We start from the raw sequence: 54,280 nt of genomic DNA, 5'->3' as shown, positions 1-54,280 counted from the left end.
GTCGTCGGCGGCAGGCCGCTGAGGTCGGCGCGCAGCAGGTTCACGCGCGGGTCGTCGCGCTGCTCGGCCGAGGTGAACACCTTGTCGACGAACCAGCCCATCATGGCCTTGTTCAATGGCTTGGCCTGCGCGCTGTCACGGTACGAGGGCGTGTCCATGTTGGTCACTTGCACCACCGGGTAGACCGCGACCACGGCCTGCGGCGGCGTCATGCCGGCGGTGCGCGCGGCCACGGCGGTGGACAGCGCCAGGTTGCCGCCCGCGCTCTCGCCCACCAGGGCCAGCCGCTTGGGATCGCCCTGGATCTCGGCGGCGTTCTGCGCCACCCAGCGGTAGGTGGCCAGCGCATCGTCATGCTGCGCCGGGAACTTGTGCTCGGGCGCGAGCCGGTAGTCCACCGACAGCACCACGGCCTTGACCTTGCCGGCCAGGCCGCGCGCACCGGCGTCATAGGTCTCCTTGCTGCCCAGCACCCAGCCGCCGCCGTGGAAATACACGATCACCGGGAAGGGACCGCCGCCCTCGTTGGGCGTGTATACGCGCGCGGGCAGCGGGCCGGCCGCGCCGGGAATGGTGCGGTCGCTGACGTTGACGTTCTCGATGCGCTTGGCCGGGTCGGTGCTCTTGTCCTTGGCCTTGAGCACGGCCACGTAGGCATCGGCGATCGAGGGCTGCTTGCGCGCCTCCTCCACCGTGAGCGTCTCGATGGGTTTTGGCTTGGCGGCGGCCAGCGCGTCGAGCACGCTGGCCATGTCCTTGTCGGCCTTGTAGCGGGTGCCGGTCTTGGGATCGAGCTTGTCGGCGGCGACGGCGGCCTGCCAGGGCAGAGCCGCGCCCAGGCCCAGGCACAGGGCCGTGGCAATCAGCAACGGCTTGCCGTAAAGACGCCGCGAAGGTGCGGGATGCAGGCGCAACATGGGAACTCCAGGGGAGAGATGACGGTGCGCCGCGTTTCGGCAAGCGTCATACCCAGGAAGCGCGCAGGGCCAGGGAAGGCCCAACGAAAAAAGCCGGCTCCCTGGTGGAAGCCGGCTTTTCGGATTTGGAGCGGGAAACGAGGCTCGAACTCGCGACCTCAACCTTGGCAAGGTTGCGCTCTACCAACTGAGCTATTCCCGCAGGGGGTCCGGTGCGTCACCGCGACCGGCGGACTGTGAGCTGCTGAAGACGGACACAATGGAGCGGGAAACGAGGCTCGAACTCGCGACCTCAACCTTGGCAAGGTTGCGCTCTACCAACTGAGCTATTCCCGCAGGGGATTCGGCGCATCACTGCAACCGGGTGTCCGTCAGCTGCCGCTGACAGCCGACACAGAGATTATACATTCGCTGGCTCATCGACTGAGCCTTTGATGCATCGCTGCGTCGTTGGCGTGGGTCGCATTGTATGACAGTTTTTCGAGCCTTTCAGGGCCGCACCAAAAAAACTTCCGGCCTGCCGCGCTGCGCGGTCGCCCGATAACGGACAGCGCCGGAGCGCAGGACGGCGAAACACCCGCCGCCAGCCTCGTTCTCGCCATGCCGTTGCGCCAGCAACCTGGCATGGACCAACCTTTCGGCCGCGGCGCGCTGCCGCCATCGACCCACGCTGCAGCGGCAAGGGCGGCGCATCGCGGGCACGGCGCATCCTGGCACAAGGCCTCGCGCCGCCCCTCCTCGCCAACCACGAAGCCCACATGCCCTTCGGCTCTCACCCGGGCTTGACGCCTACCATGGGCACGACGCTTGCCACTCTCCGGGGTTCCCACTCCGTTGCAACCATGGACGCGCACACCGAGATCGAGATCTACCGTCGCCTCTCCAAGATCGAGAACGAGTGCATGCAGGCCTTGCAGGCCAGCGCCGTGGTGCGCGGCGTGGCCGAGGAGCTGCGGGCCTGCCTGCACCAGCTCAGCGAACAGTCCCAACAGGCGCGCGCGCTGCACCTGCGGGGCCGCGAGGACGGCATGGCCGCGGCGCTGGGCGCGCTGGAGGCGCTGGCCGAGCAGGCCTGCGAGCTGTCGGACTGCCGCGACGGCGACGCGCGCCGCGTGCTGCGCCCGGGCCTGGAGGAGGCGCGGCAGGACATCCGTGACCTGTGCCACCAGATGGGCCTGCACCGTTCCTGAACCCTCCTTTCTTGCAATCCGGTTGCAGTCGCTACCATGCCCGCATGGTGTGACTGCCGTGGAGTCGTCCTTGGTGAGCTCGAATCCGGTGCTGGTGGAGGCCTGGCGCGGCGGCGTGGTGGAGTCCCGCCACCGCGGCGCCTGCGCGGTGGTGGATGCCCAGGGGCGCGTGCTGTGGTCGGTGGGCGACATCGACCATCCCGTCTTCCCGCGCTCGGCGGTGAAGCTGCTGCAGGCGCTGCCGCTGGTGGCCAGCGGCGCGGCCGATGCCTTCCATCTCGACGACGCGGCGCTGGCGCTGGCCTGCGCCTCGCATGGCGGCGAGGAGGCGCATGTGCGCACGGCGCGGTCCGTGCTGCAGCGCGCGGGGCTGGACGAGGGCGCGCTGGAATGCGGCACGCACTGGCCCTACTTCGAGCCCGCGGCGCGGGCCCTGGCCGCCGCCGGCCGGCAGCCCTGCCCACTGCACAACAACTGCTCGGGCAAGCATGCCGGCTTCCTGTGCCTGGGCGCGCACCTGGCCGGTGGCCGGGAGCCGCGCGGCTTCGTGGCCGGCTACGTCCGGCGCGGCCATCCGCTCATGCGCGAAGTCGAGCACGCGCTGCAGACGGCCACCGGCTGGGATCTCGCCACGGCGCCCTGCGGCACCGACGGCTGCTCCATTCCCACGCATGCCATCCCGCTGCGGCACCTGGCGCTGGCCTTCGCGCGGGCCGGCACCGGCGTCGGGCTGCCGCCGGAGCTGGCCCGCGCCGCGCAGCGGCTGCGCGCGGCCATCGCCAGGCACCCCTTCCTGGTCGCGGGCAGCGAGCGCATGGACACGCAGCTGATGCAGGCGCTGGGCGAGCGGCTGTGCTGCAAGGTCGGCGCCGAGGGCATGTACTGCGCCGCGCTGCCCGAGGCGGGCCTGGGCGTGGCGCTGAAGATCGACGATGGCGCGGCCCGCGCCGCGGAAGCCGCGCTGGCCGCGCTGGCGCAGGCGCTGCTGCCGCTGGACGACGCTGCTGCCGCCGCCGTGGGCGACTGGAACCCGCGCCGTCTCATCAACTGGCAAGGGCTGGAAGTGGGCGCGCTGCGTGCTACCGAAGCCTTGCGGCCCGCGGATGCGGCCGCGCGCCGCACACCGGGGAGCCTGCCGGGATGAACGAGCCCGTCCTTTCACTGCACCGCGGCACCACGCCGCTGCTGCTGAGCCTGCCCCACGTGGGCACCGAGATCCCGCCGGAGCTGCAGCCGCGCTTCGTGCCGCGCGCGCTGGAGGTCGAGGACACCGACTGGCACCTGGAGCCGCTGTACGCCTTCGCGCGCGAGCTCGGCGCCACGGTGCTGGTGCCGCGCTACAGCCGCTACGTCATCGACCTCAACCGCCCACGCGAGGACACGCCGATGTACAGCGGCGTCAACACCACCGGGCTGTGCCCGGTGCACTTCTTCACCGGCGAGCCGCTGTACCGCCCCGGCCTGGCGCCGGACGCGGCCGAGCTGCGCCGGCGCATCGAGCGCTACTGGCAGCCCTACCACGACACGCTGCGCCAGGAGCTGCAGCGCCTGCGCGCCGAGCATGGCCACGCGGTGCTGTTCGACGGCCACAGCATCAAGTCCGAGCTGCCCTGGCTGTTCGAGGGCGAGCTGCCCGCGCTCAACATCGGCACGGCCGACGGCGGCAGCTGCGGCCCCGGGCTGCGCCAGGCGCTGGCCGGACTGCTGGCCGCGCAGGACGAGTTCAGCCACGTCATCGACGGCCGCTTCAAGGGCGGCTACATCACGCGCCACTACGGCCGCCCGGCCGAGGCCCTGCACGCGGTGCAGCTCGAAATGTGTTGGCGCTGCTACATGGCCGAGGACGCGCCCTACCGGCTCGACGGCGCGCGCGTGGCGCGCATCGAGCCGCTGCTGCGGCGCATGCTGCAGCTGCTCATTGCCTGGAGGCCCGATGGATCTTGAGCCGCTCAACCTGTGGGCGCCGCGCGCCTGGCTGCCCGGCGGCTGGGCCGAGCAGGTGCTGCTGCGCAGCGACGCGACCGGCCACTGGTGCGAGGTGCGCCCGCAGGCCGGGCTGCCGCCGGCGGGCGCGCTGGCCCTGGGCGGCGCCGCGGTGCCGGGACTGGTGGACGCGCACAGCCACGCCTTCCACCGCGCCTTCGCCGGCCTGGCCGAGCGCTTCGACGCGCCCGGCGCCGGGCTGCACACCTGGGGCGCGCTGCGCGACCACGTCGCCGCTCGGCTCACGCCCGAGACACTGCAGGCCGTGGCCGCGCACCTGTACGTGGAGCTGCTCAGCGGCGGCTACACGCACGTGGTCGAGTTCCACGACCTGCCCTGGCAGCCCGACGGCACGCCCTACCCCGACGCGCACCGCATGGCCTGGGCCCTGGCCGACGCGGCGCAGGAGGCCGGCATCGGGCTGACGCTGCTGCCGGTGCTGCGCGAGCACAGCGGCGGCAACAACGGCCAGCCGCTGGCCGCCGCCCAGCGCCGTTTCGCGCGCAACCTGGAGCAGACGCTGCGCGAGGCACATGCGCTGCCCCGGAGCGGCCGGCCGATGCTGTGCGTGGGGCTGGGCGTGCATGCCCTCTCGGCCGTGACGCCGCAGGCGCTGACGCACCTGGCGCGCGAGGCCGGGCCGGACCTGCGCGTGCACATCCAGATCGCCGAGCACGCCGCCTACGTGCAGGCCTGGCGCGAGGCCACCGGCCTGCGCCCCGTGGAGTGGCTGGTGGAGCAGGAGCTGCTCGCCCCGCACTGGACGCTGGTGCATGCCACGCATGTCGATGACGCGGAGGTGCAGGCCGTGGGCCGGGCCGGCGCCAGCCTGGTGCTGTGTCCCAGCAGCGAGGCCAACCTCGGCGACGGCCTGGCCGACCTGGCGCGCTGGATCGAGGCCGGCGTGCCCGTGGGCGTGGGCTCGGACAGCCAGGTCACGCGCACCTGGCGCGAGGAGCTGCGCTGGCTGGACTACGGCCAGCGCCTGCTGCGCCAGGCGCGCCAGGGGCCGGCCAAGCCCAACACGCCCAGCACCTCCGGCGCCGGACGGCTGTTCACCATGGCCAAGCGGGGCGGCGCCGCGGCGGCCGGCATCGAGCGCTGGGGGCTGGTGGAAGGCGCGCGCGCCGACCTGCTGGTCATCGACACCGCCGACGCCAGCCTGCTGGGCACGCCCTCGCCACAGCTGCTCGACGCGCTGGTGTTCTCCAGCCCGGGGCGGCCCTGGCGCGACGCGGTGGTGGGCGGGCGCTTCGTGGTGCGCAACCACGTGCATCCGCACAGCGCGTCCATCGCCGGGCGCTTCGAACGTGCCATGCGCAGCATCTGGAGCCTCTGAAAAACGATTACAAAGGACACCGGCACCGTCCTGTGTCCGACTTCGCGTGAAGGAGAGAGCCGATGACCACTGCCCTTGAGATCTTCAAGTCCAAGCCCAGCCAGGAAGTGATTTCCGTGGGCCCGCACACCACGGTGTTCGAGACCGTCAAGCTCATGGCCGACAAGAACATCGGCGCCGTCCTGGTGATGGAAGGCGATGCGGTGGTGGGCATCTTTTCCGAGCGCGACTACGCGCGAAAGATCGTGCTGCAGGAGCGCGCCTCCCAGAGCACACCGGTGAACCAGGTGATGACGCCCAACGTCATGTTCGCGGGCCCGCACCAGACGGCCGAGGAGTGCATGGCGGTGATGACGCAGAACCGCCTGCGCCACCTGCCGGTCATGGAAAACGGCAAGCTGCTTGGGCTGATCTCCATCGGCGACCTGGTCAAGCACATCATTTCCGACCAGCAATTCCTGATCGAGCAGCTGGAGCACTACATCACCGGCCACCGCATCGAGATCTGAGCCCGGACGGCCACCGCGGGCCTGGCTGGCCCGGTGCCGTCCTACACGCGGGCACGGCGGCGGACTATGGGCCGCCCCGGCCCGCGGCGCTGCAATGGCGGCATCCCGACGACCACAGAGCCTGCCGCCATGACCACGTCCCCCGCCTCCCGCCCCGCCTCGACCGGCGCCGTGTCCCGCGCGGACGAGCCTGAATCCAAGGACCCGATGGACTCGCTGGCCGCGCAGGCCGCGACCAACCCGCTGGGCGCCGGCCTGGGCGCCGCGGGCGGTGCCGCCGTCGGCGCGGCGGCCGGCATCGCCGCCGGGCCGGTGGGCAGCCTGGCCGGCGCGGTGCTGGGCACCATCGCCGGTGCCCTGGCCGGCGGCACGGCGGAGAGCTCCTGGCACGAGACCAGCAGCAGCGACCACTGGCGTCGCCTCTACAACAGCCGCCCCTACATGACCGAAGGCGCGCGCTTCGAGGACTGGGGCCCGGCCTACGCGTACGGCGAGGCCATGTACGAGCGCCAGAGCGGCCCGCGCCGCTGGGACGACGGCGTCGAGTCCGAGCTGGGCCACGGCTGGGAGGCCGAGCGCGCCAGCTCCGGCTCCGCCTTGGGCTGGAACCAGGCCCGCCACGCCGCGCGCGACGCCTGGGAGCGCCTGCACGACAACGCCGACAACGACCCGACCCGGCCGGGGCGGGACATCGCGGGCTGAGCAAAGAAAAGGGCCGCTTTCGCGGCCCGCGGACTCCAACCCGGTTCCCCGGGCTTTCTCGGCATTCAGTGATGCGCCTTGCTGCGCGGCGCCTTGTCGGCGAGACCCGGCGCGTGGAAGGCCAGCAGCACCGGCTGCTCCTCGCCGGCGGTGTCGAACAGGGCCTGGCGCACCATCAGCGCCACCGAGGCCGGGTTCAGGCGCTCGCCCGGGTGCGTGGCCGCCTCGACCACGCTGCGGTACAGCGGCCCCGGCAGCAGCATCGCCAGCTCCAGCGACAGCTCGTTGGCGCGCTCGTAGTCTTCCAGCGGCGAGCTCTTGTCCAGCGCACCAGCGAGCACCAGGTACTGGGCCACCTTCTCGACGATGTCGATCTTCTCGCGCGCGGGCAGGTCCTTCATTCTTCGACTCCTTCTTGAACAGGGGCGGCAGCGTAGCAAAGAGCGCCTCCCTTCCGCGCCGGCGGGAATGTGACCTCAGCGTCCGGCGGGGCAGCGCCTAGCGCGGCGCCAGGAAAGTGGCCTCGATGTCCAGCGAGGAGCGCACGCCCACGTCGGCGCGGTGCCCGGCCAGCCAGCGCTGCGCGGCTGCGCGGCCCATGCCGAACAGCGACTCCAGGAAGGACGCGCGCGTGTCGAGCTTGCTGGCCGCGTCCAGCGTGGCGAGCTCGCCCTCGTCGGCAATCATGTGCAGGCGCAGCTCCTTGTAGCGCCCGCGCTCGATGCGCTCCTCGGCCAGCAGCCGCTGCACGAAGGCGATGGCGCGCATCTCGCCCACCAGCGCCGAGTTGAAGCCGATTTCGCTGACGCGGTCGGCAATGGCCAGCGCCGTGCGCGGCGTGGCCGGCCGCTTGAGCGGGTCGATCTTGACCAGCAGCAGGTCGGCCTCCGGCGTCTCGTAGATCAGCGGCCACAGCGCCGGGTTGCCCACATAGCCACCGTCCCAGTAGGGCTCGCCGTCGATCTCCACGGCGCGGAACAGGTGCGGCAGGCAGGTGGAGGCCATCAGCGCGTCCAGCGTCAGCGCCGCGCCGGTGAAGACGCGCGGCTGCCCGGTGTGCACGGCCGTCGCGATCACGAACAGCGCCGGCGGCCCGGACTGCAGCGCCGCCACGTCCACATGCCGCGCCACCACGTCGCGCAGCGGATTGAGCCCGAAGGGATTGAGCTGGTACGGGCTGAAGCTGCGCGCCCAGCTGCCCAGCCAGTCCGCCGGCGTCCAGCCCCACGCGGGCACGCCCGCGGGCGCGGTCCAGCCCGGCAGCGCCGGCGGCTGCAGCGCGCCGAAGCAGCGGCCCGCGCGCGCCACGTCGGCCCAGAAGGCGTGCAGCGCCTCGCGCGCACCCGCGTTGCCGCCGCGCGCCAGCCCCGTGGCCAGCACCGCGGCATTGAGCGCCCCGGCGCTGGTGCCGGAGATGCCCGAGAAGCGCAGCGAGCCGTCTTCCAGCAGCGCGTCCAGCACGCCCCAGGTGAAGGCGCCATGCGAGCCGCCGCCCTGCAGCGCGAGGTCGATGGCCAGGGGTTCCACCGCGTTCGTGTTGCTCATGCCATGCCCTCCTCATCGTCGTTCCCGCCCGGCGCGCCGGCCTCGTCCGTGGCGGCGCTGCCATGCATGTGCAGCAGCGCCTGCAGCGTGGCCAGCGTGTCGGCCTCGTGCAGCGGCTTGTCCGGGCGCAGCCGCAGCATGCGCGGGAAGCGCAGCGCGATGCCGCTCTTGTGGCGCGGGCTGCGCGCGATGTCCTCGAAGCCCAGCTCGAACACCAGCGTCGGCCGCACGCTGCGCACCGGGCCGAATTTCTCGATGGTGTGGGCGCGGATGACGCGGTCCACCGCGGCGAACTCGGCGTCGGTGAGGCCCGAATAGGCCTTGGTGAAGGGCACGAGCTGCAGCGCGCCCGGCACGGCCGGCGCGCCCCGGGCGATGGCCTCCACCACGGCCTGCGCCTCGGCGGCGTCGGCCGGCGGGCGGCTCCACACCGCGAAGGTGTAGTCGGTGTAGACGCTGGCGCGCCGGCCATGGCCGCGCTGGGCGTAGACCAGCACGCCGTCCACGGTCATGGGCTCGATCTTCCACTTCCACCACAGGCCCTCGGCCTTGGTGCGGCCGGCGCCGTAGGGCGCGGCGCGCTGCTTGAGCATCAGCCCCTCGACGCCGCGCTCGCGGCTGGCGGCGCGCTCGGCCGCCAGCGCCTCCCAGCTGCCACCCTCCAGCAGCGGCGACACCGGCAGCCCGGTGCGCGCGCCCAGCGCCTCCAGCCGCTCGCGCCGGCGCAGCAGCGGCTCGCCGCGCAGGTCGTGGCCGCCCTCTTCGAGCAGGTCGTAGGCCAGCAGCGTCACCGGCGCCTCCTGCAGCAGTTTGCGCGGCAGCGTCTTGCGGTTGAGGCGCTGCTGCAGCCGCGCGAAAGGCGCGGGGCGGCCGTCCTGCCAGGCCAGGATCTCGCCGTCCACCACCGTGCCGTCGGGCAGCGCCTGCGCCAGCGCCACCACCTCCGGGAAGCGCTCGGTGACGAGCTCCTCGCCGCGCGACCAGATCCAGCACTGCCCGGCGCGCCGCACCACCTGGGCGCGGATGCCGTCGTACTTCCACTCCACGATCCAGTCCGCCGGCGTGCCCAGCGACTGCGGCGGTGCCTCCAGCGCATGGGCCAGGAAGAAGGGGTACGGCTGGCCGCTGTCAGCCGGCGCCGCCGTGCCGTCGTCGGCAGCCAGCAGCGCCAGGAAGCGCACCGCGCTGGGCGGCTGCTTCGCGTCGGTGAAGCCCATCATGCGCTGCGCCATGAGCTTGGGGTCCAGGCCGGCGTGCTCGGCCAGCGCGCGCTGCACCAGCAGCTTGCTCACGCCGACACGGAACGACCCGCCAATGAGCTTGCACAGCAGGAAGCGCGCGGGCGTGTCCAGCTCGCCCCACCACTGCGCCAGGCACCGGGCCTGGGCCTGCGGCGGCTGGCCGCGCAGCGGCAGCAGCCGGGTCTCGACCCACTCGGCCAGGCCCACCTCCTCGCCCGCGCGGCTGGCCGGCGGCGGCAGCACCAGCGCGATGGTCTCGGCCAGGTCGCCCACGGCCTGGTAGCTCTCCTCGAACAGCCAGTCCGGGATGCCGGCCAGGGTGCAGGCCATGGCGCGCAGCAGCGCCCCGGGCACGCTCTGGCGCGGCTTGCCGCCGGCCAGGAAGTACAGCGCCCAGGCCGCGTCGGCCGGCGGCGCGGCGGCCAGGTAGCGGCGCAGGGCCGCCACCTTTTCCAGCGTGGCGGTGCGGGCGTCGAGCTCGGCGTAGAGCTGGGCGAACAGGCGCATGGCCGCATCATGCCGCCGCGGCCAGGCGCACGCCGCTTGCCATAGGCTCGGGCATGCGGCCCGCACGCGAGCCGCCCTGAAGCAACCAACCCAAGGAGAACCCATGCAAGTCCAAGTCAACACCGACGACCACGTCCCCGGCCGCGAAGACATGGAGCGCGAGATCGAGCTGCTGCTGAACTCGTCACTGGACCGCTACCTGGACCAGATCACCCGCGTGGAAGTGCACCTGAGCGACAGCAATGCCGCCAAGCTCGGCGACGATGACAAGCGCTGCCTGATGGAAGCCCGCGCCGCCGGCCACGGCCAGCTCACGGCCAGCCACCAGGCCGGCGACATGCGCGCGGCCATCGACGGCTGCATCGACAAGCTGCTGCGCGTGCTCGACAGCTCGCTGGGCAAGGCCCTGGACAAGACCAAGAACGCGCGCGAGACCATCCGCCGCGACGGGCTGGACGCGCTTCCGGAAGCTTGAGGCTCCAGCAAGCGCCCTCGGCGCCCGGCGCTCAGCACCGGGCGCCGGACTGTCACCCCGCAGATGACAGTTTTCTCACTCCGGCCCTTCAATTGAGGCCGGTGTAAACCTGGGATCAACAATCCAGGAGCGGGCCGGGCTTCAGTGCGACATCAGCACCGGCACCGTCATCGACTGCAGCAGCGTGCGCGTGACGCCGCCCAGGGCCAGCTCCCAGGCGCGGGTGTGGCCGTAGCCGCCGATGACGATGAGGTCGGCGTCCAGGTCCGCGGCGCGCGACAGCAGCGCCTCGGCCACCGGGGCGTCGGGCGTCCAGGGTGACAGCAGCCGCTCGCCCACCGAGGGCTCGCGGCTGCGCTGCACGCTGCCGGAGGCGCGCACGCCGTGGGCCGCCAGGTATTGCAGCAGCGGCTCCAGCGGCAGCACCTCGTCGTCGCCGCGCACGAAGCGCACCAGCTCCACGTTCTGCGCGCGCCGCAGCAGCGGCAACGCGTCGCGCAGCGCGCGGGCGCTTTCGCGGCTGTCGTTCCAGGCCGCCAGCACGTTGCGCACCGGGCGCGGGCCGCCATCGGCATCGGCGTAAGGCACGAACAGCAGCGGGCAGCCTGCGCCCATCAGCACGCGGCCGGCCAGGCCGGCGGCGGTGCCGTCGGGCGTCTCGGGGTCGTGCTGGCCCAGCACCAGCAGGTCGGCGCTGCGCGCGTGGCGCAGCAGCGTGGGCAGCGGATCGCCCAGCACGCTCTCAAAGGGCAGCGCCTGCCCGCGCTGCCGGCCCAGTTCCTCGGCCAGCGTGCGCGCCTGCTCGATGCGGGTGCGGTCGCTGTCCAGGCTCAGCTGCGTGGCGATGGTGGTGGCCTCGGGCGTGAGGTAGGCCGCCGTGGGCGTGGCCTCCACCGCATGCACGGCGTGCAGCTCGGCGCCATGCTCGTCGGCCAGCGACGAGGCCCACAACGCCACTGCGCGCGCGCGGGGGCTGTCGCTGAGGTGCACCACGATCCTGCGCAGGTCGCTCATGACGGGACTCCTGGAGTGAAGCATTGGCACTGCGCCGCCCACGGCGGCGTCCCATGCTAGCCCGCCTCCCAAGGCGCCCCCGCGGGCAGGGACGTGGCCCCTGGAGCGGGAGCGGCACCGCAGGCCCGGCGCTAGGGCAGCGCCTCGTACAGCCCGTCCAGCGGCGTGGTGCCGATGAGGTGGCGCACCTCCAGCCGGTAGGCCAGGAAGTCCATGGAACGGCCGGGCTCGACGGTCTGCGACAGCGAAGCGGCGTTGCCCACGCTGTTGGAATAGATCACGCCCATGGCCGACTGCCCGCGGTTGAAGATGCGGTACCAGCGGGGATTGGTGCCGTCGGTGTTGAAGATCAGTTGGCGCTGGCCCGGGGCGAGGCGTATCAGGCCGGGGGTGGTCATGCTGCGGGTCCTTCTCGCGGGACGTTGGTCGAATGCTGGGGAGGATGGAGGCGGTCCGGGGCCGCTGGCGTGCGCCAGCCGGCTCGTCGCGCCGCCGAAAACCCGCGATGGTAGCCCTGGACGCCGATGCGCTCCGCGCGCCCGGGCCCCGCCGCGGCTCCGGGGCCTGCATGTGCCGCGCTCGCGGCGGCAGGCACCCCGGTTGCTTTGCGGCGGCGACATGCCGGCTGGCGGCAGGAGAACGTCCATGAGCTCGCCCCGCTTCTTCCTCCTGGTGGTGCTCGCGGCGGTGGCCGCGGCCATCGCGCAGCCCGAGATGGTCACGCCCGGCGCGCCCAAGACCGGCACCACGCGGCTGCTGGAGGTCGGCGCCAAGCTGCTGCAGCACGACTCGCCGCTGGCGCCCATGGACATCCACCTCGTGGGCTTCCACCCGCTCAAGGACGACCCGCAGCACCAGATGGAGGCGCACCACTTCTGTCGCCAGGTCAACGAGGACTTCGCGCAGTGCGTGCTCTTCGACGGCCATGGCACCGAGGCGCGGCTCAACGGCATCGAGTACATCGTTTCCGAACAGCTGTTCAGCACGCTGCCGGCCGAGGAGCGGCGCTACTGGCATCCGCACAACGCCGAGATCCTCTCCGGCCAGCTCGTCGGGCCCGGGCTGCCGGCGGTGGCCGAGGTGGCGCTGATGCGCAGGAAGATGAACAGCTACGGCAAGACCTGGCATGTCTGGATGAACGGGGACGCGCTGCCGCTGGGCCCCGCGCACCTGGCCTGGAGCTTCAACCGCGACGGCGAGCTGCGCCCCGAGCTGCTGGCGCGGCGCGACCAGAAGCTGGAGATCGACACCGCCGAGAAACGCCGCGAGCGCCAGGAGCTGGTCAAGCTGGCGCGCCCGCAGCAGGGTGTGGATGCGCTGGCGGCAGCGTTTCCGGGGGCCAAGCCGATACCGGGCGTGGTGGATGCAGGGGCGAGTGCGGTGGGAAGGTGAACGGCACGCGCGCCGTGATGACGACATCGTCGCTGGCGGCCTGCGGCGCCTCGTGCCCGCATGTTGGCCCGCCCGCTATCCTGTACACATGCACAGCCCGGGCCGAGCGCGTTGGATCGCGCACCTCGACATGGACGCCTTCTATGCGTCCGTGGAGCTGCTGCGCTATCCGGAGCTGCGCGGCCGGCCGGTGGTGATCGGCGGGCGGCGCGCGCACCAGCCCGAGGAGCTGCCCGACGGCAGCCGCCGCTTCGCGCGGCTGCGCGACTACGCCGGCCGCGGCGTCGTCACCACCGCCACCTACCCCGCGCGCGCCTACGGCGTGCACTCGGGCATGGGCCTGATGAAGGCCGCGCAGCTCGCGCCCGACGCGGTGCTGTTGCCCGCCGACTTCGACGCCTACCGCCGCATGTCGCGCCAGTTCAAGGCCGCGGTGGCGGAGGTGGCGCCGGTGATCGAGGACCGCGGCATCGACGAGATCTACATCGACCTGAGCGACCTGCCCGGCGTGCAAGACCCCGTGGGCCATGACCCGCTGGGCGGCTTGCGCGCCGTGGCGCAGGAGATCCGCAACAACGTGCGCGCCGCCACCGGGCTGACCTGCTCCATCGGCGTCACGCCCAACAAGCTGCTGTCCAAGATCGCCTCCGACCTGGACAAGCCCGACGGGCTGACGCTGCTGACCCTGGACGACCTGCCCGCGCGCATCTGGCCGCTGCCGGTGCGGCGCATCAACGGCATCGGCCCCAAGGCCGGCGCCAAGCTGGAGGCCCTGGGCATCCGCAGCATCGGCGAGCTGGCGCAGCGCGAGCCCGCCTGGCTGATCGAGCGCTTCGGCCGCAGCTACGGGCAGTGGCTGTACGAGGCCTCGCACGGCATCGACGAGCGCCCGGTGGTCACGCACAGCGAGCCCGTGTCCATCAGCCGCGAGACCACCTTCGAGCGCGACCTGCACGCCGTGCGCGACCGCGCGCAGCTCTCGGCCATCTTCACGCGGCTGGCGCAGCAGGTGGCCGACGACCTGCAGCGCAAGGGCTACCTGAGCCGCACCATCGGCATCAAGCTGCGCTTCGAGGATTTCCGCACGGTCACGCGCGACCTGACCGTGGACCAGCCCACGGCCGACGCGGTGCAGATCCGCCGCGCCGCGGGCCTGTGCCTCAAGCGCGTGGACTTCACCAGGCGGCTGCGGCTGCTGGGCATCCGCGCGGGCTCGCTGTCGCGGGCCGACGCGCCCGCGTCCACCGCCACGCGCCGCCCGGCACGCGGCAAGGCCGCAACCGCCGCGCCCGGCAACCCGTTGCCCACGCAGCCGGAGCTGCCGCTGTTCGACACGCCGGCCTGAGCGCCATCCGCACTGCCACGGAGCGTGGTTGTTGCATATGCAAATGCGTGCAAATCCCTGTTGACGTCAGGCCTTGTGACGGCCTGGGACAGCGCGGCCGGCGTGGAGCAGTGCTGACGTCATGGCGGCGTCACGGGCCTGCCGCGGCCTCGGTGATGACCCTGAGCCCGGGACACCCGCGAAGCTGAAATGCGCAGGACCAGGACCTTTTTCGGGGCCTGGCACGGTCCTGGCAATGAAGAACCCCGCAACCCGACACACCCCGGCGGCTGCGCAGGCAGCGGGGGGTCTTTCCAAACGTCCCACAGGAGACACGCATGGACATGCTCGAACCCGGCAAATTCGGTTTCCCGGTCAACTTCAAGAAGCGCTACGGCAACTTCATCGGCGGCCAGTGGGTCGAGCCGGCGCGGGGCCAGTACTTCGAGAACATCACGCCGGTGACGGGCAAGGCCTTCTGCGAGGTGCCGCGCTCCACGGAAGAGGACATCGAGCGCGCGCTGGACGCCGCGCACGCCGCCAAGGCCGCCTGGGGCCGCACCTCGCCCACCGAGCGCTCGGCCGTCCTGCTCAAGATCGCCGACCGCATGGAGCAGAACCTGGAGCTGCTGGCCACGGCCGAGACCTGGGACAACGGCAAGCCCATCCGCGAGACCCTGGCCGCCGACCTGCCGCTGGCCGTGGACCACTTCCGCTACTTCGCCGGCTGCGTGCGCTCGCAGGAAGGCACCATCAGCGAGATCGACCACCAGACCTACGCCTACCACTTCCACGAGCCGCTGGGCGTGGTCGGCCAGATCATCCCGTGGAACTTCCCGCTGCTGATGGCGGTGTGGAAGCTGGCGCCGGCGCTGGCCGCGGGCAACTGCATCGTGTTGAAACCCGCCGAACAGACGCCGGTGTCGGTGCTGGTGCTGATGGAAGTCATCGGCGACCTGCTGCCCGCGGGCGTGATCAACGTCGTCAACGGCTTCGGCGTGGAGGCCGGCAAGCCGCTGGCCTCGTCCAAGCGCATCTCCAAGATCGCCTTCACGGGCGAGACGGGCACGGGCCGGCTGATCATGCAGTACGCCAGCCAGAACCTGATCCCGGTGACGCTGGAGCTGGGCGGCAAGTCGCCCAACATCTTCTTCGCCGACGTGATGTCCAAGGACGACGCCTTCTTCGACAAGGCGCTCGAAGGCTTCGCCATGTTCGCGCTCAACCAGGGCGAGGTCTGCACCTGCCCGTCGCGCGCGCTGGTGCAGGAGTCGATCTACGAGGCCTTCATCGAGCGCGCCGTCAAGCGCGTGGCCGCCATCCAGGCCGGCAACCCGCTGGACAAGAGCACCATGATCGGCGCGCAGGCTTCCGACGAGCAGCTCAAGAAGATCCTGTCGTACATGGACATCGGCCGCCAGGAAGGCGCCGAGGTGCTGATCGGCGGCGAGCGCAACAGCCTGGGCGGCGACCTGGAGGGCGGCTTCTACGTCAAGCCCACGGTGTTCAAGGGCCACAACAAGATGCGCATCTTCCAGGAGGAGATCTTCGGCCCGGTGCTGTCGGTGACGACCTTCAAGGACGAGGAAGAGGCGCTGGCCATCGCCAACGACACGCTGTTCGGCCTGGGCGCGGGCGTGTGGAGCCGCGACATGAACACCGCCTTCCGCATGGGCCGCGGCATCCAGGCCGGCCGCGTGTGGACCAACTGCTACCACGCCTACCCGGCCCACGCGGCCTTCGGCGGCTACAAGCAGTCGGGCATCGGCCGCGAGACGCACAAGATGATGCTGGACCACTACCAGCAGACCAAGAACCTGCTGGTCAGCTACAGCGAGCAGCCGCTGGGCTTCTTCTGATCGCCGCGGGCCCGGCGACGGGCCCGCCAGTGAATGTCAACGCTTGGGGCGGCGGCCTGGTCCGCCGCCTTTTTTCATTCCTGCATTCCACGGGGAGAACCGATGCCGGAACCCATGCCGCCGTCCGTCAAGACCAAGGAGGTGCCGCAGGTCGTGGCCACGCCGCTGGCGCTGGCGCTCATCGAGCGCGTGCGCGCCCAGCATGGGCCGCTGATGTTCTACCAGTCCGGCGGCTGCTGCGACGGCAGCGCGCCGATGTGCTGGTCCGAGGGCGAGCTGCTGGTGGGCGACCACGACCGGCTGCTGGGTCACATCGGCGGCGTGCCCTTCTACATCAGCGACGCGCAGTTCGAGTACTGGTCGCACACGCAACTCATCATCGACGCCGAGCCCGGGCGCGGCGGCATGTTCTCGCTGGAGAGCACGCTGGGCCTGCACTTCGTCACCCGCTCGCGCCTGTACGACGAGGCCGAGTGGCGCTGGCTGCAGGAGAACGGGAAGGTGTGAGGCGGCTATCGCGGCGGCGCCGCCTCGTCGGAAGGGCGCAGGAATTCGTACTCCAGCAGCGCCAGCGCCGCGGCCTCGTCGAGCAGGCCGTTGACGCTCAGGCCACGCTGGCGCGCCACCTCGCGCAGCCGGCGCACCGTGTCGGCGGGCAGCCGCAGCGTCAGCCGCACGGGCTCGTCGGCCGGGCGTCGCTTGGGGCGGTTCATGGCGCGCTGAAGCCGTGGCCGCGCAGCAGCGCCTGCCCCTCGGGGCCGCGCAGGAAGCCGGCGAAGGCCTCGGCCGCCGGCGACGCCCCGGGCAGCAGCGCCAGGCCGTAGGTGGCGGCCACGTCCAGCTCCGCCGGCACGGGGAGCACCGGCAGCGCCGCGTTCTCGCGCGCGGCCAGCGTGGCGTTGGTGCAGTAGGTGACGAAGACGTCGGCGCGCCCCTCGGCCAGCAGCATCCCGTAGACGCTGCGCCCGGCCGGCGGCGTGGGCGAGCCGGGCCCGCCGGTGAGCTGCAGCGCGTGCTTCTTCAGCTCATCGGCCGAGCCCGGCGCGGCAGCGCCGCTGGCCTCGATGCGCTCGAAGAAGCGGAAGGCGTAGTCGCCGGCCGGATCGGCGCCCGGCGTGGAGATGCCCAGGCGCAGCGCCGGATCGAGCAGCCGTTGCGCCACGCTCTGGCCGCGCAAGCTGAACCCCGGTGCGCCCAGCAGGCACAGCGCGTTGCGGGCGAAGGGTTCCACCGCCCGGGCCCGGCCCGCCGCGGCCAGCGCCTGCGGGTGCTCCATGTTGGCCGAGGCGAACAGGTCGGCGCGCTCGCCGCCGAGCAGCTTGTCCTTGAGCAACCCGGAAGCGCCGAAATTCAGCGCCACGCGCGCGCCCGACCGGCTTTCGAAGGCCCGGGCCGCCTCGGTCAGCGCCGCGCGCAGGCTGCCCGCGGCGTAGACGGTGACGACCTCGGAGGGAGTCACGGCGGAAGCGGCGGAGAGTGCGGCGGCGGTCTGCGCCTGCGCCGCAGCGACTGCCGCAGTGGCGGCCAGGGCCACGCCGCAGGCGGCTTTCAGGGGAGCGGTGTGCCTGGATGGAGCACTGCGGGGAATCGACATCGGAACGCGTGGAACAAGCCTGACGCCATTGTTCTGGTTCCGCCCCGGCGGCGCGATATGTGCGGCGCAGCATAACTGGCGTCATTGCGCCATCCCGGGGCCCGGTGCCGGAACGGATGGGCAGGCAACGCGAACCCGGGGCTCCTGGCCGCCATCGGCATGCCAGATGCCCCAGCGCTGGCATCGCGGCGGGCGCGGCGCGGGGCCGTGCCGCCTGAAGACTCGCAGGAGCCCGACATGACCCAGGTTGCCGAAGTGATGACGCGCGGCGTGCGCGCGATGGCGCCCGACGACAGCGTGCGGCTCGCCGCCCAGGCGATGGACGAGCTCAACGTGGGCGTGATCCCGGTGTGCGAGGACGACGGCCGCGTGGTGGGCATGGTCACCGACCGCGACATCGTGCTGCGCGCCGTGGCGCAGGACCTCAGGGCCAGCGCCACGCCGCTGTCGGAGGTGATGACGAACCTGGTGCAGTTCTGCTACGAGGACCAGCCGCTGGCGGAGGTGGTGGAGCGCATGGAGCGCGCCCAGATCCGCCGCGTGCCGGTGCTGGACCACCAGGAGCGGCTGGTGGGCATCCTGTCGCTGGGCGACGCCGCCACGCGCGGCGACGCGCAGGCGGCGGCGCAACAGGCGCTCAGCGGTATCTCCACGCCCTCGGAGCCGGACCGGCAGCATGGGCTGGATGCGGGCCGCATCCCGTCAAAAGGCTGGGCGCCGGACGAGCCCAGCGCGATGCCGGAGTGAGGAGCCGGCAGCCGCCGCGCCTCAGTACCGCATCTCGAAGCGCTGCTGCCGGAAGCGGAACACCGCGGCCTTCGGGCCGATGGACTCCAGCACCAGTTCCGGGCCGATCTGGGCGCGCTCGCGCAGCACCTGGCCGTTGACGATCAGCAGCCGGTTGGCCGGCTCGGGGGAATAGATGCCGCCGCCCAGGTTCAGCGGCGGCAGCGCCTGGCGCACCGGCGCGGGCAGCTCGGCCAGCGTCACGACGGGTGGGACGGCAGGCGCGGGCGTGGCAGCGGCCGTGGTGGCTGGCGGCACGGGCTTGTCGAGGGCGGCCGGCGGCGCGGGGCGGGCTGCCGTGGCGGGCGGCGGCGCGGCCGGGCTCGGCGCGGCAGCCGGCGCACGCGGCAGCGCGCTGGATACGGCGGGTGGGGCTTCGGCGCGGCGCGGCGCGGGTGCTGCCTCCGGCTGGGGCGCGGGTGCGGGAGCCGGCGGCGCGGCGACGATGGGCACGGCCGGGACGGCCGGCGTCAGCGCTGCTGCCGGAGCGGCCGGCACGGCAGGCGCCGCTGCCGCTGGCGTTCTCGCCTCGGAAGCGCGTGTGGTGGCTTGCGGCGGCGTGTTCAGGGCCACGGCGGGTCCTTGCGCGGCCGGCGCCACGGGCCACAGGAACCAAGCCAGCACCGCGCTGCCGGCCAGCGTGCCCGCCGCCACCGCCCAAGGCAGCGTCCGGCGCGCGCGCGGCACCGGTGCGGCGCCGGGCAGCGTCGGCGTGTTCAGCCCCGGCGTGGCACCGCGGGCACGTTCGGCTTCGGCGCGCTGGAGCGCCTGCAGGATGTAGGACATCAGGGAGCCTTGAGCAGCCGCGGCTCGTCGAGGCCGCCGGCGCGGTTGAGCAGCATGAAGGTGCCCGGGCCGGCCACGCCGTCGGGTTGGAGGCCGGCGGCGAGCTGGAAGGCGCGCAGCTGCGCCAGCAGCGCGCCGTCCAGGCGCCGCGGCGGCGTCTTGGGCTCGGGCCGGCCTTGGGCCTTGGCCAGCAGCGTGGCCAGCGCCGGCACGGCCGCGCCCTCGTCCCCGGCGCCCAGGGCGCGGGCGTAGCCCGGCGGCGCGCGCCAGAAGCTGGCCCACTCGCCCTGCCACAGCGGCGCCAGCGCGGTCAGCGGCACGCTCATCTCGCGGCCATGGGCACGCAGCGTGGCCTGCCGCTCGTCCAGCGCCACCAGCAGCGCCCAGGTCGGGCGGCCCTGCGCGTCGCGCAGCGCCAGCAGCCCCGGGCGGTCGAACTGGCGCAGCTGCGTCAGGCCCAGGCCGCTGCCGCGAAAGCAGCCCACGCGCTGCCCGGCGCTGGCGGCGCAGGCGTCGGCCTGCTCCACCGGCAGCTTCCACAGCACCGCCAGCTCGCGCCAGGCGGCGTTTTCGGAAGGCAAGCCCGCCAGCGGCAGCGGGGCCGAAGCGGCGGGCGCGGCGGATGCGGCCGTCGCCACCGGACCGTCCGGCACGGCCGATGCAGCGGCGGACGCCGCCGTGGGTGCGGAGGCCGCGGCATCGGCACGGGCCAGCGTCGTGGCCGGTCCGGGCCGGTGCAGCCCGCTCCACACGATCGCGCCCACGCCCACGACGCCGGCCAGCGCCGCCGCGGCCACGACGGCCCGGTGCCGTCGCGGCGGCAGGTTGAACACCTCGGCGGCGGCCTGGCGCACCGTGGCCGCGTCCGCCTCGCGGCGGCCCTGCGCATAGGCGCCCAGCAGCGCGCGGTCGCACAGCAGGTTGATGCGCCGCGGCACGCCCTGCGTGAGCGCATGGATGCGCCGCAGCGCCCCGGCGTCGAAGGGCAGCGGCCCGCCCAGCCCGGCCACGGACAGGCGGTGCTCCACGTACTGGCGCGTCTCGGCTTCGGACAGGGCCTGCAGGCGGTAGCGCGCGATCACGCGCTGCGCCAGCTGCTCCATCCCGGCCAGCGTCTGTTGCAGCTCTGGCTGGCCCACCAGCACGATCTGCAGCAGCTTGCGCTCGCTGGTCTCCAGGTTGGTCAGCAGCCGCAGCTGCTCCAGCAGCTCGGGGCCGAGGTTCTGGGCCTCGTCGATGACCAGCACGCATTGGCGCCCGGCCGCATGCTCGCGCAGCAGGAAGGCATTGAGCGCATCGACCAGCGGCTTGACGGTCGTGGCCTCGATGGCGCCCAGGCCGAAGTCCTCGCACACCGTCTGCAGCAGCTCCACGGCGGTGAGCCGCGGGTTGAAGACGTAGGCCGCCAGGCAGTCCGGCGGCAGCTGCTGCAGGAAGGCGCGGCAGACGGTGGTCTTGCCCGCGCCGATCTCGCCCGTGAGCAGCACGAACCCGCCGCCGCCGCGCACGCCGTAGAGCAGGTGCGCCAGCGCTTCGCGGTGGCGCTCGCTCATGAAGAGGTAGCGCGGGTCCGGGGCGATGGAAAAGGGCTCGCTGCGCAGCCCGAAGTGACTGGCGTACATCGGCGGCTTTGGGGCTTAGGCCGCGAAGGTCGGCGCCGCGTCAGCAGCGCGGCCCCGGGGTGCGGCGGTGGTCAGCGCCGGCCGCGCGCGGCGTGCTCGGCGAAGGCGATTTCGGTGGCCAGCTGCAGGCGGCGCTCGGGGCTGAGATCCTCCAGCTCGGACAGGCTCATGTGGCGGCGCCGGCGCAGCAGCCCGGCCATGAGGCGGCGCAGCTCGCGCTCGGAGAGATCGGCCTCGTCGGCGCCCTCCTCCAGCGACAGCACGCCGCTGATGCAGGTGATGGCCACGGCGACTTCCTCGTCGCTGTAGTCCTCGTCGAATTCCTCGTCGGCGCCGTTGCCGCTCGTGCGCTCGGGCTCCTCATCGGCACCGCTCCAGCCGCTGTCGCGCGGGCGCTCTTCCGGCAGGGGCTCTTCGCGGCGCAGCGAGCGCGAGGGCAGGTCCAGGCGGCGGCCCATTTCCATGTCGAGCAGGTGCCGCACCTGGCTGGCCGTCACACCCGAAGCCTCCAGGGCCAGCCCCAGGCGGGCCCAATGTTCGAGCTGCTGAACCACGGTGCGGCTCATCAGCTCGGCTTCGCGCTGCGCGAGCGCGAGGAGCGAGTCTGGGATGCGGATCGTCTGAGACATGCTGGTGGCCGTGATAGCAAAGGGCGGCAATCTACCACCGTCGGACCCGGCCGAGGATGAAGAGCGACCCTGCCCGGCCCGGGCGGCCGGGCGGCGACGCCCCGGACGTGTCCTGCATCACGGCCCGGGCCGCGCCACCGCCGTAGGCAGCCGCCACAGCCACAGCGCCACCGCGCCGCAGCACAGCCCCGGCAGCCAGCGCCAGGGCGACGGCAGATACCAGGCGGCCAGCGCGCTGCTGAGCGCCATCATCAGCGTGGCGACCTGCTTGGCACGCAGCGGTACGGCGCGCTGCTCGCGCCACTGCCGCACCGGCGGGCCGAACGTGGGGTGCTCCAGCAACCAGCGCTCGTAGCGCTCGCTGCCGCGCGAGAAGCAGAACGCGGCCAGCAACACGAAGGGCACCGTGGGCAGCAGCGGCAGGAACATCCCCACCACGCCCAACGCCAAGCTGCAGCCGCCGCCCAGCAGCCACAGCCAGCGCAGCGGCCGGCGTTGCCTGTTCGTGATTTCCGTCGTCATGCGCCGATGCTAACGGCGCCACCGGCTTGAGCTGGCTCAAGGGACGGGCCTGCCGCGCGGGCCACACTGCCGCCCATGCCGACCCTGACCTGGTCCGATGCGCTGGCGCTGCAGCAGCCGCAAATGGACGACACGCACCAAGAATTCGTGGACCTGCTCGCCGCGGCGGAAGCCGCGCTGGACGCCGAGCCGGCCGTGCTGCTGCAGCGCTTCCAGGAGCTGCTGGACCACACCATTGAGCACTTCGGCCAGGAAGACCGCTGGATGGCCGCCACCGGCTTCGCCACGGAGAACTGCCACAGTTTTCAACACGCCGCGGTCCTGCAAGTCATGCGCAACGTGGTGGCGCTGGCCAGCACCGAAGGGGACTTCGCCCCGTTGCGTCAGGCCGTGGCGGAACTGGCCCAATGGTTCCCCGGCCATGCCCAGATGATGGACGCCGGCCTGGCCTTCCACATGGAGCAGGTGGGCTTCGACCCCGCCACCGGCCTCTGCCGCGAGCCCGTCACCGAGGGCGCCCTCACCGGCTGCGGCAGCACCAGCTGCTCCACCTGAACCTCGTGCGCGCCCGCGCCGCGCGACGCTCCCCGGGCCCGGTCCACGGCCGCAAGGCGCGCCCCATGCGGCACGCCCCGACCGCGGCGCGAGGCCCGGCTTGGCACCCCGGCCCCCGGGGCGTGAAACCGCGCTGCTAGAGTCCGGCTCCCATGCCGGACCTGCGCTTTCCCTCCATCGACGGCCTGCGGGCCTTCGAGGCCGCGGCGCGGCTGGGCACGTTCGAGAAGGCCGCCGAGGAGCTGGCCGTGACGGCCAGCGCCGTGGGCAAGCGCATCGCCACCGTGGAGGAGCTGCTGGGCACGCCGCTGTTCCAGCGCGGCCCGCGGCTGAGCCTCACACCCGCGGGCAAGGAATACCTGACGCATGTGCGCGCCGCGCTGGGCCTGCTGGCCGCGGCGCCCCAGCACCGGCGCCACGCGCGCCGCGTGCAGCGCTTGCGTGTGAGCACGCCGCCGACCTTCGCGCGCCAGATCCTGGTGCCCGAGCTGCCCGCCTTCACCGAGGCGCACCCGCGGGTGGAGCTGGAGGTGGTGCTCTCCATCCCCTTTCTCGACGACGGCGGCAGCGATGCCGACGTGCAGGTGCGCCATGGCGACGCCGCCGCCGTGGGCGGCACGGTGCTGATGCACGACGTGGTGCTGCCCGTGGCCGCGCCCTCGCTGCTGGCGCGGCTGCCGCGGCTGCGCACGCCCGCCGACCTGGCGCACGCACCGCTGCTGCGCACGCCGCTGGAGCCCTGGGCACCCTGGTTCGCCGCCGCGGGCCTGCCCTGGCCCGAGCCCGACGAGGGCCCGCGCCTGCTCGACCTGGGCCTGACGCTGGAGGCCGCGCTGGGCGGCCAGGGCGTGGCGCTGGCTCGCCCGTCGCTGGCGCGCGCCTGGCTGGAGAACGGCGCGCTGATCCCGCTGTTCGACGTGCAGGTCATGCCCGCACACCAGTACTACGTGGCGCCGCACGCCGCCAGCGGCGCGGCGCCGCAGTTCGCACAGTGGCTGCAGCGCGCCTGCGAGCGCATCGCCCGGGAAGCCGTGGCCGTGGTGGCGGCCCGGCGCGCGCCCGGCGCTTGAGGCCGCGCGGCCGGCACGACTTTCCGCCACCGCCTGAACATTTGTCCGGCCGGGGGCCGCGAGGCGCCGCTAGGATGCGCGCCCATTGAAGAACCCCCGGGGACACAGACCATGAGCAGCGTGATCACCAACGTCGAAGACCTGCGCGTGCTGGCCAAGCGGCGCGTGCCGCGCATGTTCTACGACTACGCCGACAGCGGGTCCTGGACCGAGAGCACCTACCGCGCCAACGAGACCGACTTCCACAGGATCAAGCTGCGCCAGCGCGTGGCGGTGAACATGGAAGGCCGCTCCATCCGCGCCAGCATGGTCGGCCACGACGTGGCCATGCCCGTGGCCATCGCGCCCACCGGCCTCACCGGCATGCAGCACGCCGACGGCGAGATCCTGGCGGCCAAGGCGGCGGAGAAGTTCGGCATTCCGTTCACGCTCTCGACCATGAGCATCTGCTCGATCGAGGACATCGCCGCCCACACCACGAAGCCTTTCTGGTTCCAGCTCTACGTGATGCGCGACCGCGCCTTCATCGAGCGCCTCATCGACCGCGCCAAGGCTGCCAACTGCTCGGCGCTGATGCTCACGCTGGACCTGCAGATCCTGGGCCAGCGCCACAAGGACCTCAAGAACGGCCTGTCGGCGCCGCCCAAGCCCACGCTGGCCAACCTCATCAACCTGGCGACCAAGCCGCGCTGGTGCATGGGCATGCTGGGCACCAAGCGCCGCAGTTTCGGCAACATCGTCGGCCATGCCAGCGGCGTGGGCGACCTCTCCAGCCTCAGCTCCTGGACCGCCGAGCAGTTCGACCCGCAGCTCAACTGGGGCGACGTGGAGTGGATCAAGAAGCGCTGGGGCGGCAAGCTGATCCTCAAGGGGATCATGGACGTGGAGGACGCGCGGCTGGCCGCCGACTCCGGCGCCGACGCGCTGATCGTGAGCAACCACGGCGGGCGGCAGCTCGACGGCGCGCCCAGCTCCATCGAGGCGCTGCCGGCCATCGTCGAGGCCGTGGGCAAGAACATCGAGGTGTGGATGGACGGCGGCATCCGCAGCGGCCAGGACGTGTTCAAGGCCTGGGCCCTGGGCGCGCGCGGCACGCTCATCGGCCGCGCCTTCCTCTACGGCCTGGGCGCCATGGGCGAGGCCGGCGTGACGCGCTGCCTGGAGATCATCGCCAAGGAGCTGGACCTGACCATGGCCTTCTGCGGCCACCGCAACTTGGCCAAGGTGGACACGCGCGTGCTGCTGCCAGGGACGTTCCCGAAGCCTTGAGGTTGCCCGACACGGGCACGCAGCGACCCTCGTCATGCCCGCCTGTGCGGGCATGAGCCCATCCGCGGTCGTGAAGCGGTTGCGGCCGGCGCTCAGCTCTCCTCGGGATGCGGCGCCTCGTGCTCGTGCCGCAACTGCATGCAGGCGCGCACCACGCGCGCGACCTGCCCCTCGTCCACCGGCTGCGAATAGCGGCACTTGAGCGGCCGCGCCAGCGGGTGGTCCGCCGCCTCGTCGCCCGGGCCGTGCGGCGGCAGCATCGCGCACAGCACGCGCGCGGCCTGCAGTTGCGCATGCGTCTTGTGCGTGCTGATGGAGAGCAACTGCGCCGGCCCGTCGAGGTAGGCCAGGTTGCCCCATTTCACGCTGGGGATGAGCTGCGGCGCGGCATCGAGCACCGCGCCATGCAGGGCACGCACGGTGGCCTGCTGGTGCGGCGGCAGCATGTCGAACCAGTTGTCCACCAGCGCGGCGGAGTTGGAGAGTCGTCGCATGGGTGTGAGGCTTTCAGGTTCAGGAACCGGCCGTTTCGAAGGTGTTGCACTGCGCAGGCTGGCCCGATTGCAGCCCGCGCCGGAACCACTGCACGCGCTGCGCGCTGCTGCCATGGGTGAAGCTCTCGGGCACCACGGTGCCGCGGCTGCGGCGCTGCAGCGTGTCGTCACCGATCTGTGAGGCGGCGTTGAGGCCTTCCTCGATGTCGCCCTGCTCCAGCCAGCCCTTGCCGCGCTGCGAGTGGTGCGCCCATACGCCGGCAAAGCAGTCGGCCTGCAGCTCCAGGCGCACCGACAGCTGGTTGGCCTGGGCCTGCGACAGGCGCTGGCGCTGCGCGTCCACGCGCTGCGTGAGGCCCAGCTCCTGCTGCACGTGGTGCCCGACCTCGTGGGCGATGACGTAGGCCTGCGCGAAGTCACCCGGCGCGCCCAGGCGCTGCGACAGCGTGTCGAAGAAGCCGAGGTCGATGTAGACCTTGCGGTCGGCCGGGCAGTAGAAGGGCCCGGCGGCCGACTCGCCCAGGCCGCAGGCGGTGCGCGTGGCGCCGCGGAACAGCACCATGCGCGGTGGCTCGTAGTTGCGCTGGGCGCGGCCCATGATGGCGCCCCACACGTCCTCGGTATCGGCCAGCACCACGGAGGCGAAGCGCGCGCGCTCGTCGGTGGGATGCGAGGGCGTCACCTCGCGCTGCGCGGTGGGCGGCGGGCCGCCACTGTCCATGAGGCCCAGCAGCGCCAGCGGGTTGATGCCGAAGATCCAGCCCGCCACCAGCGCCACCACCACGCCGCCGAGGCTCAGGCCGCGTCCGCCGATGGGCAGGCCGCCGAATCCGCCGCCCCCACCGCCGGAATCACCGCGCAGATCCTCGACGTTCTCGCTTTCGCGCTGCCCCTGCCACCTCATGCCGGCTCCCTGGCTGAGACGGCGAGCCGCCACTGGCCCGCCTGCGTCTGTGGTGCAGAAGCAGCAAGCGGCATGCGCGCCCGCGCGGCGCCGCTGCCGCGCGGGCCAGGGAGCTCAGGTCTTGGGCAGCGTCACGCCGCGCTGGCCCTGGTACTTGCCGCCGCGGTCGGCATAGCTGGTCTCGCAGACCTCGTCGCTCTCGAAGAACAGCACCTGCGCGCAGCCCTCGCCCGCATAGATCTTGGCCGGCAGCGGCGTGGTGTTGGAGAACTCCAGCGTCACGTAGCCCTCCCATTCGGGCTCGAAGGGCGTGACGTTGACGATGATCCCGCAGCGCGCGTACGTGCTCTTGCCCAGGCAGATGGTCAGCACGTTGCGCGGGATGCGGAAGTACTCCATGGTGCGCGCCAGCGCGAAGCTGTTGGGCGGGATGATGCAGACGTCACCCTCGAAGTCCACGAAGCTCTTCTCGTCGAAGTTCTTCGGGTCCACCACGGTGGAATGCACGTTGGTGAAGATCTTGAATTCGCGCGCGCAGCGGATGTCGTAGCCGTAGCTGCTGGTGCCGTAGCTGACGATCTTGTGGCCGTCGGCGGCGTGGCGGACCTGGCCGGGCTCGAAGGGCTCGATCATCCCGTGCTCTTGCGCCATGCGGCGAATCCACTTGTCGCTCTTGATGCTCATGTCATTTCCCGTATACGGATGGCCGGGATTTTGACAGCGCCCCACCAACGTCCCCGAAGCACCCCGGGAAGAACGCTGTAGGAAGCCGACTACAGCACGATGCGCCTCATTCCGGTGCGTGGCGGGACCCGCGCTTGCCTGGACCAAGACATCAACAGCTATCGGGTTTCGCCATGTCATTGAGCTGTAGCACCAGCACCTACGCCTACTCGGCACCGCCCCTGGCCCTGATGGGCCTGGAGCCCATGCGTGCGCTCCTGGAGTACGTCAGCGTCGGCTTCATGGACCGGCGCCGGCTGCCCACCGGCGACGGCCATCCGGTGGTGCTGTTCCCGGGCCTGTGTGCCGACGCGATGGCGCTGGAGCCGCTGCGGCGCTGCTGCCGCGACCTGGGCTACGAGGCCTGCGACTGGGGCCATGGCTGCAACATCGGTCCCAAGGGCGCGGTCGAGGACTGGCTGGACCTGCTCACCGAGGGCGTGGCCGAAACGGTGGCGCAGCACGGGCGCCGCGCCAGCCTCGTCGGCTGGAGCCTGGGCGGCATCTACGCGCGCGAGATCGCGCGCCGGCGCCCCGGGCTCGTGCGCCAGGTCATCACGCTGGGCACGCCCTTCGCGGGCCGCGGCGAGCACACCACGGTCGGCGTGCTGTGCCAGCTCCTGAGCGGGCGGCTGCCCCAGATCGACGAGGCGCTGCTGGCGCGGATGGCGGCCACGCCACCGGTGCCCACGACCTCCATCTACAGCCGCAGCGACGGCGTGGTGGCCTGGCAGGCCTGCCGCGAGGCGGCGGTGGCGCATGCCGAGAACGTCGAGGTGCAGGCCAGCCACATCGGGCTGGTGTGGCATCCGCAGGTGTGGTCCGTGGTGGCGGACCGGCTGGCGCAGCCCGAGGGGCGCTGGCAGCCTTACGCGGTGTCGGCAGCGGTGGCGCAGAGGTTGCGGGCGCATTGACCGTCCGGGCCTGCCTGTGTGCAGTGATGGGCTGTCTGGGAAAGTCTGCCAGTCGGTAGCCGCAAGCTGGTGCGGTCCGCTTATTACTTCGTCATCCCCGCGCAGGCGGGGACCCAGGCAGTCCCACATCAGAGCGCAAGAAACATGGCCGGCACGCTCAGTCCACCAGACCTTGGTGTGCCAGGCAATTGGCTCACGGCCAGCTTGAGGACCGCCTGGGTTCCCGCCTGCGCGGGAATGACGAAGTAGAAAGCTCGGCAACTCAGCCTTCCGACCAAGGCACCTGCAGCAGCGCCCTCACCACCGCGAAATCACCGCGAAATCACCGCGTCACACCATAGCTTTTCCGCTCCCAGTTGCCCAAGCAACCTGATCCATTACCCCGCCCCGCACGCCAGCACCCGCCTCAGCTTGCCGCTGCGTCCGCGCAGCATGGGCTGCGTGGTCTCGTCCAGCAGCTCCAGCGGCACCAGGCCCTGCGCCTGGGCGAACTGCTGCAGCGCCTGGCGGCAGCGCTGCAGCGCCGCGGGGGCCTCGGCGGCGGAGCCGCCCAGGCGCAGCGCCAGGGTGCGGCCGTCGCACTGGCGCAGCTGGAAGTCGTAGACCTGGGCGTGCTCCTCCATCACGGTGGAGAGCGCCAGCGGCAGCAGCGTCACCGTGCCGCCGGCGCGCGCATCCATGCGCAGCAGGTCGTCGCCGCGGCCGTCCACGCGGATCACCGGCAGCGCGCAGCCGCAGGCGCAGGGCCGCGGGTCGATGGTGAGCTGGTCCTCCAGCTCGTAGCGGATGAGCGGCTGCACCCGGTTGGCCAGGTTGGTCAGCAGCGTGCGCGCCGAAGGCCGGCCCGGCGGCACGGGACGGTGCTGCTCGTCCACCGGCTCCAGGATCACCCAGTCGCTGTTGAGGTGCATCGCGCCCTGCCCGCATTCCCAGCCCATGGCCAGGAACTCCGAGGCGCCGTAGCTGTTGCGGATGCGGCAGTCGAAGACCTGCTGCACATGCTGGCGCAGCGCGGGCTCCAGCGTCTCGCCGCCGGTCCAGACCTCGCGCGGCGCGATGCGCAGCGCCCCGGCCTGCGCCTGATCGGCCAGCAGCGCCGCGGCCGTGGGATAGGTGGCGATGATGGTCGGACGCCAGGCATTGAGCGCGCGCACCAGCGCGTCCACCGGCTGCAGGATCGAGAAGGACTGCAGGTTCGGCGCCATCCACGGGTTGCGCTGGCGCAGCCGCTGCACGCTCACGCAGGAGGCGAAGTGGCCGTCGGTGGCGCCCACGAAGGCGACACGCTCGCCCAGGCCCAGCGGCATCGGCCAGCTCCAGGGCGAGGCGCCGCCGTGGCGCAGCGACTCCAGCGCGTCGTACACCGCCATGGCCGCGGCGTCCTGCACGAAGATGCCGGGCTCGCCGCTGGTGCCCGAGCTCTCCCACACCGTGTAGCGGCCCATGAAGGGCTGGGCCATGCGCCGCGGATCGGCGATGAAGCCCTGCAGCGGCTGGCGCCGCAGCTGCCGGTCGCAGACCCAGTCGTCGAAATGGCGCATGAGCTCGCCGCGGTGCTGCACCGGCAGCTCCGACAGCGGCCGCTGCACCGCATCGTGCGGCAGCCGCCGCGCATACCAGGGCGACTGCGCCTGCGCCGTGCGCACCAGTTCGGCCAGGCGCTGGCGCTGGCGCTGCGCCAGCACCGCGGCATCGGCCCGCGCGGCCGTGACCACGTCCCAGGCCGCGGCCCCGGCCCGCAACAGATCAAGCATCGGCACGTCGCCCACCACCGAATCAACCACCCGCGGGCTCCTCATCCATGTCCACGTCCTCGGCCGGCGCCTCGGGCTCGACATGCCGCACGATGGTCAGCGGCAGCCGGCTGTCGTGCAGCAGCGTCTGCGACACCGAGCCCAGCGCCGCGGCCAAGCCGCCCACGCCGCGCGCGCTCATCACGATGGCGTCGCACTGCTGCTCCTCGGCAATGTCCAGCAGCGTGTGCGCCACGTCGCCGGTACCCACCTGCACCTCGTACTCCACGCCGGCCGCCTCCAGCAGCGCCTGCGCACCCTGCAGTGCGTCCGCCGCGGCGCCCTCGCTCATGCGCGCCAGCGCCTCGGCGTCGTGCAGGGTCATCATTTCGTAGAAGGTGGTGGGCTCCTGCACGTTGGCCAGCACGAAGCTGGCGCGCAGGCCCTCGCGCACCAGGCGCAGCGCGTGGTGCACGGCGTCCAGCGCCAGGGCGGAACCGTCCACGGGCAGCAGAATCTTCATGGGCTGTCTCCTGTCGTCGTTCTCGGGGAAGCGGCGCGCGGCGCCGTCTCCTGGAGCACTTTAGTCCCGAAGCGCCAAGCCCTCAAAGCAGGGCCTGTTGATCCATGACAAGCGCGCCGGGGCGTGCCTGCGGGCACGCTGCGTGCGCCTGTCGCGACCCGGCACCACAACCAGCAGCATCACCTCATGAGCATCCGCAACCTGGATTCCCTGTTCGACCCGACCTCGGTGGCCGTCATCGGCGCCTCGGACCGCCCGCGCAGCGTGGGCGCGACGGTGTGGCGCAACCTGCGCGCCGGCAGCTTCGGCGGTCCGGTGTTCGCGGTGAACCGGCGCCTGCGCGAGCTCGACGGCCAGACCGTGTACCCGCGCGTGGCCGAGCTGCCGCAGGTGCCGGAGCTGGCCGTGATCTGCACCCCGCCGGCCAGCGTGCCGGGGCTGATCGCCGAGCTCGGCGCGCTCGGCACGCGCGCGGCGGTGGTGATGACGGCGGGGCTGGACGGTGACACCAAGCGCGCCATGCTCGACGCCGCGCGCCCGCACCTGCTGCGCATCCTGGGCCCCAACTGCATCGGGCTGCTGGTACCGCGGCTGGGGCTGAACGCCAGCTTCGCGCACGTGGACGCGCTGCCCGGCGAGCTGGCGCTGGTGTCGCAGTCCGGTGCGCTGATGACGGCGATGCTGGACTGGTCGCGCGCCAACGGCATCGGCTTCTCGCATTTCGTGTCGCTGGGCGAAGGCGCGGACGTGGACTTCGGCGACATGCTGGACTTCCTGGCCAGCGACGCGCGCACGCGGGCGATCCTGCTCTACATCGAGTCCGTCAGCGCGCCGCGCAAGTTCATGTCCGCGGCGCGCGCGGCGGCGCGCAACAAGCCGGTGATCGTGGTCAAGGCCGGGCGCTCCAGCGCCGGACAGGCCGCCGCGGCCTCGCACACCGGGGCGCTGGCCGGGTCGGACCTGGTCTTCGACGCCGCCATCGCGCGCGCGGGCATGCTGCGCGTGAGCACGCTGCAGGAGCTGTTCATCGCCGCGGAGACGCTGTCGCGCTTCCGCGGCCGGCGCGGCGAGGAGCTCGTGATCGTCACCAACGGCGGCGGCGCCGGCGTGATGGCCGCCGATGCCGCGGCCGATGCCGGCGTCAAGCTGTGCCAGCTCGCCCCCGCCACCCTCGCCCGGCTCGACGAGGCGCTGCCGGCCAACTGGTCGCGCAGCAACCCGGTGGACCTCATCGGCGACGCGCCGGTGGAGCGCTACGTGGCCACGCTGGAGGCGCTGGCCGCCGACCCGGCGCAGCCGGCGGTGCTGTTCATCCACGCCCCCACCGCCATCGTGCCCAGCAGCGAGATCGCGCAGGCGCTGGTGCCGCTGCTCAAGCGCATGCCGCCGCGGCTGCTGAGCTGCTGGATGGGCCAGACCGCCGTGGCCGAGGCGCGCCAGCGTTTCCACGATGCCGGGCTGCCCAGCTTCGACACGCCGGAGCAGGCCGTGCGCGCCTTCGCCCTCGGCGTGGACTACGCCCGCAACCAGGCCCAGCTGATGGAGGCGCCGCCGGCCGCACCCAACTGGCCGGCGGCCGACACCGCGCGCGCCCGCGCCCTGGTGCGGCAGGCGCTGGAGGCCGGGCGCGAGATGCTTACCGAGCCCGAGGCCAAGGCGGTGCTGCAGGCCTGCGGCATCCCGGTGGCGGCCACCACCACCACCGCGGCCGACCCCGACGCGGCCGCCGAGGCGGCCCAGCGCATCGGCTTCCCGGTGGTGCTGAAGATCCTGTCGCTGCAGATCACGCACAAGTCCGACGTGGGCGGCGTGGTGCTGAACCTGGACACGGCCGAGGAGGTGCGCGAGGCCGCGGCGGGGATGCTGCAGCGCGTGCGCACGCGCCGCCCGGACGCGACGCTGCTGGGCTTCTCGGTGCAGCAGATGGTCCAGCGCGCGCATGGGCGCGAGCTGATCGTGGGCACCACCATCGACCCGCTGTTCGGCCCGGTGGTGCTGTTCGGCCATGGCGGCACGGCGGTGGAGGTGCTGGCCGACCGCGCCGTGGGTCTGCCCCCGCTCAACGAGCCGCTGGCGCGCTCGCTGGTGGGGCGCACGCGCGTGTCCAAGCTGCTGGGCGCCTGGCGCGACACCTCGGCGGTGGACCACCAGGCGCTTTACGGGGTGCTGGTGACGGTGTCGCAGCTGCTGGCCGACGTGCCCGAGATCGCGGAGCTGGACATCAACCCGCTCATCGCCAGCCCGTCGGGCGTGGTGGCGCTGGATGCGCGCATCCGCGCCAGCGCCGCCGGCCCGGCCGGCGAGGCCAATTTCGCGATCCGGCCCTACCCCACGCCGCTGGCGGAGACGGTGCCCTGGCACGAGCACGAGATCACGCTGCGCCCGATCCGGCCCGAGGACGAGGCGCAGCACCTGGAGTTCCTGTCGCGCGTGTCGCCGGAGGACATCCGCATGCGCGTGTTCTACAGCCGCCGCAGCATCGAGCGCAGCGAGCTGGCGCGGCTGACGCAGATCGACTACGCGCGCGAGATGGCCTTCATCGCCACCGAGCCGAATGCGGAGGGCGGCGAGGTGACCCTGGGCGTGGCGCGCGCGGTGGCCGATCCCGACAACCAGGAAGCCGAGTTCGGCGTGCTGGTGCGCTCCGACCTCAAGCACACCGGCCTGGGCCAGCTGCTGATGGACAAGCTCATCAACTACCTGCGCAGCCAGGGCACGCGCCGCATCGTGGCCGTGGTGCTGGAGGAGAACGAGGCCATGCGCGGCCTGGGCAAGCGCCTCGGGTTCACCGAGGGTCCGCCGGATCGCGCGGACGGGACGCGGCGGATCTGGATGGACCTGTGAACCGCGATGCGCGGCAGGAATGTCATCCCTCAGGAAACAGTTTTCTCAACCAAAGGCCAAAACATGAGAAAGCTGTGAGCCACAGGTAAACAATCTTGTCGCTGCTTCAATCGGCCCACAGCGCACCCAGCTCCAGGGCGACGGCCTCGAAGGGGGCGACGGCCACGGCGTCGTCGTTCTTGAAGGCGCCGAGCAGCAGCCAGCGCCCCTGCTGGTTCTCGAAGGCCTCCAGCGTGCGCAGCACGGGATCGACCAGCCACACGTGGCCGACCCCGGCCTCGGCGTAGACCGGCAGCTTCTGCACCCGGTCCACGCGCGCGGTGGAGGGCGACAGCACCTCGCACACCCAGTCCGGCGCCAGCTCGAACCAGGCCGTGTCGGGCAGGCGCGGCAGCCGCTCGCGCCGCCAGCCGGCGATGTCGGGCACGAGCACGTGCGGGCCGAGGTGAACTTCGGGTTCAGCCAGAAGCCACCAGCCGCCCGGCCCGCCCCGGCCCTTATGGAAGGGGCCGGACAGCTCGGCACCCAGCAGCGACAGCGCCAGCGCGTGGCGTGGCGCGGGACGCGGATGGGTGACGAGGTCGCCGCCGATGATTTCCCCGACCAGGTGCTCGGGCAGATCCAGGATGTCGTCGTAAGTCGCCAGACGGTGTGCGGGCTGTCCCATGGCTGATGGCTAAGCTGCGGTGTGAGGCAAGCGTACTCGCAGGCTCCAAGTGCAGGTCAGCGTGCAGCTTCTCCCGGGTCACGTCCGTCGGCCGTGCCCTCCTCCATCCCGGATGCCTCGGCTTCGATGGCCTCGTCGCCGTACTCGGTGCGGAAGGCGCCGGCCTGGCAACCCTGCTCCTGCAGCCAGCGCACCATCACGGCCTCGTAGCCGTGGGTGACGATGACGCGCGGCGCGCCGGTGGCAGCAATGGCGCGTTGCAGCCCTGGCCAGTCGGCATGGTCGGAGAGCACGAAGCCGCGGTCCACGCCGCGGCGCCGGCGCGCGCCGCGCAGCGCCATCCAGCCGCTGGCGAAGGCGTCGCTGGCCTCGCCGAAGCGCCGCAGCCAGGGCGAGCCCGCCACTGAGGGCGGCGCCAGCACCAGCGCGCGCCTCAAGGCCTCCTTGGGCAGCTCGGTGACGCGGTGCGTGGGCGGCAGCGCCACGCCGGCGGCGCGGTAGGCGGCATTGAGCGGCTCCACCGCGCCGTGCACGACGATGGGGCCGATGGCGGCGTCCACGCCGGCCAGCAGCCGCTGTGCCTTGCCGAAGGCATAGCCCATGAGCACGCTGGCGCGGCCGGCGGCGGCGTTATCGGCCCACCAGGCGTTGATCTCGGCAAAGAGCGCGGCCTGCGGCTGCCAGCGGTAGATGGGCAGGCCGAAAGTGGATTCGGTGATGAAGCAGTCGCAGCGCACCGGCTCGAAGGGCGTGCAGGTCGGATTGGCCTCGGCCTCGTGGCCGCTGAGCCAGTAGTCGCCCGACACCACCCACACCTGGCCCGTGTGCTCCAGCCGCACCTGCGCCGAGCCCAGCACATGGCCGGCCGGGTGCAGGCTGATGCACACGCCGCGGTGCTCCACCACCTCGCCCCAGTGCAGCGCCTGCAGCTCGATGTCGGCTCCCATGCGGGCGCGCAGCACGCCCTCGCCTTCGGCGCTGGCGAGGTAGCGGGCATGGCCGCGGCGGGCGTGGTCGGCATGGGCATGGGTGATCACGGCGCGCTCCACCGGCTGCCAGGGGTCGATGTAGAAGTCCCCGGGCGGGCAGTAGAGGCCCTGCGGGCGCTCGACCACGAGATCACGCGCGGCCGCTGCTGTGGCTTGTGCACGGTCCATCGGGGCATTGTGGCGGGGGCCGCATGGGAGAATGTGTTGCGCTTCGTTGCATTGCCCCATGACCCCGTCTCCCACCTGGCTCGCCGATGAGGCGATGAGCCCGCAACAGATCTACTTTGGTTTTCAGGGCCGCATTCCGCGCCGCATCTGGTGGCTGTACGGCGTGTTCGGGCTGCTGGGCGTGGGCGTGCTGGGCTACACGCTGCTGCGCGTGGCTGGCATGAGCGAGGAGAAGGCCGAGAGCGTGGTCAACCTGCTGCTGACCTGGCCGGCGCTGGCGGTGTCGGTCAAGCGCTGGCACGACCGCGACAAGTCCGGCCTGTGGGTGCTGGTGAACTTCGTGCCCGTGATCGGCCCGCTGTGGACGCTGATCGAAAACGGCCTGCTGCCCGGCTCGCCCCGCTCCAACCGCTACGGCGAAGACCTGAGCGATCAGCTGTGAGCAGCCGGAATACGGCCACGAACCGCTCCCGGCGTCCCGGGGCCTCACACCTCTTCTCACACCTCTTGTCTTCCGCTGCCCTGGGCACCTTCGCCGACCCGGTACCGGCACGGCTTCTCCCGACGTCCTGACATGCCCCAGTTTCGCCCGCTCGCCGTCGCCGCGCTGCTGCTGGCCGGCAGCCTGCCGCCCGCGATGGCGCAGCTCACGGCGCTCATTCCCAAGGTCAAGCCGGCCGTGGTGGTGGTGGGTTCCTGGCGCGCCACCGACAACCCGCGGCTGGGTTTCAGGGGCACGGGCTTCGTGGTGGGCGACGGGCGCCGGGTGCTGACCAACGCCCATGTGCTGCCCGAGGCGCTGCCCAGCGAGGCCGCGGCGCCGCTGGCCATCGGCATCCCGCGCCGCCGCGGCGAAGGCGCCGAGGTGCGCCGCGCCACGCTGCTGGCGCTGGACCGGCGCCACGACCTGGCGCTGCTGGCCATCGAGGGCACGCCGCTGCCGACGCTGCCGCTGGCCGCCGCGCGCGAGGTGCCTGAAGGCACGGAAGTGGGCTTCACCGGCTTTCCCATCGGCGGCGCGCTGGGCTACTCGCCGGTGACGCACCGCGGCATCGTATCGGCCGTCACCCCGGCCTCGCTGCCGCAGGCCTCGGCGCAGCAGCTCAGCAACCAGGCCATCCGCGAGCTGCGCGAAGGCCCGTTCGAGCTCTACCAGCTCGACGCCACCGCCTACCCCGGCAACAGCGGCAGCCCGGTGTTCGATGCTGCCAGCGGCGAGGTGGTGGCGGTGCTGAACATGGTGTTCGTCAAGGCCGGGCGCGAGAGCGCGCTGACGCAGCCATCGGGCATCAGCTACGCCATCCCGATCGCGCATGCGCACGAGCTGCTGCGCCGGGCATCGGCATCCTCCGGCGCTGCCCTGCCCGCAGCATCGACGCTCCCGTCGAAATCACTTACCGACTGAAGAAGAAAGCCGTTCGGGCTGAGCCTGTCGAAGCCCTGTGTCCCGACCAGCCTGCGAGCCCTTCGACAAGCTCAGGGCGAACGGGAACCCGGAGTCAGTAGCGCCCGGTGATGCCCGCCACGCGCAGGTACACATGCGCGCTCCAGGCCACGAAGCCGCGGCGCAGCGCGCCCCAGAAGCCGCGCGCGCGCACCTGGGCGGCCTGCACCTCGCGCGAGACGGCGATGGCCGCGTTGAACTCGGCGGCGAGCTCGCGCACGAAGTCGGGGTCGCGCACCATGACGTTGGCTTCCAGGTTGAGCAGCAGCGACAGCGGGTCGATGTTGGAGCTGCCCACCGTGGCCCAGTCGTCGTCCACCAGGGCGATCTTGGCGTGCAGGAAGGCGGGCGTGTACTCGAAGATGCGCACGCCGTGGCGCAGCAGCTCGTCGTAGAGCACCTGCGCCGCCAGGCCGGCGATGCGGTAGTCCAGCTTGCCCTGCAGCAGCAGCCGCACCTGCACGCCGCGCCGCGCGGCGTCGCGCAGCGTGCGGCGGAAGAGGTGGCCGGGATAGAAGTACGGCGACACCAGGTCGATGCGCGTGCGCGCGCGGCGCAGCGCGTCGATGTAGCTGCGCTCGATGGCGCGGCGCTGGCGCAGGTTGTCGCGCACCACGAAGGCGGCGCGCACGGGGCGCTCGGCGTCGCTGCAGGCCAGGCTCTTGAGCGGCGGCGTGATGCGCAGCCGCCGCAGCAGCGCGCGCACCCGCGCCACCGGCTCGCTGCTGCGCGCCAGCGCCTTCATCTCCTCGGGCCAGTCATGGCCGAAGGCGGCGCGCGACCACATGGCGCGCGCGGTCTGCTGCACCGGTCCCACCACCGGGCCGCGCACCGCCACGGCGTAGTCCAGCCGCGGCGCCTCGCTGTAGCCGTGGTTGAGGTCGTTGCAGTCATCAATGATGTTGATGCCGCCGACGAAGCCCAGCTCGCCGTCCACCACGCACAGTTTCTGGTGCAGCCGGCGCAGCTGGCCCGGCTGCAGCAGCGTCCACCAGCGCCGCACCGGCCGGAACACCGCCAGCTCCACGCCCGCAGGAGCGAGCCACTGCTGCAGCGCGGGCAGCGAGGCCTTGCTGCCGAAGCCGTCCACCACCACGTGCACGCGCACGCCGCGCCGCGCCGCGGCCACCAGCGCGTCGGCCACCAGGCGGCCGGCCTCGTCGTCGTGAAAGATGTAGGTGGCCAGCCACACCTCGTGGCGGGCCGCGGCGATGGCCTCGCACATGGCCGGGAACAGCTCGCAGCCGCCGCGCAGCAGCTTCACCTCGTTACCGCCGCAGAACAGGGCGCGCGGATGGTCGTACCAGTTGTGCAGCAGCGCCGACGCGTGCGCGGCATCGTCGTCACCACCCCGGCGGCGATGGGAGGGCGGCGCCCCGGGGCTCATGCCGCTTCGAGTTCGGCCACCAGCGGCAGGTGGTCCGACATGCGGGCCCAGGCGGTGCCGCGCGGCACGAAGGTGGAGCGGCAGCGCAGGCCGCGCAGGTAGAAGCGGTCCAGCGCGAACACCGGCGCCAGCGAGGGGAATGTCGGGCAGTGCACGCGCGCGCCCTCGGAGCGGGCACGCTGCAGGCCGATGCCCCACATCGGCGGATCGAGCTTCTCGGCCCAGTCGTTGAAGTCGCCCGCCACCACCAGCGGCTCATTGGCGGGCACGTTGGCTTCCAGGAACTCGGCAAGCTTCTGCACCTGGCGCACGCGGCTGGCGTGGATCAGTCCGAAATGCGCCACCACCGCGTGCACCGTCATGCCGCCCCATTGCACCGGCACGTGCAGCAGCCCGCGCTGCTCGAAGCGGTGGTCGCTGACGTCGAAGTGGCCCACGTCGCCGATGGGCCAGCGCGACAGCAGCGCGTTGCCATGCTCGCCATGGCGCGTGACGGCGTTGGTGCGGTAGGCCACGTCGTAGCCCTCGGGCGCCAGGAAATGCGCCTGGCCCTGCTCCGGCCAGCCGAACTTGCTGCGGTCGAACTTGCGGGCCTCGCGGGTGTGGAAGAGGCGCACCTCCTGGAGGAAGACCACGTCCGCGTCCAGTGCCTCCACGCCCAGGCCGAGGTTGTGGATCTCCAGCCGCTTGCGCGGCCCGATGCCGCGCACGCCCTTGTGGATGTTGTAGGTGGCCACGCGCAGCAGCGCGACGTCGCTCTCGGTCCTGGCCGAGGCCGTGGGCAGCTGCGTGGACTGCAGGCGGTTGAGCACCATGGCTCAGGCCCCCGCTCCGGCCCCTGCCCCGACGAAGCGCGGCAGCTGCAGGATTGCCTCGGCATTGCTGGGCGAGAAGCACGCCGCCGCCGCCTCGCGCCAGGGCAGCCAGCGCTGCGCCAGATGCTCGCGCGGCGCCAGCCGCACCGGCGTGCCCGCGGGCACCGTCAGGCCGAACACATGTTCGGTGTTGTGGGTGACGCCCTCCGCGTAGCGATGGCGCCAGACGGGATAGATCTCGTACACGTTGCGCAGCCCCCAATCGCGCAGGGCGGCAAGGCCGATGCCCGGGGCATGCACATCGATGCCGGTTTCCTCGGCCACCTCGCGCACGCAGGTGTCGATCAGCGGCTCGTCGCTACGGTCCTTGGAGCCGGTGACGCTTTGCCAGAAGCCGGGGTGGTCGGCCCGCTCCAGCAGCAGCACGTCCAGCGCCGGGGTGTGGATCACCACCAGGACGGACTCGGGGATCTTGTAGGGACGCCGGGGGAGTTCAGGTGTGACTGCAGGCATGCAGCCGAGCATAGCGGGGCGCAAACCGCCTCCAGGCGCGGCCGGTCAAGGCCGCCGTGCCATGGCGCGCACGCGCGCGCCCGGGGCACGGGAATGGCACATCAGCGGGCGCTGGCGTCGGCCGTGCGCACGGCGTTGGCGTCCACCGCGGGGCCGCTGGTCCAGCGGGCGCTGGCCGGCGGCAGCACGATGAAGCGGTTGGCGTCAATGCCAGCGCTGCGGGCCTGGCGCGCGGCCAGCACGGCCGGGTGCTCGGCGTTGGCGCGAGCAGCCGCCGGTTGGGTGGCAGGAGCGGCAGCGGCCGGGGCCACCGTTTCGGCTTGGGCCAGGGCAGCGGCAACCAGCAGGGCCAGGGCAAGGATCGGGGTCTTCATGGTTTGTCCTCAGTGTTTACCCTAGTAGTGTAAACCCTGAGTTCCACCCTGCCCTGTCCGTATCGCACGACAGCCCCACGGACCGGGCGTGAATGCCCGGTCCTTGCGCTGCATCAAGCCGTGGCGGCGAGATTGCGCAGCCGGATGTGCAGCTCGCGCAGCTGCTTCTCGTCCACGGCGCTGGGCGCGCCGGTGAGCAGGCACTGGGCGCGCTGCGTCTTCGGGAAGGCAATGACGTCGCGGATCGACTCGGCCTTGGTCATGAGCGTGACCAGGCGGTCCAGGCCGAAGGCCAGGCCGCCGTGCGGCGGCGCGCCGTACTGCAGCGCGTCGAGCAGGAAGCCGAACTTGAGCTGCGCCTCTTCCGGGCCGATGTTGAGCGCGCTGAACACCTTGCTCTGCACCTCGGCGCGGTGGATACGCACCGAGCCGCCACCGAGTTCCCAGCCGTTGAGCACCATGTCGTAGGCCTTGGCCAGGCAGGCGCCGGGGTCGGTGTCCATCAGGTCCTCGTGCCCATCCTTGGGCGCGGTGAACGGGTGGTGCACGGCGACCCAGCGGTCCTCTTCCTCGTCGTGCTCGAACATCGGGAAGTCCACCACCCACAGCGGCGCCCAGCGGTCCTCGAACAGGCCCTTGGCGCGGCCGAAGTCGCTGTGGCCGACCTTGACGCGCAGCGCGCCCAGGGCGTCGTTCACCACCTTGGCCTTGTCGGCACCGAAGAAGATCAGGTCGCCGCTCTGCGCGCCGGTGCGGGCGAGGATCTGCTCGATGGCGCGGTCGTGCAGGTTCTTGACGATGGGCGACTGCAGGCCCTCGCGGCCCTTGGACAGGTCGTTGACCTTGACCCAGGCCAGGCCCTTGGCCCCGTAGATCTTGACGAACTCGGTGTAGCCGTCGATCTCGCCGCGGCTCATCTCGCCGCCGCCGGGCACGCGCAGCGCCGCCACGCGGCCGCCCTTCGTGGTGGCCGGGGTGCTGAACACCTTGAAGTCCACGTCGGCCATCACGTCGGTGAGCTCGGTGAACTCCAGCTTGACGCGCAGGTCGGGCTTGTCGGAGCCGTACAGCCGCATCGCGTCGGCGTAGGTCATCACCGGGTACTCGCCCAGCTCGACATCGAGCGCCTTGCGGAAGACGTGGCGGATCATGCCCTCGGTGAGGTCACGGATCTCCTGCTCGGTGAGGAAGCTGGTCTCCAGGTCGATCTGCGTGAACTCGGGCTGGCGGTCGGCGCGCAGGTCCTCGTCGCGGAAGCACTTGGTGATCTGGTAGTAGCGGTCGTAGCCCGCGACCATGAGCAGCTGCTTGAACAGCTGGGGCGACTGCGGCAGCGCGAAGAACATGCCGTCGTGCACGCGCGAAGGCACCAGGTAGTCGCGCGCACCTTCGGGCGTGCTCTTGGTGAGCATCGGCGTCTCGATGTCGATGAAGCCCTGCTCGTCGAGGTACTTGCGCACTTCCATCGCCACGCGGTAGCGCAGGATGAGGTTGTTCTGCATGTACGGGCGGCGCAGGTCCAGCACGCGGTGCGTCAGGCGCGTGGTCTCGGAGAGGTTTTCCTCGTCGAGCTGGAACGGGGGCGTCACGCTGGGGTTGAGCACCTCCAGCTCGTGGCACAGCACCTCGATCTTGCCGCTGACCAGGTTGGCGTTCTCGGTGCCGGCCGGGCGCGCGCGCACCTTGCCCACGACCTTCAGGCAGAACTCGTTGCGCACGCCCTCGGCGGTGGCGAACATCTCCGGGCGGTCCGGGTCGCACACCACCTGCACGATGCCTTCACGGTCGCGCAGGTCGATGAAGATCACGCCGCCGTGGTCGCGGCGGCGGTGGGCCCAGCCCATCAGGGTCACGGTCTGGCCCATCAGCGCTTCGCTGACACGGCCGCAGTAGCTGCTTCTCATTGTTGGCTCCAGGAACTGGTTCGGGAGGCCGCCGCGGCCGGCAGCCTGAGGGAATGAAGCGCCGGCGGGTTCAGCCGGCGCGATTGCGCAGCGGCAGCGGTGCGGCGGACGCGACCGCGGGTGCGGGCGGGGCGACCACGCCCATCGAAATGATGTACTTGAGCGCCTCGTCCACGCTCATCTGCAAGGGCACCACGTCGGCACGCGGCACCATCAGGAAAAAGCCCGAGGTCGGGTTGGGCGTGGTGGGCACGTACAGGCTCAGGTGCTCGCCGCCGAGCTGCGTGGCCACCTCGCCACCGGGACGCCCGGTGACGAAGGCGATGGTCCAGGAACCCGCGCGCGGGTACTGCACCAGCACGGCCTCGCGGAAGGCGTTGCCGCTGCTGGAGAACAGCGTGTCCGAGACCTGCTTCACCGAGCTGTAGATCGACTTGACGATGGGAATGCGGCCCATGAGCCGGTCCCACTGCCGCAGCCACCACTGGCCAAAGACGTTGGCCACGAACATGCCGGTGAGCAGCAGCACCACCACCACCACCACCACGCCCAGGCCCGGCACGTCGCGCAGTTGCTCGATGCCGGACTGCGCCGTGGGCGGGAGCACCCGGGTGATCGCCGCCAGCACGGTCACGAACACGCCGTCCAGCATGCCGAGCGCCGAGCTCAGCACCCAGATGGTGACGGCCAGCGGCAGCCACACCAGCAGCCCGGCGACGATGTACTTTTTCACGCGCGAAGGCCTTTGCGCCGATGCATCAATGGCAGGCGCAGGAGCCGCCGCAGCCGGCCGCCGGCGCGGCGGACTCGGACGACGACGTCGAGGCGGCGGCCGGCTCGGCCGTCTTGGCAGCTGGGGCCGACGTGCCGCCGCTGCCGCCCTTGAAGTCGGTCACATACCAACCCGAACCCTTGAGCTGGAAGCCCGCGGCGGTGAGCTGCTTGCTGAAGGCCTCGGCGCCACAGGCCGGGCAGGTGCTCAGCACGGGGTCGGAGAGTTTCTGCAGCACGTCCTTCGCGTGACCGCAGGCAGAACAGCGATAAGCGTAGATCGGCATGGCTAAGCCTTTGATGCAAAACGAAAAATTATAAAGCCCGAGGTGGGGCGGCGATGTCGCAAGGGATAGGCGCCGCACCCGCGGCGGCAGATAGGGTCGCCGATCAGGCTTTCAAGCCGCTGTCCAGGCCGCGCAGCGCATGGTGCGAGCCATGGCGGTTCCTGAGCGCCTGCGGCCCCAGCGATCCCAGCAGCATGCCCAGCGCGCTCATCAGCACGCCCGCAAGCTGTGCCGGGAACGCCTCGCCGGCCGGCGTAGCCAGGAACAGCAGCCAGGTCAGCAGGCCCAGCACGATCGAGAAGATGGCGCCCTGCGTGGTGGCGCGCTTCCAGTACAGGCCGGCCAGCAGCGGCACGAAGGCGCCCACCAGCGGCACCTGGTAGGCGCCGGAGACCATGTCGTAGATCGGCGTGCCTTCGGATGCGATGGCGTAGGCGCACACCAGGATGCTGAAGACCAGCACCGCCAGCCGCATGGTGCGCAGCTCCTCGCGGTCGCCCTGGCGCGGGAAGAACTGGCGCCAGACGTTCTCCACGAAGGTCACCGACGGCGCCAGCAGCGTGGCCGAGGCCGTGCTCTTGAGCGCCGACAGCAGTGCGCCGAAGAACAGCACCTGCATCACGAAAGGCATGTGCTCCAGCACCAGCGTGGGCAGCACCTTTTGCGGGTCCTCCTCGATGAGCCGCGTCGCCTGCTCCGGCATGATGATCAGCGCACTCGTGACCAGGAACATCGGCACGAAGGCAAAGAGGATGTAGCAGAGGCCGCCAATGACGGGACCCTTGGTGGCCGCGTTCACGTCCTTGGCCGACATCACGCGCTGGAACACGTCCTGCTGCGGAATCGAGCCCAGCATCATCGTGATCGCGGCGGCGATGAAGAACAGGATGTCGGTAAAGCTCGGCTCGGGCAGGAAGCGGAACAGGTCCTTGCTGGAAGCCAGCGCGATCACCTTGTCGGCGCCGCCGGCCTGATCGGCGGCGAAGAAGGCGATAATGGCCAGACCGCCGACCAGGATGATCATCTGGATGAAATCCGTCACCGCCACCGACCACATGCCGCCGAACAGCGTGTAGGCCAGGATGGACGCCGTGCCCAGGATCATGCCCAGCGGCACGCTGATGGCGCCGCCCGAGAGCAGGTTGAATACCAGCCCCAGCGCCGTGACCTGCGCCGAAACCCAGCCCAAGTAGCTGAGGATGATGATGATCGAGCACACCACCTCGACAGCGCGGCCGTAGCGCTCGCGGTAGTAGTCGCTGATGGTCAGCAGCGACATGCGGTAGAGCTTGGCGGCAAAGAACATCCCCACCAGGATCAGGCAGCTGCCGGCACCGAAGGGGTCCTCCACCACCGCGCCCAGGCCACCCTGCACGAACTTGGCAGGGATGCCCAGTACGGTTTCAGAGCCGAACCAGGTGGCGAAGGTGGTGGTGACGATCATCACCAGCGGCAGGTGCCGCCCGGCCACGGCGAAGTCCGAGGTGTTCTTGACCCGCTTGGCAGCCCACAGGCCGATGGCGATGGTCAACAGCAGGTAAAAGAGGACCAGGGTCAGCAGCATGGAACGACCTGCGGGAGAAGGGCTGGGGGGAGGAGCCGCGGCGGCGGCAGCGCAGAGGGGGACGCATTATCCCCTGCCCTGCGGGGGTAAAAGCCGGACATGCCACGACGCCGGGCCACCGCAGCGGCGACGCCGGTACTGAGTCACGCCGCGACAGCGGCTTTGGCCAGCTTCAGGCCGGCGCCAGCATGTGCAGCCGCAGCGCCAGACGCATCAGGCCCACCCCCAGCGCGAAACCCAGTCCGCCCCACAGGATGCCTTGCAGCAACCGGTTGGTGCGGCGCTGCTCGCCCAGGATGGCCGCCAGCAGGGCTTGCGAATCGTCGGCCTTGCCGGGCGCGCGCTGCAGCGCGTGATGCAGCAGGCGCGGCATCTCGGGCAACAGCCGCGCGTAATGAGGCGCCTCGTGCTTGAGCCGGTCCACCAGGGCGCGCCAGCCGATCTGCTCGTTCATCCAGCGTTCCAGGAAGGGCTTGGCCGTGGCCCACAGGTCCAGCTCGGGATCGAGCTGGCGGCCCAGCCCTTCCACGTTGAGCAGCGTTTTCTGCAGCAGCACCAGCTGCGGCTGGATCTCCACGTTGAAGCGGCGCGACGTCTGGAACAGCCGCAGCAGCACCTGACCCAGCGAGATGTCCTTGAGCGGACGGTCGAAATGCGGCTCGCACACGGCGCGGATGGCCGACTCCAGCGCGTCGATGCGCGTGTCCGGCGGCACCCAGCCCGACTCCAGATGCAGCTCCGCCACCCGCTTGTAGTCACGCCGGAAGAAGGCGATGAAGTTCTGCGCCAGGTACTCCTTGTCCACCTCGGTGAGCGTGCCCATGATCCCGAAGTCGAGCGCGATGTAGCGGCCGAAGGTGGCCGGCTCCAGGCTGACCTGGATGTTGCCCGGGTGCATGTCGGCATGGAAAAAGCCGTCGCGAAACACCTGCGTGAAGAAGATCGTCACGCCGTCGCGGGCCAGCTTGGGAATGTCCACACCCGCCTCACGCAGCCGGCCGATCTGGCTGATGGGCACACCGTGCATGCGCTCCATCACGATCACGCCCGGCGCGCACAGGTCCCACAGCATCTCGGGCACCAGCACGAGGTTGAGCCCTTCCATGTTGCGGCGCAGCTGCGCTGCATTGGCGGCCTCGCGCACCAGGTCCAGTTCGTCGTGCAGGTAGATGTCGAACTCGGCCACCACCTCGCGCGGCTTGAGCCGGCGTGCATCGGTGCTGGTGCGCTCCATCCAGCGCGCAAACCGGTGCAGCAGGGCCAGGTCGTCCTCGATGATCGAGAGCATGCCCGGACGCAGCACCTTCACCGCCACCTCGCGGCCATCGCGCAGGGTCGCGAAGTGCACCTGTGCAATGGAAGCGCTGGCCACGGGCTCCGGGCTGAAATACGAGAACACCTCGTCGATGCGACGCCCGAAAGCCGCTTCCACCAGGGCGACGGCCTGCGCGCTCGGAAACGGGGGCACGCGGTCCTGCAGCCGGGCCAGCTCATCGGCAATGTCCAGCGGCAGCAGATCACGCCGCGTGGACAGCACCTGACCGAATTTCACAAAGATTGGCCCCAGCCGCTCCAGCGCGCGGCGCAGGCGCACGCCACGCGACTCGTCGTAACGCCGGCCCAAAGTGACCACGGCGGCCAGCGCGCGCACCCAGCGCTGGCGGAAATGCGACAGCGCGATGTCGTCCAGCCCGAAGCGCAGGACGGTGAACGCGATGTAGAGAAACCGCGCGAACTGCCTCATGAGCCGGCACGCCAGCGCGCCGCGCCGCCGAGCAGGGCCTGCCGCAGTCCGCGCGCCAGCGCTGCGCCCACCGCGCTGAGCTGCTGCGCCGCCGCGGCGCCCAGCACCCGCTCCAGATCCGCGGCAACGTCCCAGCGCAGGTTCTGCAGCAGCCAGTTGATGTCAGCAGCCAGCGCCGCGTCGCCATCGAGTTGCACCGTAGGCTGTGAGCCGGTCAACGACTGGGCGACAAGAGCTGCAGGATTGGACGCGTCCACCCGCACATGCAGCTGGGCCGCGGCCGGCGGCGTCTCACACCACTCCAGCAGCCCCGCCGGCGTAACGCGCCAGCACAGCGTGGGCAATGGCGGCAACAGACGCGGCCAGCGCTCCAGATGCAACTGCACCAGCGCGCCGTCACGCGGGCGCAGCAACTGCCTCGCCACGGGTTCGCTGTCAAGCACGTGATTCAAAAGCAGAGTCAACCGCTGCATCAGGGCTGGAGCCAGCAGGGCATTAAGGGCGTGCAACATGCGCGGCATTGTAGGCACCCAGATTTGGACGCCCGCATCCACGGGAAGCGAAGCGGGCTCGGCGGTCCCAAGGCTGAGAATGGCTTTCAATAAATGGGGTAAGGAGCTGGTGCGCAGGCATGAACGTGCCGCGTCCGTTGCTGTTCAACCGGATTCCATGATCGCCCATCGCAGTTACAAACGGACGTTCTACAGCGCACCACAGTCAGTCACGAGCCTCGTGGCGGCCTTCATGGAGCCCGCGATTGCTGTAGCCGTCTTCCTGCTGTCCACGCGCTGGTATGGCCAGCCCATCGAGCGTCCGGCCCTGGTTCTGGGTCTTTTGGTCTTTGCGCTCACGTTCCCGGGGCGGCAACGCTTCAAGGACCCGCTCTTCGCTGCAGCCATAGACATCATCAACAGCTGGGTCGTTCTGCTGCTTGCCTTGCTGTTGTGCGGCTACGCCACGCAAAGCTTGGGCTACTTCGACCGGCGTGTTCTGCTGAGCTGGGCGCTCACTACGCCTATTCTTATCTGGCTAGGAGTATGCGCAGGACAAGTCGTGCTGCGCCGTCGCGCCACTCGGCTCGTCCTGCGGCGTCCCGCAGTCGTGGTAGGTAGTGGTTTGCTCGGTGTAAAGGTAGCCCGCGCCTTGAGAGAGAGCAGCGACCAGGGAAGTGAATTCGTGGGGCACTTTGACGATCGTCACGACGCGCGAGTGCACGAGGACGCCACCAGCTTGCTGGGCACTCTGCAGGACGTGGCGCCCTACATCCGTACTCATGGGATCAAGGAGGTATACATCACGCTGCCTTTGGGCTTGCAGCCTCGCATCGTGGAACTTCTGGAGTCACTTCAAGGCACCACGGCCTCCATCTTCTTTGTACCTGACGTCTTCGGTATCAGCATCATCCAAGGCAGACTTCAGGATATGAATGGCATTCCCGTAGTGGGCATTTGCGAAACTCCATTCACGGGCACTAATGAGCTTGTCAAGCGGATTTCCGACTTGGTATTGGCCTCTCTGATCTTGGTGTTGATTTCGCCATTGCTGGTGGTCATTGCCATCTGTGTAAAGTTCAGCTCGCCCGGTCCGGTCATCTTCAAGCAGCGACGTAACGGCCTCGATGGCAGCGAGATCCTGGTCTACAAGTTTCGTACCATGACATGCCAAGATGATGGCGCCGTGGTTCGACAGGCTACGCGCCAGGACCCTCGTATCACGCCTGCGGGTGCGTTCTTGCGCCGCACATCATTGGACGAGTTGCCGCAGTTCTTTAACGTACTCCAGGGCAGCATGAGCATCGTCGGCCCACGCCCGCATGCCGTTGCTCATAACGAGGAGTACCGCAAGCTGATCAAGGCGTACATGGTGCGCCACAAGGTCAAACCAGGCATTACGGGTTGGGCACAGGTCAATGGTCACCGTGGCGAGACCGATACGGTCCACAAAATGCAGGCCCGTGTGGAATACGATCTGGAGTACCTGCGTAACTGGTCGCTCGCTCTGGATCTGCACATCATGATGCGCACAGCGCGGCTGGTTTTCTTCGACCGAAATGCTTACTAAAAAGCCGTCGCTGGAGAAATGCTTTTGACTAACACCCTGCCACGCGCGTGTCGTAGCGCCGCCGGTTGGCTGCTGTTTGCTACTGTAGTGACTTCAAGCCACGCCCAGATGAGTCCGTACTACTTGGGCGCCTCGCTCAGCCGAGGGCACGACTCCAACATCTTCCGAGTACCTGAAGCTAAAGGGCCTCAATCGGACTCGATCACCACGGGAGCTTTGCTTGCGGGCCTCAACCAGCCTATCAGCCGACAACGTGTGTATGCAGATCTTGAGTTGCGTCGGCAACGTTTTGATAAGCTTCAGGAGTTGAACAACACAGGCTACAAGCTTGCATCAGGACTGGACTGGGAAACCGTAGGCAATTTCTCCGGTGCACTTAAGCTCGGCACCGAGAAGTCACTGGCGTCGTACAGCACCCTGTTTCAGGAGACACTGCAAGAAAAAAACATTGAACGCGAGCGCAGTTTTAGTGCCTCTGTACAGCGCGGCACGGCAAGAAACGATTTACAGGTGTTTGGTGCACTTAATGCTCGCGAAGTCGATTACTCCTCTCCTGCTTTCCGCTCCAGAGAAAATAATCGCCGTGCGCTGCGAATCGGTGCCCGTTGGCACAAGAGCGATTTACTGACGCTTGGCGCTGCAGCAGTTGAAGCCCGCGGGAAATATCCTTCTCTACCTGATGCGTACAATAGCCATGGAGTAGAATTCACTGGTGACTGGGCAGTTTCAGGTGCCAGCCATCTCGACGGCAAAATCATTCATGAACGGCGCCGTTATGATTCAGCTAGACAACGTGATTTTTCGGGACTAACAGGACTGCTGCGCTGGAAATGGGAGCCAACCGGCAAATTAGCACTCACAACCTCTTTATTGCGCGATGCTGATGATAGTGAACGCTTTACAGACAATACCCCCAATCAGCCCATCGCGGGCTCTCGCGTTACCAACTCGGTGATGTTGGACGGAGCATGGAAAGCAACCTCGAAGATTACCTTCAATGCCAGCATGCGCTACAGCGATAGGAAACTGGTCAATTTTGCTCCATCTGGTGCACCGATGCAGCGGGGCAGCGATACCACACGCCTAGCAAGCTTAGGCGCGACATGGACAGCCACCAACAATGTCTCTGTTGGTTGCAATGTAGCCCGCGAGTCGCGTAGCACCGAGTCAAACTTAAGCTTCTCCTATAAGGCCAACACAGCCAATTGTTATTTACAAGCAGCATTAAAATGAACACAAACATCTTGCCCACCAAGTGCACCGTGCTTTTAACAGGCGCTACTGGATATATCGGATCCCATACGTGGCTCGCACTACAAGCGGCCGGCTATCGCGTCGTAGGCATAGACAATTTCAGCAACAGCTCTCCACAGGTATTGGCACGCCTGAAGCGCTTGAGCACACAACCTATTGTTTTTGAACAGGCCGATATCTGTGACACACACTCTCTGGAGGGCATTTTTTCACGCCATCAGCCTCAAGCAGTTATTCATTTTGCTGCATTCAAGGCAGTTGGGGAGTCCACACAGCGCCCCTTGGAGTACTACACCAACAACTTGGGCGGCTTGCTGACGGTATGCCGCACGATGCGGCGACACAAGTGCAAACGCTTTGTATTCAGCTCTAGCGCCACGGTATACGGTATACCGAAGAAACTGCCCATTACAGAGGATGCCAGTCTGTCCGCCACCAACCCATATGGTCAGACAAAGCTGATGGGCGAGCAGATATTAAAAGATCTTGGCGCTTCAGATCCACAATGGCAAACGGCTTGCTTGCGTTACTTCAATCCTGTTGGAGCCCATGAGAGCGGCGATATTGGCGAGGACCCCCGCGATACACCCAATAATCTCATGCCCTACGTTGCACAGGTAGCAATAGGCAGGCGTCCATTTTTGCAAATCTTCGGAAACGACTACCCCACCCCGGATGGAACAGGTGTGCGCGATTATATTCATGTGACAGATTTAGCAGAAGGCCATGTTGCGGCACTAGACCGCCTGCTCGAGAACGATGAGTCACTCACTGTAAATTTAGGTACTGGTCAAGGATACAGCGTCTTGGAAGTCGTAGGAGCTTACGAAGATGCGTGTGGACACACAATTCCATTCAAAATCGCGGCGCGCCGTCCAGGTGACGTTGCCGCTTGTTATGCTGATCCAGCCTTTGCACATAAAATACTTGGATGGAGTGCTCGTCACGACCTGAATCGCATGTGCACTGATAGCTGGCGATGGCAATCTAAGAATCCCAACGGCTACGAGTGAAAGCAGCACACACAGTCGCACCCAGTTAGAGATAGGCAAATTAGCACCCAAACCCTAGTTAGTCGGGCCTGCATAACTCTGTAAGCCCGCGCCGGCATTGAAGTTTCGGGGCTTGCGCCGATGGTAGAAACTACCGGATTACGCTCTACTGGTATTCGGTTTCTGGGAGTTCTGGAGCCTGCCCGCTGAGTACCGACGACTTCTTCCGCGCCCGGCTGGAGACCATGATCGACATGCGCCACCCACTGGCCGTGCTGGCCACGCGCATGTTGTGGAAGGACATCGAAGCGGCCCTGGCGCCGGTTCTGGCACACAAGGACCGCGCGGGGTGTCACTTTCCGGCATATAGGAGCCGGGCTTTTTCGGCATATAGGAGCCACGTCGAAGGGCTCTCAGGACACCGGTGACGGCCTCAAGCTTGGGCGGCCTTGGAGCCGCTGGCAAGCCGGTTGTGGACGACGGGTAGGGAGTTGCCGCGGCATGCGGTAGCTCGCGCCGTCGAGCACCAGGCAGTAGGCGTTGTGGCGCATGCGGTCCAGCGTGGCGCTGGCCAGTAGCTTGTTGGCCGGGAAGGCCTAGTCCCACTCCTGGAAGTCAAGGTTGCTGGTGACGATGGTGGTCACGCTTTCGTAGCGCTTGGCCATGAGCTCGTGCAGGTCCTCGTCAGCCGGCGGCCGCAGTGGTTTGAGGCCGTAGTCGTCAATGATCAGGAGTGGCACGCGCGCCAGGTTGGCCAGCCGTCGCTCGTAGCCGCCGGTGGCGCGGGCGGCGTTGAGCGAGGCGGTGAGCTGGCTGCAGGTCATGAAGGCCACGTCCACGCCCTGGCGCACTGCACAGTGGCCCAGGGCCTGGGCCAAGTGGCTTTTGCCCGTGCCGCACGGGCCCACGATGAGGACCGGCGACTTCTCCTCCAGGTAGCGCCCGGTGGCGAGCTCGTGCACCAGGGCGCGGTTGAGCTGGGGCAGCCGCTCGAAGTCGAATTGCTCCAGCGTCTTGCTGCTGCGGAAGGCGGCGCGCCGCAGCCGGGTGACGAACTTCTTCTGCTCGCGCCGCGCGACCTCGTCCTCCACCAGCAAGGCAAGGAACTCGGTGTAGGCGAGCTTGGACTCGATGGCCTGGCGGTTACGGGCCTCCAGCGAGTCGAGGATGCCTGAGAGGCGCAGCTGCTTCAGGTGCGGGCTCAGCACTGGCATGGGGTTCATGGCAAGCACTCCAGGTGGGTCAGTGACGCGGAGCGTCGGGGTCGAACAGCAGCTGCGCGCTGCGCACGAAGCGTGCGCCGGGCGCGTGCACGTGGCCGAACTCGGCCACACTCAGCGGCTGTCGGTCGTAGCCGCCGGCCAGGATGATCTTGACCGTGCGGTAGAACGGGCTGGCATGCAGCAGCGCCCGCGCGCACGCGGCTTCGAGCCGCTCGGCGCCGTAGGTGTCGCGCATGCGCAGCACGCCTTGGGCGGCGCGCAGCCGCTCCAGGATCCGGTCGGTGAGCATCTGCTCGATGAGCTCGGCGCACGCGGTGCCGACCTCGCGCGCCTGGCGCAGGCACCAGGCGCGGTCGTGGGCGAAGAAGAGCTGGGCCTCCGGCGGCAGGTGGTCACGCACGCTCACGCGCTCGCCCGGGCGCTGCGCGCGCCGGTGCGTGGCCACCAGCTGGTGCTCGTGGTAGACGAACACCGCCGTGTCGGTGGCGCGTAGGTCAGACCACCGGTCTGACGCGTCTTGCCCACCAGCGTGAACGGTACCGGGTACAGCGCCCGCTCGTGGGCGACGTGGCAGTCGCGGTGCACCGTGACGCGGTGCCAGGTGCCCAGGTCGGGCGCGACGGCGGGCAGCTCCAGCATGTGCGCCCGGTCCAGCTCGAACAGCGTCAGCGGCTTCTGGCGCGTGGTGCCGTGCACGCGCTGGCCGGCCTCGTCCATCACCCAGCCGCAGGCCTGCGCGTTGAGGTCGGCCAAGTCGCGGAACTGGCGCAGGGGCAGGAAGTTCATCTTCACGAACTTGACCCCCACTTCGACGATTCCTTTTTTAGGGGCGTCGCCTGGGGGACAAGGGTCGATCCGGAACCTCCAGCCTTCGGCGCACTCGGCGTAGGCGCGCTGCACCACCGGGTCGTGGATGCAGGCCTTGCTGATGGCGCACTTGGCGTTGTCGATCACCAGCCGCCTGGGTACCGCGGTGAACCACTCGAAGGCGCGGCGGTGGCAGCCCAGCCAGGTCGCCACCGTCTGGTCCCAGACGAACTCGACGTACTGGTGGCGGCTGAAGCACAGCGTCATCACGAACGCCCAGGTGCGCCGCACGCTGCCGTCGGGGTGCAACAGCTTCGGCCCGGCGCCGAAGTCCACCTGCGCCGCCTCGCCCGGCGCGAACGCCAGCGGCACGGTGGCCGCCGGCGGCGTCTCGCCGCGGATGGAGACGATCATCCGGTACAGCGACGAGTAGCTGCCCGGGTAGCCGTGGTTGCACTTGAGCGCGGCCGGCGATCGCGGTGGCGGGCACCGACTGCTCCAGCCACTCCTGGATGCGCTGACGGTGCGAAGACGGTGCGGGCAGCCTGCTTCGCCGGCTCCAGCGCCGCGGCGATCTGCGCCTCGTCCGGCAGCGGCGCCTCGGCGTCGAGCCAGCCCTGCACGGCGGCCAGTGCCCGGAACTCGCCGAGCTTGCGCCGGCCCATGGCGTGGCTGCGTGCGAGCTCGCGGTCGGACGCGCCGCGCCGGATCTGCGCCAGCACGGATCGGTACTGGAACATCTCGAATCTCCTTCGGCCCATCGCTGCCTCCGTGCTTGCCTGGTGTGGCACGCACTTCAGCACCGATGCGGCCGGGCTCAGATCGAGGTGTCCGTCAGCCCTGGGTGGCTCCTATATGCCGAAAACGAAGTGGCTCCATTACGGCGGAAACCGCGTGGCTCCATGACGCCGAAAACGCCATGGCGCCTATATGGCGGAAAGTGACACGCGGCGCAGCATCGAAGGTGCGGACCTTTTCGGCCCGACGCTTGCCGTGGCCGGCGCGGGCGTGAGCCATGCCGGACGGCCGCGGCTGCCCATCCGGCTCATGGTCTCGCTGCTGTACCTCAAGCACGCCTACAACGAGAGCGACGAATCGGTCATGGAGCGCTGGAGCGAGAACGTCGTTTGGCAGTTCTCCAGCGGCATGGAGTACTACGAGCCGCGGCTGCCGTGCGACGCCACGCAGATCGGGCGCTTCCGCCGCGTGCTGGGCGAGGCCGGCGTGGAGCAGCTACTCAAGTCCACCATCGAAGCCGCGGTGGCGATGAAGGCGGTGAAGAAGGCCGAGCTGGAGATGGTGACGGTGGACACCACGGTGCAAGAGAAGACCATCGCCTTCCCCACCAATAGCCGGCTGCAGGAGGTTGCACGCCAGAAGATCGCTCGGCTGGCTCGGCGTGCCGATCTCAGACTACGCGAGACTTTCGAGCGCGAGGGCTGCGAGTTGGAGCGCAATGCTGGCAGCTATGCGCGCGCCAAGCAGACCTCTTGGCGGGGCCGTACGCTGCGACACCAGCGCACGCTCCTCGGAGCGCTGCTGCACGACGTGCAACGAAAGATGGTCCACCTCGGCGGAAAGACCCGTGCTGCGCTGCAGGTCTGGAGACGGCCACACACTGGCTGCGCGATGGGAGCAGGCCACCACGCTGCTGCAAAATATCGGCGTGGCGCCCAAGGTCGCCGTGGTGGTGGAGTTGGGCTACTGCGATGTGGACGCGGCCGTGGCGCCTGTGCAACTCATTCACCGCGGCAAGGTCAAGCGGCTCACCCAACCTCAGCCCCGCCGACGCCAAGTCATCAAGCCAGCCATCGGCCATGCCAAATACGAGCGCCAGCCCTGCTGGCTCAACGGCTCGGAAGGTGGCCTTGCATACGGTGTTGTGCGTCGTCGGCTACAACCTGCCCTGGCTGCTGCGCGCCATTGCCCGGTTGGGTATCGGAGCTGTTTTTTCGTGCCTGCAGTTTCTAGCCACTTTGTTCTCTGGCTGGCGCACCGCCGGCTCTGCCGGTACTGCGTCACCCGCGCATGTAACGCCGACCTGACCACGACCGTGATCGCTGTTCACCTTGGCACCAAACTAGTGGGTCATCCGGCACGATGGGTGGAATTTAGTCATAACCGGTCTTGAGCGACGCAGCGGTCGAAGGACACACGCGCCTGAAGCCGCCAGTCGATGCATCCGCTCCCGTGCCCTGCGTCGCCGGCCTTGTCGAGGGCCTCCCCAGACAAACGGCGTGGGGTTTCTGTTCCATGCCTGGGCGGCGCACTCCAGGTTCTCAATGATGGCTGCAGGCGTTTGTAAATACTGGCCCGCCAATGCCCGTTGCACCAGGATGTGCTGCATGGAT

At 70.1% G+C, this 54,280-nt stretch carries 52 protein-coding genes, 2 tRNA genes and 2 pseudogenes (1 of these 56 cut by a window edge); 23 read left to right on the top strand and 33 right to left on the bottom strand.

Annotated elements, in window-relative coordinates; translation table 11 throughout:
- The 3 genes from HHL10_RS07430 to HHL10_RS07420 form a co-directional block, all read right to left on the bottom strand.
- Window positions 1–917: the 5' portion of an alpha/beta hydrolase gene (locus HHL10_RS07430; protein ID WP_169159717.1), read on the bottom strand. It extends 268 nt beyond the left edge of the window; 917 of the gene's 1,185 nt are visible here — the first part of the coding sequence; it begins with the start codon at window positions 915–917; its stop codon lies beyond the left edge, outside the window.
- Between the two features lie 126 nt (window positions 918–1,043).
- Window positions 1,044–1,119: transfer RNA gene (locus HHL10_RS07425), tRNA-Gly, on the bottom strand.
- Window positions 1,120–1,177: 58 nt separating this feature from the next.
- Window positions 1,178–1,253, bottom strand: a tRNA-Gly gene (locus tag HHL10_RS07420).
- Between the two features lie 506 nt (window positions 1,254–1,759).
- Between HHL10_RS07420 and HHL10_RS07415 the strand changes: the two genes are divergently transcribed.
- The 6 genes from HHL10_RS07415 (at window position 1,760) to HHL10_RS07390 (ending at window position 6,640) form a co-directional block, all read left to right on the top strand.
- Window positions 1,760–2,107, top strand: a complete 348-nt coding sequence (locus HHL10_RS07415) for a hypothetical protein (RefSeq protein WP_169159716.1) — start codon at window positions 1,760–1,762, stop codon at window positions 2,105–2,107.
- A gap of 73 nt (window positions 2,108–2,180) precedes the next feature.
- Entirely contained in the window at window positions 2,181–3,251 is a 1,071-nt protein-coding gene (locus HHL10_RS07410) for an asparaginase (protein ID WP_169159715.1), read from the top strand.
- Window positions 3,248–4,051 carry an N-formylglutamate deformylase gene (hutG, locus tag HHL10_RS07405; RefSeq protein ID WP_169159714.1) on the top strand — a complete coding sequence of 268 codons (804 nt, stop codon included), beginning with the start codon at window positions 3,248–3,250 and terminating at the stop codon, window positions 4,049–4,051. Before HHL10_RS07410 ends, hutG begins: the two co-directional genes overlap by 4 nt.
- Window positions 4,041–5,429, top strand: a complete 1,389-nt coding sequence (locus tag HHL10_RS07400) for an amidohydrolase family protein (protein WP_169159713.1) — start codon at window positions 4,041–4,043, stop codon at window positions 5,427–5,429. Before hutG ends, HHL10_RS07400 begins: the two co-directional genes overlap by 11 nt.
- Before the next feature lie 62 nt (window positions 5,430–5,491).
- Window positions 5,492–5,938, top strand: coding sequence for a CBS domain-containing protein (locus HHL10_RS07395; RefSeq protein WP_169159712.1), 447 nt, complete (start codon window positions 5,492–5,494; stop codon window positions 5,936–5,938).
- Between the two features lie 129 nt (window positions 5,939–6,067).
- On the top strand, window positions 6,068–6,640 hold the full coding sequence (locus tag HHL10_RS07390; protein WP_169159711.1) for a hypothetical protein: 573 nt from the start codon (window positions 6,068–6,070) through the stop codon (window positions 6,638–6,640).
- A 65-nt stretch (window positions 6,641–6,705) separates the two neighbouring features.
- Here HHL10_RS07390 and HHL10_RS07385 read toward each other — a convergent pair whose 3' ends face one another.
- From HHL10_RS07385 to HHL10_RS07375, 3 genes are all read right to left on the bottom strand, one after another.
- On the bottom strand, window positions 6,706–7,041 hold the full coding sequence (locus HHL10_RS07385; RefSeq protein WP_169159710.1) for a hypothetical protein: 336 nt from the start codon (window positions 7,039–7,041) through the stop codon (window positions 6,706–6,708).
- 97 nt (window positions 7,042–7,138) lie between these two features.
- Entirely contained in the window at window positions 7,139–8,185 is a 1,047-nt protein-coding gene (locus tag HHL10_RS07380) for a patatin-like phospholipase family protein (RefSeq protein WP_169159709.1), read from the bottom strand.
- Window positions 8,182–9,933: an ATP-dependent DNA ligase gene (locus HHL10_RS07375; RefSeq protein WP_169159708.1), complete on the bottom strand. Its 1,752-nt coding sequence runs from the start codon at window positions 9,931–9,933 to the stop codon at window positions 8,182–8,184. The genes HHL10_RS07380 and HHL10_RS07375 overlap by 4 nt, the downstream gene beginning before the upstream one ends.
- A gap of 103 nt (window positions 9,934–10,036) precedes the next feature.
- Here HHL10_RS07375 and HHL10_RS07370 point away from each other — a divergent pair, with 103 nt between their 5' ends.
- Window positions 10,037–10,408 (top strand): HPF/RaiA family ribosome-associated protein, encoded by a 372-nt coding sequence (locus HHL10_RS07370; protein ID WP_169159707.1) that lies wholly within the window; start codon window positions 10,037–10,039, stop codon window positions 10,406–10,408.
- Window positions 10,409–10,549: 141 nt separating this feature from the next.
- Here the strand turns inward: HHL10_RS07370 and HHL10_RS07365 are convergent, their stop codons facing one another.
- Both HHL10_RS07365 and HHL10_RS07360 read right to left on the bottom strand, forming a co-directional pair.
- Entirely contained in the window at window positions 10,550–11,422 is an 873-nt protein-coding gene (locus HHL10_RS07365) for a universal stress protein (RefSeq protein WP_169159706.1), read from the bottom strand.
- A gap of 131 nt (window positions 11,423–11,553) precedes the next feature.
- Window positions 11,554–11,820: a hypothetical protein gene (locus HHL10_RS07360; protein WP_169159705.1), complete on the bottom strand. Its 267-nt coding sequence runs from the start codon at window positions 11,818–11,820 to the stop codon at window positions 11,554–11,556.
- A 247-nt stretch (window positions 11,821–12,067) separates the two neighbouring features.
- On the opposite strand from HHL10_RS07360, the gene HHL10_RS07355 reads away from it, so the two are divergent.
- From HHL10_RS07355 to HHL10_RS07340, 4 genes are all read left to right on the top strand, one after another.
- Window positions 12,068–12,814, top strand: coding sequence for an OBAP family protein (locus tag HHL10_RS07355; RefSeq protein WP_169159704.1), 747 nt, complete (start codon window positions 12,068–12,070; stop codon window positions 12,812–12,814).
- A gap of 88 nt (window positions 12,815–12,902) precedes the next feature.
- Window positions 12,903–14,159 (top strand): DNA polymerase IV, encoded by a 1,257-nt coding sequence (gene dinB / locus HHL10_RS07350; protein WP_169159703.1) that lies wholly within the window; start codon window positions 12,903–12,905, stop codon window positions 14,157–14,159.
- 317 nt (window positions 14,160–14,476) lie between these two features.
- Window positions 14,477–15,997, top strand: a complete 1,521-nt coding sequence (gene adh, locus HHL10_RS07345) for an aldehyde dehydrogenase (protein WP_169159702.1) — start codon at window positions 14,477–14,479, stop codon at window positions 15,995–15,997.
- Between the two features lie 102 nt (window positions 15,998–16,099).
- A complete protein-coding gene (locus HHL10_RS07340; RefSeq protein WP_169159701.1) occupies window positions 16,100–16,504 on the top strand; it encodes a DUF779 domain-containing protein in 405 nt (134 codons plus the stop codon).
- Window positions 16,505–16,509: 5 nt separating this feature from the next.
- On the opposite strand, the gene HHL10_RS07335 is transcribed toward HHL10_RS07340, so the two are convergent.
- Together HHL10_RS07335 and HHL10_RS07330 are read right to left on the bottom strand one after the other, a co-directional pair.
- Window positions 16,510–16,710 carry a ribbon-helix-helix protein, CopG family gene (locus HHL10_RS07335; protein WP_169159700.1) on the bottom strand — a complete coding sequence of 67 codons (201 nt, stop codon included), beginning with the start codon at window positions 16,708–16,710 and terminating at the stop codon, window positions 16,510–16,512.
- Window positions 16,707–17,456, bottom strand: coding sequence for an extracellular solute-binding protein (locus HHL10_RS07330; protein WP_310734547.1), 750 nt, complete (start codon window positions 17,454–17,456; stop codon window positions 16,707–16,709). The genes HHL10_RS07335 and HHL10_RS07330 overlap by 4 nt, the downstream gene beginning before the upstream one ends.
- 372 nt (window positions 17,457–17,828) lie before the next feature.
- Here HHL10_RS07330 and HHL10_RS07325 point away from each other — a divergent pair, with 372 nt between their 5' ends.
- The gene (locus tag HHL10_RS07325) at window positions 17,829–18,338 is read left to right on the top strand and encodes a CBS domain-containing protein (protein ID WP_169159699.1); all 510 of its coding nucleotides are present in this window, start codon (window positions 17,829–17,831) and stop codon (window positions 18,336–18,338) included.
- Between the two features lie 21 nt (window positions 18,339–18,359).
- Here HHL10_RS07325 and HHL10_RS07320 read toward each other — a convergent pair whose 3' ends face one another.
- From HHL10_RS07320 to HHL10_RS07305, 4 genes are all read right to left on the bottom strand, one after another.
- Window positions 18,360–19,163, bottom strand: coding sequence for a general secretion pathway protein GspB (locus HHL10_RS07320; protein ID WP_169159698.1), 804 nt, complete (start codon window positions 19,161–19,163; stop codon window positions 18,360–18,362).
- Window positions 19,163–20,785 carry an ExeA family protein gene (locus tag HHL10_RS07315; RefSeq protein ID WP_169159697.1) on the bottom strand — a complete coding sequence of 541 codons (1,623 nt, stop codon included), beginning with the start codon at window positions 20,783–20,785 and terminating at the stop codon, window positions 19,163–19,165. The genes HHL10_RS07320 and HHL10_RS07315 overlap by 1 nt, the downstream gene beginning before the upstream one ends.
- 71 nt (window positions 20,786–20,856) lie before the next feature.
- Entirely contained in the window at window positions 20,857–21,414 is a 558-nt protein-coding gene (locus tag HHL10_RS07310) for a TA system antitoxin ParD family protein (protein WP_169159696.1), read from the bottom strand.
- Window positions 21,415–21,531: 117 nt separating this feature from the next.
- On the bottom strand, window positions 21,532–21,936 hold the full coding sequence (locus HHL10_RS07305) for a YbaN family protein (protein ID WP_169159695.1): 405 nt from the start codon (window positions 21,934–21,936) through the stop codon (window positions 21,532–21,534).
- 75 nt (window positions 21,937–22,011) lie between these two features.
- Here HHL10_RS07305 and HHL10_RS07300 point away from each other — a divergent pair, with 75 nt between their 5' ends.
- The 3 genes from HHL10_RS07300 (at window position 22,012) to HHL10_RS07290 (ending at window position 24,830) form a co-directional block, all read left to right on the top strand.
- Window positions 22,012–22,491 (top strand): hemerythrin domain-containing protein, encoded by a 480-nt coding sequence (locus HHL10_RS07300; RefSeq protein WP_169159694.1) that lies wholly within the window; start codon window positions 22,012–22,014, stop codon window positions 22,489–22,491.
- Between the two features lie 152 nt (window positions 22,492–22,643).
- The gene (locus HHL10_RS07295) at window positions 22,644–23,561 is read left to right on the top strand and encodes a LysR substrate-binding domain-containing protein (RefSeq protein WP_169159693.1); all 918 of its coding nucleotides are present in this window, start codon (window positions 22,644–22,646) and stop codon (window positions 23,559–23,561) included.
- A 111-nt stretch (window positions 23,562–23,672) separates the two neighbouring features.
- Window positions 23,673–24,830 carry an alpha-hydroxy acid oxidase gene (locus HHL10_RS07290; RefSeq protein WP_169159692.1) on the top strand — a complete coding sequence of 386 codons (1,158 nt, stop codon included), beginning with the start codon at window positions 23,673–23,675 and terminating at the stop codon, window positions 24,828–24,830.
- A 92-nt stretch (window positions 24,831–24,922) separates the two neighbouring features.
- Here HHL10_RS07290 and HHL10_RS07285 read toward each other — a convergent pair whose 3' ends face one another.
- From HHL10_RS07285 to dcd, 3 genes are all read right to left on the bottom strand, one after another.
- Window positions 24,923–25,324: a DUF1801 domain-containing protein gene (locus HHL10_RS07285; protein WP_169159691.1), complete on the bottom strand. Its 402-nt coding sequence runs from the start codon at window positions 25,322–25,324 to the stop codon at window positions 24,923–24,925.
- 19 nt (window positions 25,325–25,343) lie between these two features.
- Window positions 25,344–26,228 carry a KPN_02809 family neutral zinc metallopeptidase gene (ypfJ, locus tag HHL10_RS07280; RefSeq protein ID WP_169159690.1) on the bottom strand — a complete coding sequence of 295 codons (885 nt, stop codon included), beginning with the start codon at window positions 26,226–26,228 and terminating at the stop codon, window positions 25,344–25,346.
- 114 nt (window positions 26,229–26,342) lie between these two features.
- Window positions 26,343–26,912, bottom strand: coding sequence for a dCTP deaminase (gene dcd, locus HHL10_RS07275; protein WP_169159689.1), 570 nt, complete (start codon window positions 26,910–26,912; stop codon window positions 26,343–26,345).
- Window positions 26,913–27,085: 173 nt separating this feature from the next.
- On the opposite strand from dcd, the gene HHL10_RS07270 reads away from it, so the two are divergent.
- Window positions 27,086–27,865, top strand: a complete 780-nt coding sequence (locus tag HHL10_RS07270) for an alpha/beta hydrolase (protein WP_169159688.1) — start codon at window positions 27,086–27,088, stop codon at window positions 27,863–27,865.
- 377 nt (window positions 27,866–28,242) lie between these two features.
- Here HHL10_RS07270 and HHL10_RS07265 read toward each other — a convergent pair whose 3' ends face one another.
- Both HHL10_RS07265 and HHL10_RS07260 read right to left on the bottom strand, forming a co-directional pair.
- On the bottom strand, window positions 28,243–29,649 hold the full coding sequence (locus HHL10_RS07265) for an AMP-binding protein (protein ID WP_310734546.1): 1,407 nt from the start codon (window positions 29,647–29,649) through the stop codon (window positions 28,243–28,245).
- Window positions 29,642–30,121, bottom strand: a complete 480-nt coding sequence (locus HHL10_RS07260) for a universal stress protein (protein ID WP_169159687.1) — start codon at window positions 30,119–30,121, stop codon at window positions 29,642–29,644. Before HHL10_RS07260 ends, HHL10_RS07265 begins: the two co-directional genes overlap by 8 nt.
- 186 nt (window positions 30,122–30,307) lie before the next feature.
- On the opposite strand from HHL10_RS07260, the gene HHL10_RS07255 reads away from it, so the two are divergent.
- Window positions 30,308–32,965 (top strand): bifunctional acetate--CoA ligase family protein/GNAT family N-acetyltransferase, encoded by a 2,658-nt coding sequence (locus HHL10_RS07255; RefSeq protein ID WP_169159686.1) that lies wholly within the window; start codon window positions 30,308–30,310, stop codon window positions 32,963–32,965.
- Window positions 32,966–33,071: 106 nt separating this feature from the next.
- Here HHL10_RS07255 and HHL10_RS07250 read toward each other — a convergent pair whose 3' ends face one another.
- Window positions 33,072–33,632, bottom strand: a complete 561-nt coding sequence (locus HHL10_RS07250) for a Uma2 family endonuclease (RefSeq protein ID WP_169159685.1) — start codon at window positions 33,630–33,632, stop codon at window positions 33,072–33,074.
- Window positions 33,633–33,688: 56 nt separating this feature from the next.
- Window positions 33,689–34,789 carry a ligase-associated DNA damage response exonuclease gene (locus tag HHL10_RS07245; protein WP_169159684.1) on the bottom strand — a complete coding sequence of 367 codons (1,101 nt, stop codon included), beginning with the start codon at window positions 34,787–34,789 and terminating at the stop codon, window positions 33,689–33,691.
- Between the two features lie 58 nt (window positions 34,790–34,847).
- On the opposite strand from HHL10_RS07245, the gene HHL10_RS07240 reads away from it, so the two are divergent.
- Together HHL10_RS07240 and HHL10_RS07235 are read left to right on the top strand one after the other, a co-directional pair.
- On the top strand, window positions 34,848–35,231 hold the full coding sequence (locus tag HHL10_RS07240) for a DUF805 domain-containing protein (RefSeq protein WP_169159683.1): 384 nt from the start codon (window positions 34,848–34,850) through the stop codon (window positions 35,229–35,231).
- A gap of 132 nt (window positions 35,232–35,363) precedes the next feature.
- Window positions 35,364–36,194, top strand: coding sequence for a S1C family serine protease (locus tag HHL10_RS07235; RefSeq protein ID WP_169159682.1), 831 nt, complete (start codon window positions 35,364–35,366; stop codon window positions 36,192–36,194).
- 94 nt (window positions 36,195–36,288) lie between these two features.
- On the opposite strand, the gene clsB is transcribed toward HHL10_RS07235, so the two are convergent.
- The 10 genes from clsB to HHL10_RS07185 form a co-directional block, all read right to left on the bottom strand.
- The gene (clsB, locus tag HHL10_RS07230) at window positions 36,289–37,620 is read right to left on the bottom strand and encodes a cardiolipin synthase ClsB (RefSeq protein WP_169159681.1); all 1,332 of its coding nucleotides are present in this window, start codon (window positions 37,618–37,620) and stop codon (window positions 36,289–36,291) included.
- Complete coding sequence (locus HHL10_RS07225) at window positions 37,617–38,435, bottom strand: endonuclease/exonuclease/phosphatase family protein (RefSeq protein ID WP_169159680.1); 819 nt, start codon at window positions 38,433–38,435, stop codon at window positions 37,617–37,619. Before HHL10_RS07225 ends, clsB begins: the two co-directional genes overlap by 4 nt.
- Before the next feature lie 3 nt (window positions 38,436–38,438).
- Window positions 38,439–38,948 (bottom strand): dihydroneopterin triphosphate diphosphatase, encoded by a 510-nt coding sequence (gene nudB / locus HHL10_RS07220; protein ID WP_169159679.1) that lies wholly within the window; start codon window positions 38,946–38,948, stop codon window positions 38,439–38,441.
- Between the two features lie 101 nt (window positions 38,949–39,049).
- Window positions 39,050–39,322, bottom strand: a complete 273-nt coding sequence (locus HHL10_RS07215; protein WP_169159678.1) for a hypothetical protein — start codon at window positions 39,320–39,322, stop codon at window positions 39,050–39,052.
- Between the two features lie 113 nt (window positions 39,323–39,435).
- Window positions 39,436–41,226 carry an aspartate--tRNA ligase gene (gene aspS, locus HHL10_RS07210; protein ID WP_169159677.1) on the bottom strand — a complete coding sequence of 597 codons (1,791 nt, stop codon included), beginning with the start codon at window positions 41,224–41,226 and terminating at the stop codon, window positions 39,436–39,438.
- Window positions 41,227–41,296: 70 nt separating this feature from the next.
- The gene (locus HHL10_RS07205) at window positions 41,297–41,959 is read right to left on the bottom strand and encodes a DUF502 domain-containing protein (RefSeq protein WP_310734545.1); all 663 of its coding nucleotides are present in this window, start codon (window positions 41,957–41,959) and stop codon (window positions 41,297–41,299) included.
- Between the two features lie 25 nt (window positions 41,960–41,984).
- Window positions 41,985–42,284, bottom strand: coding sequence for an FmdB family zinc ribbon protein (locus HHL10_RS07200; RefSeq protein WP_169159676.1), 300 nt, complete (start codon window positions 42,282–42,284; stop codon window positions 41,985–41,987).
- A gap of 103 nt (window positions 42,285–42,387) precedes the next feature.
- Complete coding sequence (locus HHL10_RS07195; protein WP_169159675.1) at window positions 42,388–43,848, bottom strand: high affinity choline transporter 1; 1,461 nt, start codon at window positions 43,846–43,848, stop codon at window positions 42,388–42,390.
- 172 nt (window positions 43,849–44,020) lie between these two features.
- Window positions 44,021–45,592, bottom strand: coding sequence for a ubiquinone biosynthesis regulatory protein kinase UbiB (gene ubiB, locus HHL10_RS07190; protein ID WP_169159674.1), 1,572 nt, complete (start codon window positions 45,590–45,592; stop codon window positions 44,021–44,023).
- On the bottom strand, window positions 45,589–46,113 hold the full coding sequence (locus HHL10_RS07185; protein WP_235971174.1) for a hypothetical protein: 525 nt from the start codon (window positions 46,111–46,113) through the stop codon (window positions 45,589–45,591). Before HHL10_RS07185 ends, ubiB begins: the two co-directional genes overlap by 4 nt.
- Before the next feature lie 70 nt (window positions 46,114–46,183).
- Between HHL10_RS07185 and HHL10_RS07180 the strand changes: the two genes are divergently transcribed.
- The 3 genes from HHL10_RS07180 to galE are packed head-to-tail and all read left to right on the top strand — an operon-like array spanning window position 46,184 to window position 49,920.
- Window positions 46,184–47,653 carry an undecaprenyl-phosphate glucose phosphotransferase gene (locus HHL10_RS07180; RefSeq protein WP_235971171.1) on the top strand — a complete coding sequence of 490 codons (1,470 nt, stop codon included), beginning with the start codon at window positions 46,184–46,186 and terminating at the stop codon, window positions 47,651–47,653.
- A gap of 24 nt (window positions 47,654–47,677) precedes the next feature.
- Window positions 47,678–48,886 (top strand): porin family protein, encoded by a 1,209-nt coding sequence (locus HHL10_RS07175; RefSeq protein ID WP_169159673.1) that lies wholly within the window; start codon window positions 47,678–47,680, stop codon window positions 48,884–48,886.
- Window positions 48,883–49,920: a UDP-glucose 4-epimerase GalE gene (galE, locus tag HHL10_RS07170; RefSeq protein ID WP_169159672.1), complete on the top strand. Its 1,038-nt coding sequence runs from the start codon at window positions 48,883–48,885 to the stop codon at window positions 49,918–49,920. Before HHL10_RS07175 ends, galE begins: the two co-directional genes overlap by 4 nt.
- Window positions 49,921–50,312: 392 nt before the next feature.
- Here the strand turns inward: galE and istB are convergent.
- Together istB and istA are read right to left on the bottom strand one after the other, a co-directional pair.
- A pseudogene (gene istB, locus HHL10_RS07165) lies at window positions 50,313–51,122 on the bottom strand (IS21-like element helper ATPase IstB).
- 19 nt (window positions 51,123–51,141) lie between these two features.
- Window positions 51,142–52,669, bottom strand: a pseudogene (gene istA, locus HHL10_RS31320) (IS21 family transposase).
- 190 nt (window positions 52,670–52,859) lie between these two features.
- On the opposite strand from istA, the gene HHL10_RS07155 reads away from it, so the two are divergent.
- A complete protein-coding gene (locus tag HHL10_RS07155; RefSeq protein ID WP_169159671.1) occupies window positions 52,860–53,900 on the top strand; it encodes a transposase in 1,041 nt (346 codons plus the stop codon).
- Window positions 53,901–54,280 lie beyond the last annotated feature (380 nt).

Source organism: Azohydromonas caseinilytica, from assembly GCF_012927045.1.
Classification (GTDB): domain Bacteria; phylum Pseudomonadota; class Gammaproteobacteria; order Burkholderiales; family Burkholderiaceae_C; genus Azohydromonas; species Azohydromonas caseinilytica.
The sequence above is the reverse complement of the archived record's forward strand: the minus strand, read 5'-3'. Positions and strand labels throughout refer to the sequence as shown.

Excerpts from the sequence above, each read along its gene's own strand:
- HHL10_RS07415 (WP_169159716.1), top strand. The coding sequence starts at position 1,760 with ATGGACGCGCACACCGAGATCGAGATCTACCGTCGCCTCTCCAAGATC.
- hutG (WP_169159714.1), top strand. The coding sequence starts at position 3,248 with ATGAACGAGCCCGTCCTTTCACTGCACCGCGGCACCACGCCGCTGCTG.
- HHL10_RS07400 (WP_169159713.1), top strand. The coding sequence starts at position 4,041 with ATGGATCTTGAGCCGCTCAACCTGTGGGCGCCGCGCGCCTGGCTGCCC.
- HHL10_RS07395 (WP_169159712.1), top strand. The coding sequence starts at position 5,492 with ATGACCACTGCCCTTGAGATCTTCAAGTCCAAGCCCAGCCAGGAAGTG.
- HHL10_RS07390 (WP_169159711.1), top strand. The coding sequence starts at position 6,068 with ATGACCACGTCCCCCGCCTCCCGCCCCGCCTCGACCGGCGCCGTGTCC.
- HHL10_RS07385 (WP_169159710.1), bottom strand. The coding sequence starts at position 7,041 with ATGAAGGACCTGCCCGCGCGCGAGAAGATCGACATCGTCGAGAAGGTG.
- HHL10_RS07380 (WP_169159709.1), bottom strand. The coding sequence starts at position 8,185 with ATGAGCAACACGAACGCGGTGGAACCCCTGGCCATCGACCTCGCGCTG.
- HHL10_RS07375 (WP_169159708.1), bottom strand. The coding sequence starts at position 9,933 with ATGCGCCTGTTCGCCCAGCTCTACGCCGAGCTCGACGCCCGCACCGCC.
- HHL10_RS07370 (WP_169159707.1), top strand. The coding sequence starts at position 10,037 with ATGCAAGTCCAAGTCAACACCGACGACCACGTCCCCGGCCGCGAAGAC.
- HHL10_RS07365 (WP_169159706.1), bottom strand. The coding sequence starts at position 11,422 with ATGAGCGACCTGCGCAGGATCGTGGTGCACCTCAGCGACAGCCCCCGC.
- HHL10_RS07360 (WP_169159705.1), bottom strand. The coding sequence starts at position 11,820 with ATGACCACCCCCGGCCTGATACGCCTCGCCCCGGGCCAGCGCCAACTG.
- HHL10_RS07355 (WP_169159704.1), top strand. The coding sequence starts at position 12,068 with ATGAGCTCGCCCCGCTTCTTCCTCCTGGTGGTGCTCGCGGCGGTGGCC.
- dinB (WP_169159703.1), top strand. The coding sequence starts at position 12,903 with ATGCACAGCCCGGGCCGAGCGCGTTGGATCGCGCACCTCGACATGGAC.
- adh (WP_169159702.1), top strand. The coding sequence starts at position 14,477 with ATGGACATGCTCGAACCCGGCAAATTCGGTTTCCCGGTCAACTTCAAG.
- HHL10_RS07340 (WP_169159701.1), top strand. The coding sequence starts at position 16,100 with ATGCCGGAACCCATGCCGCCGTCCGTCAAGACCAAGGAGGTGCCGCAG.
- HHL10_RS07335 (WP_169159700.1), bottom strand. The coding sequence starts at position 16,710 with ATGAACCGCCCCAAGCGACGCCCGGCCGACGAGCCCGTGCGGCTGACG.
- HHL10_RS07325 (WP_169159699.1), top strand. The coding sequence starts at position 17,829 with ATGACCCAGGTTGCCGAAGTGATGACGCGCGGCGTGCGCGCGATGGCG.
- HHL10_RS07320 (WP_169159698.1), bottom strand. The coding sequence starts at position 19,163 with ATGTCCTACATCCTGCAGGCGCTCCAGCGCGCCGAAGCCGAACGTGCC.
- HHL10_RS07315 (WP_169159697.1), bottom strand. The coding sequence starts at position 20,785 with ATGTACGCCAGTCACTTCGGGCTGCGCAGCGAGCCCTTTTCCATCGCC.
- HHL10_RS07310 (WP_169159696.1), bottom strand. The coding sequence starts at position 21,414 with ATGTCTCAGACGATCCGCATCCCAGACTCGCTCCTCGCGCTCGCGCAG.
- HHL10_RS07305 (WP_169159695.1), bottom strand. The coding sequence starts at position 21,936 with ATGACGACGGAAATCACGAACAGGCAACGCCGGCCGCTGCGCTGGCTG.
- HHL10_RS07300 (WP_169159694.1), top strand. The coding sequence starts at position 22,012 with ATGCCGACCCTGACCTGGTCCGATGCGCTGGCGCTGCAGCAGCCGCAA.
- HHL10_RS07295 (WP_169159693.1), top strand. The coding sequence starts at position 22,644 with ATGCCGGACCTGCGCTTTCCCTCCATCGACGGCCTGCGGGCCTTCGAG.
- HHL10_RS07290 (WP_169159692.1), top strand. The coding sequence starts at position 23,673 with ATGAGCAGCGTGATCACCAACGTCGAAGACCTGCGCGTGCTGGCCAAG.
- HHL10_RS07285 (WP_169159691.1), bottom strand. The coding sequence starts at position 25,324 with ATGCGACGACTCTCCAACTCCGCCGCGCTGGTGGACAACTGGTTCGAC.
- ypfJ (WP_169159690.1), bottom strand. The coding sequence starts at position 26,228 with ATGAGGTGGCAGGGGCAGCGCGAAAGCGAGAACGTCGAGGATCTGCGC.
- dcd (WP_169159689.1), bottom strand. The coding sequence starts at position 26,912 with ATGAGCATCAAGAGCGACAAGTGGATTCGCCGCATGGCGCAAGAGCAC.
- HHL10_RS07270 (WP_169159688.1), top strand. The coding sequence starts at position 27,086 with ATGTCATTGAGCTGTAGCACCAGCACCTACGCCTACTCGGCACCGCCC.
- HHL10_RS07260 (WP_169159687.1), bottom strand. The coding sequence starts at position 30,121 with ATGAAGATTCTGCTGCCCGTGGACGGTTCCGCCCTGGCGCTGGACGCC.
- HHL10_RS07255 (WP_169159686.1), top strand. The coding sequence starts at position 30,308 with ATGAGCATCCGCAACCTGGATTCCCTGTTCGACCCGACCTCGGTGGCC.
- HHL10_RS07250 (WP_169159685.1), bottom strand. The coding sequence starts at position 33,632 with ATGGGACAGCCCGCACACCGTCTGGCGACTTACGACGACATCCTGGAT.
- HHL10_RS07245 (WP_169159684.1), bottom strand. The coding sequence starts at position 34,789 with ATGGACCGTGCACAAGCCACAGCAGCGGCCGCGCGTGATCTCGTGGTC.
- HHL10_RS07240 (WP_169159683.1), top strand. The coding sequence starts at position 34,848 with ATGACCCCGTCTCCCACCTGGCTCGCCGATGAGGCGATGAGCCCGCAA.
- HHL10_RS07235 (WP_169159682.1), top strand. The coding sequence starts at position 35,364 with ATGCCCCAGTTTCGCCCGCTCGCCGTCGCCGCGCTGCTGCTGGCCGGC.
- clsB (WP_169159681.1), bottom strand. The coding sequence starts at position 37,620 with ATGAGCCCCGGGGCGCCGCCCTCCCATCGCCGCCGGGGTGGTGACGAC.
- HHL10_RS07225 (WP_169159680.1), bottom strand. The coding sequence starts at position 38,435 with ATGGTGCTCAACCGCCTGCAGTCCACGCAGCTGCCCACGGCCTCGGCC.
- nudB (WP_169159679.1), bottom strand. The coding sequence starts at position 38,948 with ATGCCTGCAGTCACACCTGAACTCCCCCGGCGTCCCTACAAGATCCCC.
- HHL10_RS07215 (WP_169159678.1), bottom strand. The coding sequence starts at position 39,322 with ATGAAGACCCCGATCCTTGCCCTGGCCCTGCTGGTTGCCGCTGCCCTG.
- aspS (WP_169159677.1), bottom strand. The coding sequence starts at position 41,226 with ATGAGAAGCAGCTACTGCGGCCGTGTCAGCGAAGCGCTGATGGGCCAG.
- HHL10_RS07200 (WP_169159676.1), bottom strand. The coding sequence starts at position 42,284 with ATGCCGATCTACGCTTATCGCTGTTCTGCCTGCGGTCACGCGAAGGAC.
- HHL10_RS07195 (WP_169159675.1), bottom strand. The coding sequence starts at position 43,848 with ATGCTGCTGACCCTGGTCCTCTTTTACCTGCTGTTGACCATCGCCATC.
- ubiB (WP_169159674.1), bottom strand. The coding sequence starts at position 45,592 with ATGAGGCAGTTCGCGCGGTTTCTCTACATCGCGTTCACCGTCCTGCGC.
- HHL10_RS07185 (WP_235971174.1), bottom strand. The coding sequence starts at position 46,113 with ATGCCGCGCATGTTGCACGCCCTTAATGCCCTGCTGGCTCCAGCCCTG.
- HHL10_RS07180 (WP_235971171.1), top strand. The coding sequence starts at position 46,184 with ATGGCTTTCAATAAATGGGGTAAGGAGCTGGTGCGCAGGCATGAACGT.
- galE (WP_169159672.1), top strand. The coding sequence starts at position 48,883 with ATGAACACAAACATCTTGCCCACCAAGTGCACCGTGCTTTTAACAGGC.
- HHL10_RS07155 (WP_169159671.1), top strand. The coding sequence starts at position 52,860 with ATGGCGGAAAGTGACACGCGGCGCAGCATCGAAGGTGCGGACCTTTTC.